The sequence below is a fragment of the Legionella sp. genome (assembly GCF_965140895.1).
GTDB lineage: Bacteria > Pseudomonadota > Gammaproteobacteria > Legionellales > Legionellaceae > Legionella.
Map to the genome: position 1 here is coordinate 1 of NZ_CBCSKT010000013.1, position 55,619 is coordinate 55,619.

Below are 55,619 nucleotides of genomic sequence, written 5' to 3' on the forward strand. Positions count from 1 at the left end.
AATCGACAAGGAAGGGTGGAGCCGAGAGCTGTACGATTAAGAGCACGCTCATTTCCCGTGCTTAGAAATGACAGATATGTTGAGCAGCAAAAGATAGTGCGGCAAAGAGAAATAAGAATGGATAAAAATGACGCTGCTTAAGGCAGCGCCATTAGATTATGATTGCCTGACTAATGGCATCTACCCCTTTGTACTTACAGGTCAAAAAATTGATCGCCAGCTTTATGACGCACTTAACTCGTACACAGGTGAGCCTGGCTCAGATGGCGTGGTACGCGTTGCTGCTGCAAATATGCATTACAGTCTATTAAAGTTGTGCCAGGAAGGAACTAACGGAGAAAATCTTGTGGTCTCCCAAATGACTCGCTCAAAGCCAATGGCCCTAGGGGTTCTGCCTGAGTGTTCGCATTCCGGTAAAAAAATGGGAATCATTCGCAGTATTACTATGAATAATGCGGCCAATCACCCTACAGCTATATGGGTTTTACGTTGTCTCCAAGTAAAAAATAGCAATGCCTATAATGCATTGGCAAAAGAGCTAGATAAGCTTACGGAAGAAACTCAAAAAAATGAGCACACAGAATTTGTAAAGACGCTTCTTTATCAGCGTGAGTACACTACCAGTCGTTATTCTATGATTATATTTCGACTGATTGATGATCGAGGCAATCATCTTGACGATTATAATCTTTATCTAACCGCAGGCCCAAAATACAGTGAGTATGCACTTCCGACAGGCTTTTTCGTTGACCGCCAGCAAAATCAGCTTAATTGCGGAAAACTGACTTATTATCTGGACTACGACATCATGGAAGCTGGAATTAATACACCTCTAATGCAAGGCAACCTGGGCTTTCGGATTAAAGCTCATCCAGAAGAAAGCACTCAAGCTCTTGCCTATTACCGAATACTGGATTTTCACTCCTCGCTTGCCGACATTAACAAAATTCTTCATCCAAATGAAACCGTAATGGTGGAAATCATGCTGCAACGACGAGTAGATAGAACGGTTTCTCGTATTACCAACAACCTTAATCCAGCAAAAATCAGCACAAAACTAACAGGTAAAAAGGTAGATTAATAAGCTGACTCATAGCCCCGAATTATTTTTATGAATAAGCACAAAATAATTGCACTAAAAAGTGCATTTCATGCTAGCATGTAACATATGGTGCATTCGGAGCTATTTATGAACATCGAATCCAAACCAAGTGAAAGCGAGGTGTTAGCAATCGCGTTATATAATTTAAAAGATATCTTAGATATTTCCAATAATGATCTATGCGAAATTATTGGGGTTCATCGTAATACCCTCTCGCGTTCCTTAAGTAATAAGAAAATTGCGGTTAAAAGCAAAGAAGAGCAACATAGAACCTCCTATTCTCAAAAAGATTTCTGGATTGAGAATACCTTCCCCTCCCCTGCGACCTAATTATTTCTCGCAGTCATCACGCCCTTCCTTGCCGTGATAAGACTAACACCATATAAATGTTTACAAAAAGAACAAATCGGATACAATACATCCTCGTCTTGTTCTTCGGGATTAATTTACACCTCACGCAATATTCAACAAAGTGTTTCTTTTTGCTTCACACACTGCAACATCAAGAGAAATAACATTGCCAAACTCTCTCAAGAATAGAGAAGTTGTTTTTGGAGAATTACATTTGGCCTTACTTACCCAGAATGGTGAACTATGTAAATGCTGACTCTGATGCTAAAGACTTCGAGAGCAAAAATAGATATCCGTTTAAAGCTAAGTAAAAAACATAGACGCTAAATGTGTCAATCGCTCATCTGGAAGATGGTGGTTTTAAAAACCATAAGGAATATAATTTAATTAACTAGCAAGAGTAAAACACAGAATGCCTACTTCTAACAAAAATAGTGTGTATTTAAATATACGTAATAATATTACAAACAAAAAAATAAAAACATTTCCTTTAAATTATCAAACAAAAAAATCAGACGAAAATGAATCTTATTTTTATATTACTCTTAATGAAGCACCACCGAAAAAAAAGCATGAAATAATAATCGACAGTAAAGAATATATAATCACTGATTATCATTTTACCGTATTCGAATATTTACGAAAAAATGAAAGCGATGCCGCGTTCCATATTACTATTAATTTAACTCATGATAATAAAACATATACCGCGAGGATTTATTATGATGAGCATTGCAAGAAACTTAGCTTAACATTCAAAGAGTGCGGAAAATTACTCCATCTTAACAAAGAAAGTGATCTTTTATGGTTTGTAGAACCTTATGTTCTGGAATTTTCAGGCATAATAGAAACCATGCATGAAAATGTAAGAAATGAATTTAAAAATCAATATAATCAATTATTAAACAACCTCTCTGCAAAAAGCCTTGCGATTGACTTGCATATAAATCAAAAAGAAAAAAAAGAAGCTTACATAGAGTATCGAAATGCTTTAGAAGAGGCGATTAGTATTATTTCTTATACCGATATGCCGTTTTATTGTAATACACAAAACTTTATTAGCATTTTTAAAAATTTATTGGGTGACGTAACCACTGAATTAGATAATTTAAATGATGATGCTGTGAATATACATAATATTGATGAGGATAAAAGTGGCCAAAATCAAGTTAAAATAAATATTGCAATGCCCAAAAGAAAGTTATTGTCTGTGAGTGCTGTATCAGAAGAAATCAAAGTAATCGATGAGCAAATTAAAAAAATCCAAATTAATAATGAACTAAATGAATATCAAAAAATCATTAAAGAATACACTCTTCTTGATTATAAATATAAAACAGTTAATGAAAGCGGAGATGCACTTAGTGTATTAAATAAAATGAATGAGCTTGAGAAAAAAGTTGGAAAAATACTAACTAGTATTCTCATTTTAAGTGACATGATATTAAAAAACGATCAAACCAAATTAACAGAAAATAGTAAAATAAATCAAAAATCAGTAATAGAAGATATGGATTTTACAGCGTTAGTGATTATAAATAAAAACAATGTAAATAATTTGATAAAATTTGCCGTTAAAAATAATAAACCTTCTGAGTTAAAATTAATTCTTGAAGCGCTTAAACCTGTAAATTTAAATATAAAAACCAATGCCCTTGGCGAAAGTTCAGAACAATATCTTTTACAAATTGCTTATGATCATCATTTTGATGAACTATTTGAAATATTATTACTTAATGGAGCTTTTCCTGATATTAGATATAATGAAAAGACAATAGTACAAAAAAATTCGCTGACAAAGATCAATGAACTTGTTCTAGCATACAACAAACTCATGGGCGATACTCTGCTTATTCGTAGTTGTAAAGACAACCGCATTAAAGCAATGACAGTCTTAGTAAGAAATGGAGCCAATCTGTACTATAAACCAACTAGCGCTGCCGGCCAGATTTTAACATATGCTCCTTTTGTTAAAAATATTACGAATAGTATTAAGAAAAACCTGGATAAAGGATTTTCTAAAAACAGTTCAGAGGCAATATCATTTTTGAAAAATGATATAAATGCAAAAAATTTAAATGCGTTTTTAAAAAACCATAGTGTTACAAAAATAGAAAAAGAAAGTTCTAATAAAATAGATTTTGGTGATTTACATAATCAAATAAGTAAGGATATTTACAATGCCATTGATTTTACTCCTTTTATAAAAAAAACCGCGCTGAATTTTCTAAAAAATTTTGAAGATTATCAACCCTCCCATGAAGAAGAGTTCCTATTGTCAATCGATACACCTTTTTGTTTTGAAGAACAGCTTAGGATTTTATTTGAAACAATAGATGGAAAGGATCTACCTATTTTTATTAATCAACTGCAAGGTTTGACAAACCAAGAGTCTACCCTATTGTATTTAGCTTGTGATTATGAGTTAGAATATGCCGTACAACTTTTATTACAACATGGAGCCAACCCTAATATTCATAATTATAATCACGCCAATGCCTTAGATGTTTGTATTCAAAAAAATAACCTTAACATCTTGGAAATAATTTTAAAAGATTCACAAGTTGACATAATCGATACCGCATTATACAGCCCACTGGCCATTGCTCGCGAAAGTAAAAATTCACCAGCAGAACATCTTCTCAATGATTATGCAAAACAAAAAAATATCTTTATTGATGAAACTAAAATACAGAGCTATGAAAATACCAAAAAATATTTATCTTCTGCTAAAGAATTAAAATTACTGGAACAGCAATGCTTTACTCTGCAGAATAACCCTACTTTTTTTAATGTATTAAATACATTAAAAACATTTAATGCGTTAAACACACAGACATCCGATAATCCCCCCAAACCCGCTTCATCTAAAAGATTATAAGACTAAAAGGGTAGTGCATTTATAATGCGGTTGGTGAACAAAAAATCATCCGTGAAAAAAAGAAGAACCGTGTCACGGTGTGCCATGGAAGGCTTATTGAGGATTACCTAAATTAAATTAATCTTCGAAGTGAGGCTCGGTCTAAAATTCTGTTGATAATAGCCATGGCGTGATTATCCCCCATGATAGCATCATCCTCAAATTTCAGAATAAAGCATCTAAAACTCATCCGAAAATTGAAAATCTCAATAACTATTACTATGCTCAATATAGTTGTAAGATTTATGTGAGACTTCTGTGAATGTTGTAAATCGTTCTTCATGTATTATCAAAGAATTTAATCCTGGCTCTAATTTTTCATTCAATTCGCCTGCATATAATTATCAAATAAATACAAGCCCGCATAAAATACTTACCGAAGAATTTACAGCAAATGAATTATCTGATTTTTATGAAGTGTTAGCAGTGCAGTTGTTTTTTGGTAAAGGGGATGTGCTTTTTCAGGAACATGATAAATCTGACTCCTTTTATATTATTCTTGAAGGCGAAGCAGAGGTTTTTGTTAATAAGAAAACGAAGCATAATGAAAAGCATTCTCATGTTTTAGCCACCTTGAGAAAAGACGATGTGATCGGAGATATGGCGCTTGTTGAAAATAAACCGCGCTCTGCCTCCATTCGAGCAAAATCAGATTTAGCTGTATTAAGCTTTAATTTGGAGGCAGTAAATGCTCATCCACGAATACGCTTACTATTAACCAAAAACATGGCCAAAATATTGTCTCAAAAACTAAGAGACACCAATCAAATCACCATAAAAAAAATGGAAGAAAGCTTAGAACAGGCCCAGGCACGCAATGTACTTGGAGTATTTATGATTGCCATGTTTTGGCTAATTAGCTTATATACCTTATCGCTTACAACCTTGATTGGTATTGAAAAAAATCTAATAAACAATACGACGTTTCTCTCCGTTGGTTTAATTATATTTTTTGCTCTAGGAATTCTTGGAGCAATGCGACTCACCGGATTACCATTAAAACACTTTGGTATTACTTTCGAGGATTGGCCACAAAAAACCTTACAAGCATTGAAGTATTCGCTGCCTGTAGTGCTTATATTTCTCCTGGCTAAAGCTTATTTAGTGTATTGGGAGCCAAATCCGAATCATGTAGCGCTATTTTCAGGCTTTGATGAGGGGGTAGTGAACGGTAAATTTAGCCCCACACTTTATTTGGTTGTTGTATTTTTTTATACACTCCTTGTACCGATTCAAGAGTTAATCGCACGCTGTGCTTTGCAATCGACCTTCTTTTCCTTTTTGCCTGGGAATGAAACATTTCGGATTTGGAACGCAATTATCTTATCTAATCTTATTTTTTCGTCAGTACATTCACATTTGAGTTTAATGTTTGCCTCCCTGACATTTGTACCCGGGTTATTTTGGGGATGGTTATTTTACAAGCAATCTTCACTTATCAGTGTATCCGCATCCCATATTTTAATTGGCGTATGGGCAATCTTTATCCTCGGGGCCAAAGGAGTAATCTATTGATGAAATTACCCCGATATAACGTTCCTATTTTAATTATCTTGCCCATTGATTTTATTCAATAAAATGTAGCAAATTTGCATACTCGCAAGACCGATCTATACTCATATTGTACCATTATCATTCTATTTGATATGCAATGCATAAGGAGATGTAAATGAAAATCAAATCATTAGCAGCAGGATTAATAGTTGCTAGCAGTATGGTTCTAGTAGTTGGGCCAATCCAGGCCGCCTGTTATAAGCAAACACCTGGTTGGCACATGGTTTCCAAAAAATGTCCCATTAAACCTGCCGAAACCTGGCAAGAATATAATAGTGGGGTTTATACTCAACCATTAGTCGGAAAAGGCTTCTAATGACTGAGCAATCAATAGGGTCAGAAGATTATAAATCCAGGCTGACCCCATTGATTATTATACAAAACAAGTTTATCCATTTTCCCTCCGAAACCACCTGGTTAACAACGATACAAATTTCTTTTAATGCTCTGACTTCTCGCTTACGAACTCTATAATCAGATGGCCTATTTAACGCAAGCGTTCGATAACAAATTTAATTAAATTATTTGTTAATCAACCTCTAATTGATTTGACTTGAGAGATAACTTATCATTTCGCACCCACCCAATCCTGAATGAGAAATAAATGAAAAACTTAATAAAATGCTTGGTTATAACGCTAGTCACTCTGATCCCCACTCTGTCTTTTGCAACGCTAAAAGCATTCACTAAAAACGATTGCGCAGCGTTAGCCATGCCGAAAACAGTCTTATTAGTTCATGCATCCTGGTGCTCACACTGCAAGGCTTTTTTGCCGGTTTACGAACGCGCTTCTAATCAGGAAAAATACAGGGATTGGATTTTCTATCAAATGGCCAATGATAAATTTGAAAATGTATGCGGCTCTGCCATTAGAAGTGTTCCTACCACATTTAAAAATAATATGACAAATAATTTGATAGGAAATAGACCGTTATCCGTCCTTGAAGAATTTTTAGATTCGAATGCCTAAACTACCTTTTCATATGGAGCACAGGAAATAGCATTGCGCTATTTCCTTGTTTGTCTTATACAATTGTCCTTAATTATATAACCCCAATTTACTCATATAATCATGGTAGATAAAGCTCACATTTAAATCATATTGATTCAATATATTTATTTATCATCATTAACGTCACCGTGTTATTAATTTCAATATTCTTTTCCGCAAAAGTTGAGACAAAATAATCGCTATAGAGAAGACAAAACTGATCAAAAAAGTAATCAGCCAATATTTTCGATCAAGATACGATATTTCATAAAATATTTTTGCCCACTTAACCACAATAAAATTACTCTCGCTAAGCGCCAATAACGAGTATAAGGCTATGAGTCCAAAAGCATATAAAAAATATAAGCGTAAATTCTTTTCTTTTTTATGAATAGTAACTGCCAGAAAATTGGTCGTGGTTACTATGACCATAATCGAAAGCATGACCATTTGTAAATCTTCCGCAGTGTGCCCTGCATACTGCTCCGTCATCCACTGACCTACATAAGAAGCTACCGCGATTAATAATGCGGAAATCATGACAAAGGAAAATAATTCCGTTGTAAAATTTTTTAATTTGTTAATATTGGAATTTTTTAGCGCAATGATAAATGAGGGCAAACCAATAGAAAAAATATTAATTAAGGCGACCCGACGCGGCGTAAGTGGGAAATCATAAAAAGCAAAAAATGACATCAGTGTAGTAAAGATAACTAAAAAGGTCTTGGTAAGAAATAGTTTCGCTACGTCATTAATCGTATTGACGATCTTATTACCCTCATCAAAAATTTTAGGAAGAAGCGTAAATTTGTTTTTTAATAAAACAATGTCAGCTACTTCTTTGGTAATGCTACTTCCTTCCTCCATAGCAATCCCTATGTCAGCTTCTTTTATTGCAGGCAGATCGTTAACTCCATCGCCGATCATAGCAGTGTAAATTTTGTTTTCTCTTAACAGCTTAACAATTCTTAGTTTATGTTGAGGTTTCAGACGAGAAAATATTTTTTTTTCTTTAATTATTGTTAGTAACTGCTCATCATTCACCGCATCAATTTCGTTACCGGATATCAAATCACTATCCAGGATTTTCCAACCAATCTCATAGGCAACAGCTTGTATTGATGAAGCATTGTCACCTGACAATATCTTAATCTGTATGTTTTTCCTTTTGAAAAGATTGATGGCGTCCATTACATCCTCTCTCACCTGATCCATAATCGAGATGATACAAATCGGTTCTATTTCCATGCCGTTCGTATTTTCTGAAAGAGCCTCCGGTGAACGATTAGATTTTTCGATACCAAATATCAGGTTGCGGAAAACTTTTAATTGCCCATTTTGATACAGCGCATCAATCTGTTTTTTTTCTGAATCGTCAATTTTATCCAAAAGCACATCATAACCACCCAGAGCAAAAGTTACTTTTTTATTATTTAATTGTAAATTGTCATCGTGGATGATTAATTGTAATAAACTGAATTTATTTTCAGAGGAAAAAGGGATCTCTCCGGTGATGATAGCATCGGATGCATTAAATGGTTCCAATGTTCTCAAGGTCGCATTTTTATCGAGAGAAAAACGCGCATAGGTCCCTAAAAGTTGTTTTATCTCCTCCATTGAGTAATCAGTAGTTAGTGGCGTGATTTTATGGACTGACAGTTTGTTTTGGGTGAGTGTACCTGTTTTATCGGTGCAAACGATTTTAGTATTGGAAAAAGCTTCAATAGCATTAAGCTTTTGTATAATCGCGCCAACTTTACTTATTCGGTAAATTCCCAGCGCAAATGTGACTGAGGCCATCAGAATAAGCCCTTGAGGAACCAAGGCCAGCATGACAGTGGCTATTTTTCTAATTAGTTCGACCCGACTTGATTCGGCTTGCCCAAACGTTATTTCAAGAATGATTAAAACTAATGCCACTACAAATAACGCTTTTACAATAAAGTTTAATTGGTTTTGCAAAGGGGAAATATTGCGCTTGAATTTTTTGGCAAGCTTCGTAATTTCCTGTGCATGACAATCATCACCAACCTTTAAGGCTTTGTAGACTCCCCGACCTGAAAGACAATGACTGCCAGACATTAATTCATCATTTATATTTTTATTAATCGGGGTGGATTCTCCCGTTAACAAGGACTCATCGATTTCTAATTTTGTAGATTCTACTACAACACCATCAACCACTACTGAATCACCGCGTTCTAATAAAATAATGTCATCAAGAACTACTTCAGATTGTTCAATGGATTGCTCTATACCATCTCTGATAACTTTTACTTCACGCGTCAATAATAAATTAACTTTGTCTAAAGCTCTTTTCGCTTTAATTTCTTCAAATATAGCAATGAAGGTATTAATGATGACAATAAAAGATACTCCGATAATATCAAAAAATAATCGCTCATCATGCTCTATAAAAAAAAACGTTGTTAGAAAAATAATAATTGCAAATATGACTAAATTAAAAACTGAAAAAATATTCTCAATGAATATTTCGGCAATTTTTTTAGTTTTTGTCGTTGTAGCTATGTTCTGTTTGCCCTGTTTTATTCGTTCTTCCACTTCAGAAGATAGCAAGCCTTTTATCATTTTTTAAATCCTCAGCTTTAATGGCTAGTCTGATATTTTTTTGGGGTAAATTCTAACTTTTACTATTTTACTAGCCTTGATCTTTTCTATGTCTGCATCAAATTCCGGAAAATCAATATGCTCCCCTTCTTTGGGTATATAGCCTAAGCGTTGTAAAAATAATCCAGTTAAAATATCAATGTCATCTTCTACGTCAATGTCGCGATCAATGGCTTGTTCCAAAGAATATATGGAACAATTGCCTGTAGCCGTGATACTTCCATCCTTGTTTAACACCCAATCTACTTTGGTGCGATGAAATTCATCTTTAATACGGCCGATGAGCACTTGCAGTAAATTATCTAAGGTAACAAATCCCAAAATGGTATTCTTACCCCTATAAACAAGAGCAAAATGAGGCATCCCTTCGCGAAATTGTCGTAACAAATCTAATGCAGGCAATCGACGTGAAATTTTTAAAATGGGTCGAATAAATGGCCTTAAGTCTTCTAGTTTAGGCTTTTGATAAATGGCAGGCAGGATATCTTTTACATGAATAATCCCAATAATGTCTTTTTTCTCAGGATCATATACAGGATACCGACTATAACGGTGTTCCATAATGATATCCATCATCTGATTAATTGGTTGATTTAAATCAATCATGATCATTTCCTCACTGAAACGCATCACTTCGGTAACTTTCAAGTCAGCTAAATCCAAAGTATGCTCAATGATATCAACCTCCTCTTCGCTCAGCTCTCCATGAAGATGACTGGCGTTTAAAAGCAATTTTATTTCTTCTGTCGAGTAAAAATGCTCACCATGGTGAACTGCGTCTAAATGAAAAACTTTTAACAGAAAGTTCGAACAAGTATTGAGTGCCCAAATTGCAGGATACATAAGCCAATAAAAGCCATATAAAGGCAACGCAGTCCATACAGAGACTCGTTCTGACTGACGAATAGCAAGTGATTTGGGCATCAACTCACCAACAACAATATGCAGGAAAGAAATCAATGAAAAAGCGGCGAAAAAGGCAATAACAGTTATCAGTTGCGGTGAGTTAACGCCGACAAGAATCAGCAGTGGTTCTATTAAATGAGCAAAAGCCGGTTCCCCAATCCAACCCAGTCCAAGGGATGCGAAAGTAATACCCAGCTGGCATGCTGATAAATACGCATCAAGATGTTGATGCACATGAAATAAAATTTTACCTCTCAAGCCATAACTGGCCTTGATCGCTTCCACTCGAGTAGCTCGAAGTTTCACCATACCGAATTCAGCAGCCACAAAAAATGCATTTAATAAAACTAATACAAATGCAAGTAAAACCAATAGGATATTAATCACTAAAACCATCCTTTGTTGAAAAATTGACTCGTTAAATGACAAGGACACAAGAGTGATTGCAAACCAAAGAAGGTGTATACTAATTTTCTTGGGATAGTGAAACGCGTTAGTAATAAACCGTAATTGTCATTACGAAGTCGATTCAATCCTTGCGAAGAAATAATCATTGCGCGTTATAAAACTCAAATCACCTATTTAACTGAAAGCTTCTTGTCTTTCGTCCCCCACCCACAATGCACCGTTTTCTTCAACGGAGTGGCTTATTGCTTCATAATGCACTATTTTGCTGTGGAGGTTTTCCTGACACAATTGATTGATCAGAGCTTCATTATCACTAAAACTGTCTACCCATTGTTTGATTTTTTTTAGGCGCCATATATGCTTATATACTTTTTCATTCTTTAGTTCTTTTATAACAATAAGCCTAGGTAGCTTAAAGGGAAGTAATTTTTCATTGATAAGAAGTATTGCCAATAACCAACGAAGTGAAAGGAATGAGGGACGAAAATCACCACTACGATGACTGATGTTTTTTAAAACTGCTCCTGTTTTACTGCTAAATTTTATATTACCTGCAGTCAAGCAACTCGCTGCATCAAGAGGGGCACCGGTCATTTGAAAATGTTTCGGTGCATTATTATGCGGGCGAGTTTCAAACGCAAACCACAATTTACCTTCTGTATCCACTAAAAAACGAAAAACGGTTTCTTCTTCTCTGGCCAGCAGTTCTTTTAAAGTAAGCAAAGACTTTATAGAGAAAGAACTTGCTTCACAATTAACAGTCATTTTTCCTGCCGAAAAAATAGTCTCTGAATCGGGTGGGCAGGAAAAAAACTCGTTCCTTAACTGAACCTTATTTAAAAATGGAATCATTTGTCTCATCAGGATAATAAGTCATTATTTATAACTGGGACTGGCGAAATCAAAACGATAGACTACCTCCAAATTACCCATTTGTGCCTGAAGAGGTCTACCCCAATAACTGTTATTGGTCGTTGCTGCATAACGATAAACAGCGTTCACTGCAAGATTATTCCTGAAGTTATAGGTCAAGCCCGCAAGACCTTGGTAGGTGAAGGAATTTTGATCGCGGTTAAAATGAGGCCGATGGAAGCGGCTTGTACTGTTTAGCGTGGCATGCATTAAAGAATAACCAATACCTACCCCAACAAAAGGAGAAAGGCGCCCCACTACTTCATGGAAATCATAATAAAGATTCGCCATAAGCATATTGGCTTTAGTACCGCCATCAATCTTTAATCGTTTTATATAATTTGAACTGTACTGATTCGTGTCAGCATATAAGTAAGTATATTGAAACTCATAACGAATAGGGTGGCTTTGATATCCAATGCTACCACCTACATCATAGCCGTAGCGATAATGCACATCAGACAGCAAATAACCATAATAATGGGTTCTTACATTCGAAGATAAGTGCGTATAACCACCAAAAGCGCTTGTATACCAATTATTAACTGGTGTAGTGGCGGAAGCGGAAGCTGCTGTTAGCAACACCGTAGTAAAGAGTGCGAGTTTCATGTCATTTATTTATTGTTATTTTTTGTAAGATCATATTATCTAGTTGTATTAGAATTTGCAATCCATCACTAGAGCATTCCTTTTGATTATTAATGAAGTATTTCTATGGTATTGGCCGTAATTTTATTCGGTGCATTCTCAATCACTATTTGGGTAGCGCTTTGACTAGGTAGTTCATGTTCCATCTTGTGTTCATGCGTATTCACGTAAGACAAGGTATTGTTAAAGAAAAGACCTATCACTAAAAGAGTCTCATATATGCTCCTAAATTAATTGAATCACCTGATTTTTCCTGGTTGATTTTGAGTATAAATTTTTTATTCCACATGATGCATAACCATATTCAATTAATTTTTTTATTAATATCAAATTTTAATAAAACTAATAAAAAACTTAATAGCTTCTAATGAAATCGACTCCCTAGATTTCTCGGTTTTTTTTCTTAACGCGATTTTTTTGGTGCCACTCATGCAACACAAAATACAACCCAGGTAATACCAACAAAGTTAAAAAGGTAGATGAGATAATACCGCCAATGACTACAGTGGCAAGTGGTCTTTGTACTTCTGAACCGGTGCCCGTAGCTAATGCCATGGGCACAAAACCTAATGATGCGACCAACGCGGTCATTAATACAGGGCGAAGACGCGCTAGCGAGCCTTGTAATACCGCATCTTTTAAATATAATTTTTTCTGTTCTCGTAGTTTATTAATGAAAGTAATCATCACCAAACCATTTAAAACCGCGATCCCCGACAACGCGATAAAACCTACACCTGCAGAAATAGAGAGCGGAATACCTCGCAACCAAAGAGCAAAAACACCTCCGGTCAAGGCTAGAGGAATCCCAGAAAATACTAACAAAGCATTCCCTATATTTCCAAAGCTCATAAATAAGAGTAAAAAAATACCCAATAATGTTAGAGGTACAACTACTTGCAGTCTCTTTGAGGCCGATTGCAACTGTTCAAATTGACCACCCCATCTTATCCAATAACCACTGGGTACTTTAACCGCCTGGTCAATTCGTTCTTTCGCTTCACTAACAAAAGAGCTTAAATCCCGATTTCTCACATTCGCGGTCACCACCACACGACGCTTACCACTTTCACGGCTGATTTGGTTGGGACTTTCACTGCGTACCATTTTAGCGACCTCACTTAATGGAATAAAATGGCTATGTCCATCTTTTCCAAGAGGCAGTGGAATAAACACCAGTCTTAACACGGTAGGGCTTGAACGCAAGACCTCAGGTAAACGTACAATCAAATCGAATCGTTTATCTCCCTCAAACAACTCCCCACCTTTTTTGCCGCCTATAGCGATGAGTAAAGCATCTTGAACACTGCCAATTTGCAAACCATAACGCGCTAGTGCCTTACGATCAATGTCTATAGTTAGTAGCGGTAAACCACTCACCTGTTCAACTTTCACATCCGAAGCACCCGGTATTTTTTTAAGTTCCAGACTCATTGCATCCGCGGCTTTGAGTAAGACATTCATATCATCCCCAAATACCTTCACGGCCACATCACTACGTACCCCTGAAATCAATTCATTAAAACGCATTTGAATAGGTTGGGTAAACTCATAGTTGTTTCCAGGGATCTCTTGTACTGCTTGCTCAATTTCTTGAACCAACTCCTGTTTAGTTTTCTTAGGATTAGGCCATTCCTTGCGTGGCTTAAGCATGATAAATGTATCCGCCACATTAGGTGGCATGGGATCGGTTGCAACTTCTGCAGTCCCAAGTTTGGCAAACACATTTTTTACCTCAGGAAATTGTCTTACACGCTCCTCAACTAAATCTTGCATGGAAATAGCTTGGGTTAAACTTGTGCCGGGAATACGCATTGCATGCATAGCAATATCTCCCTCATCAAGGCTAGGAATAAACTCCCCGCCTAAATAAAAAGCCAGGATAAGACTAATAAAAATCAAACCGATCGCGGTTCCAATCACCGTTTTCCGTGCATGAAAACATTGTCGTAATACCTTCGCATAACCTAGACAAAGAAAATGCACCAACCTATTTTCCTTTTCTTGTATGCGTCCGCGTAAAAAAATAGCAACAGCGGCGGGAACAAAAGTTAAAGCGAAGAGCATCGATGCCAAGAGTGCAATAATGACGGTTTCTGCCATAGGCAAAAACATTTTTCCTTCAACACCGGTTAAGGTTAAAATCGGTAAATAAACAACAGTAATAATGGATACCCCGAAAATACTGGGACGAATTACTTCGGTGGTAGCCTGAGAAATTACCTTTAAACGCTCTTCAAGATTTAAGATTCGCCCTAAAGTATGCTGTTGTTCCCCTAGATGCTTGATGCAGTTTTCAACAATAATAACCGCACCATCAACAATTAGACCAAAATCAAGAGCCCCTAAGCTCATTAAGTTTGCACTGATCTTGTTGGTCACCATACCGGTAATGGTAAGTAGCATGGATAGAGGAATCACCATCGCGGTAATAAGCGCTGCGCGAATATTACCTAAAAATAGGAATAGGATAATACAAACTAACAGGGCCCCTTCGAGTAAATTATTCTTTACCGTATTAATCGTAGCATTAACCAGCGTAGTTCGATTATAGACAGTAACTGCCTCGACTCCAGCGGGTAGCGACTTATTAATTTCTTTCATTTTAGCGGCCACACGTTGCGACACGGTACGGCTGTTTTCCCCCATCAGCATAAAGACGGTTCCTAAAACGACCTCTTCGCCATTCTCTGTGGCAGCCCCAGTACGTAATTCCTTACCAAGCACCACCCCAGCCACCTCACGGATGCGCACGGGAGTTCCGTTAAAATTTGCTACCACAATATTTTCTATATCGGTGATATTCTGCACCTGACCTGGTACACGAATAAGATTTTGCTCACCATTACGTTCAATGTAACCTGCACCAATATTCGCATTATTGCGTTGCAGAGCCTCGACCAAATTATTTAAACTCAAGCCATAACGCACCAACTTGGTCGGATCTGGAGTAATATGAAACTGCTTCACATACCCCCCAACTGTATTCACTTCGGCAACTCCCTCTACGTTACGTAGTTGGGGTTTAATAATCCAATCTTGAATCGTACGCAGTTCCGTAGGGTTATGACGCTTATTTTGGGGAACATTTGCTTTATTAGTCACCGTATACATAAAAATCTCACCCAGCCCTGTTGAGATGGGGCCCAGTGTGGTTTCTGCTTCTGGCGGTAATTTATCTTTCACTTCTTGTAAACGTTCGTTGATCTGTTGCCGGGCAAAATAAATATTCGTTCCCTCCTTAAAGGCAACGGTCACTTGAGATAAGCCATAACGAGATAATGAGCGGGTATAATCAAGATTAGGTAATCCACTCATGGCCAATTCAACGGGAAAGGTAATGCGTTGCTCCACCTCAAAAGGTGAATAGCCCGATGCCTCTGTATTAATTTGTACTTGCACATTGGTAATATCAGGTACTGCATCAATTGGAAGGCGCTGAAAATTGTAAACACCCAATGCCGCAATAATGAGCGTAAACAAAAGAACAAACCAACGATTTCGTAAAGAGAATTGAATAATTTTTTCAAGCATCATGATTTTTTAGTCCTCATGGCTTGCACCTTCCTTACCTATTTCGGCCTTAATGTAAAAACTATTTTTACTTACATAATGCTGGCCTGCGTCTAATCCTGAAATAACTTCAGCCCACTCTTTGTCTTTTTCGCCTAGAAGCACTGGAGTTGCTTCAAAATAATCACCTTGCTGCACATAGACCACATCCTGTTTGCCCATTTGCTGCAGAGCGGAAACGGGCACCGCAACGGGAACCGTTTTTTCCTTAATAACTATAGCGCCATTGACATACATACCCGGAAGCCATAGGCGCTCCTCATTATTAAGAATTGCTCGTGCCAAGGTGGTTTGGCTGTCCTCTATACCTAACGGAGAGATGTAGGAAATAGTACTTATGGATTTAGGTTTTCCTTCATCACCGGTCACAATCACCTCCATACCTCGCTTTACTAAGGGAGCCTCCTTACGATATAAGGTGAAATCAGCCCAAACATTGGCAAGGTTCGCTATTTCATAAATAGGTTTAGTATTTTGTGCGAACTCACCATTCGTTGCGTGTTTTTGCACAATTGTGCCGGTGATGGGGGCTTTTATTTCATAGCTTTGTAAACTTTCATTACTTTCAACGATGGCTAATAAATCATCCGTGGTGACCTCATCCCCAAGATTCTTGGTCATGGATTTAATAATCCCTGAGTAACGGGCATAAATGGGAGCTGTGGTATCACGATTAGTGGCAATTTTACCCACTACATTTAATTGCGTTCTTATCACTTGCTGTTGAGCAACTGCTGTGTGTATTCCTGCAGCCTTGAGCATGGCGGGGAGAATTTTTACTCGCCCTTCGTAAGAGGAGTAGTGCCAATTTAATTGCTTTCCAGAGGAATTAAAGCGAATCGTTACGTCAAAAGAATGAGGCTCTTCAATGACCTGTTTACTTTGTAAAAAATCGTTCATTGGAATAAAACTGATTTGCTCCTTTTTTCCATTAAATCGAGTAAGCTCTATGCTTAAATCAGATTCTGGGGGCAAAATCGCTTCACCATTTTTGTAAAAATACACTCTAAAATGAGGCGACATTCCTCGCTCAAAAACTACAAGCTCTAAAATCAAATCCCCCTCTTTAAACAAACGACCTCCCTGGGAACCTCTTTCTATAACTTCATGCTGATGCTCTTGTTCCATGGCATGAGTGGTTTCAGCATAGACACCTAAAGAACTCATCCCTAGTAACAACATAACAATTTGCAAAAAGGAAATTAGTGATGCGAATAAATTCATTTACTCTCCTTAGTAGGATGAAGACCTAAAAGCCCTGTCAATTGAATCAATGTCTTGTGATTATCAGCATGGGCTTGCTGATAATGTCGTTCTTCTTCATACAAAGTATTCAAGGCTAGCGATAATTCAATGTAGGTATATCGTCCCATTTGATAGCCATCTTGCGCTAATTTTATTGATTTTCGCGCCAGTGGTAATAAAGTACTGGTCACTAAATCAGCTTCATAGCGGCTTTGCTGAGCTTGTAAAAATACGCTATATACCGTTTGACGAACATCAAGCCTTGTTCCCTGATATTGGTGCATGGTTTGTGTCAACTGCGCTTCGGCAGTCATTATTTTTCCCTGATTGCGATCAAAAACAGGGACTTGAGCATAAGCAGACATCACCGCTGCATTACTGCCATCATCCGAAAAATGACGCCCACCCACCTGAATGTTTAAATCAGGCCAAACCGATTTTTTAACCGCGATAATAGTTGCTCGCTTCGCTTTTATTTGCTGTTGCATTTGTATGAGTTGCGGGCTTTGCGGTAATTTTTTTAAGAGTTCAGCCCAATTTAAGGTGACATCCGGCAATCCTTGATCTACTAACGGTAAATCCACCCTTAATCCCTTACCTAATAAACGAGCCAGTTTAGCGCGTTGTGATAATGCATCACGCTCTGCCCTTTTTTCTTGGATCCGTGCCTCACCTAAACGCCCTTGGGCTAATCTTAAATCCAACTCCGACCCAGCACCCGCTTTCACGCGCCGTTCGATCGAGCGAACAATATTTTTATTCAGCGCAATAAGTTTTTTGGTAACCAGATGCCATTGTCCTGCATACAAAGCATCAATATACGCAACACCAACTGCTATATAAATTGCCGCTTTTTGAACATTAATTTGCCCTAACGCAGCTAAATAATCAGCATAACTTGCTTTTTTCAAATAAGAGAGACGCCCTCCTAGAGGGATAGGCTGAGTTACAGCGGCAGTCGTTTCTGCCGCCTCATAACTGGAATAGCCTCCTGACCCGCCAAAATTTTCTGCGGTTAAGGTCAGTTGAGGATTGGGATAAAGACCACTTTGAATAAAATATCCGCGCATGGCTTGAGCTTTATCTATTTCAGCTTGCAATTCGGGATTATTCCGATACGCCATTGCTAAGGCTTCTTTGAATGTAAACACCTTGCCAGCCAAGGCTACTGGACTCATGAAACTAATTAATAAACAAATAGCTAAATTGAGATACCTCATATCCTATCTTAACCTATCTCTCATACTTAAGATTAACGCGCGATATCCCATTTAACTATATTATTAAATTAAAATATATTAATTAATTTAAAGACTTATTTTTTGACATGGGGTTCTAACCCCTTCTTTACTCAGGTTAATCGAAAAAGGGAAAAAAACATACGCCACATTCAGCCAAATCCTTAAGTTTTTGTTAACAATCAATGATCATAATGTACTCACAATGATAGAAATAAAGAGTCATGATGATCACGATCAATCCAGAAAATATGCCCCCATAATACTCAAAAAACTAGCCACATTTTTTATGTGTGTACGCGGCAAATCATGAACTATGTTTACGAAAAACCACTATTATTTCCTGCTCTCTCTTTATATTCAGGCCGATATTATACTAAAATTCGATAACGAGTTTAACTAGGAGATTTGTAATGACGGACCAAAAGCCTAAAAATACAGAGCGCATGCCCGTGTTATTTATTGGTCATGGCTCACCGATGAATGCAATTGAAGAAAATGAATTTACCGAATGCCTTGAACAATTAGGGAAACGAATTCCAACACCTAAAACCGTTCTCTGTATTTCAGCCCATTGGCTAACTGAAGGGACTTGGGTGACTCACATGCCGCACCCAAAAACAATCCATGATTTTTATGGATTTCCAAAAGCACTTTTCGATGTTGAATATCCAGCACCAGGTTCTCCTGTACTTGCTGATTTAGTAAAATCAACGGTAGAAAAACCTGCTGTGCACCTAGATAATGAAACATGGGGATTAGATCATGGAACATGGTCAGTGCTGCGTCATTTATATCCCAAAGCACATATTCCTGTTGTACAACTGAGCATATACTTCGAACAATCCGGAGAATATCATTATCGTATTGGCCAACAATTAAAATCATTGCGTGACCAAGGAATACTCATTGTCGGTAGTGGTAATGTCGTACATAACTTACCTGAAATTGCATGGGGAAAAGATCCCAAACCATATCCATGGGCAATTGAATTTGATACATGGATAAAAGAGAGGCTCATTGCCCGAGACGTTCAAGCCTTGACAACACAATATACCAATACCGAAGCTGGACGATTAAGTGTGCCGACCCCGGATCATTATTATCCTCTGCTGTATACACTAGGGGCAGCGGATGATGAGGACGAGCTTTCATTTATATATGAAGGAATACAAAACAGTTCCATTTCAATGCGTACATTCAGTTTTGGATTGAAATAGAACTTAATGGCACTTATTTAAATTCTGGACTAGTTTTTAAAAAATCGACATCAACCCTGTCTGGACGATTGTCTTTAATCAGGACTAAAGCTTTAACCATTTTTACTGTTTCAAGATAAATCTCGGAACGCATTTAAAAAAGGGATCGGAGTCATCTTTTAAAGAACCCCTGCAATAAAAGGACAAACCCGCGCAGTTCCCTAGGGAGGGTCGAACACTCTTGCCGAAGGTAAATCTGAGTTAATCGCATTCCACAATCTTACGTAACGTTTCGGGCCATCAATTTTGTCTATAGTCTTCTGAATTTTTAAGACCTCGTTACCCTCATCGCTTAGATATACCCTATTGAATGAAACTTCACTTCCACACCCATATTGAGCTTCGCAATGCTCGGTGCCCCCCACCAGCTCCAACAATGCAATAGTTTCGGCTATGCATAAGGATAGGCTCAACCATGTTGATGGAAGCTTTATTTAAAACCCAAAAATCCAGTATTATGAATTCTTCATGATTTTTATGGCTCAAAAATTCCTTTAAATAATAAACTAAAAACAGATTACATCGAGTTGTTTAATAATATACTGGATAACCTCCCAGATTTTAATACTCTAACGCGAGTATTTAGAGGACATGGTTTGTAATCAACTGGATGTTGAACCAGAACGCCGCGCAAGTAGAGGATATTGCCAAATGCATAACAAAGCATTGATTGCTCCTTTCGAATTAATCCAAAAAATTAACCAACCATTGTGCGATTAATTCCTGTTCATGTTCTAGCTCTAAAGAGTGCAATCCCTGAGCTAGAACGTCCTTTTCAAGAATATTTTTGCGTGATTGCATCACATCTTTAGCATAGGCTTTAATAAACTCGGGATGCCCTTGTAAACTTAACATCGTTTCCCCTATTTGCATCATGTTATTAGGGCAAAATTCACTACTTGCCAATAAGTTGATGGCCAAAACAAATACCCATCACTTTTTTGGGTGTTGCGTGTAATACACGTATAAACTCTTCCAGCGCTGCAATCCAGGGGAAACCATCATTCACACCGTATCTGCTTCCGGTAATTAAATAAGCATCTACAGCATGAACATCGTTTGGTAGCTCCCCATCGATTGCATGAAACACAGTAAACGTCATCTTGGGAGCTATCGATTGGAACAGTGCTGCCAGCATATCAGGATACTGCCCATAATGTACTGCAAATACATCATTCACCCGATCACAATTTAAAATCCCAAGATTCATAAATACCTCACAGTCCGTTGCATGCTGCATAAAGAATATCTTTGTACTGTTGTGGCGTAAACACTATAGGATTCGACCCCGATGCAGCGTCTTCCGTTGCCATTGTGGCAAGGCGATCTATTTGTGAGGTATCAATACCAATTTCTGCTAAAGTCGACTCAATTCCCAACTCCAATCGCATTTGCATAATCCAGTCTAAAAACCCATCATAAACATCTTGGTGCACATAGACACGCTCAATTCCACAACAAGATTGGCCTGAATTAAAAAAAGCACCATCCATCACCGTTTCTACTGCGTGTTGCAGATCGGCATCTGCACGCACATAGGCGGGATCTTTACCCCCTAACTCTAAGCCTATATGAATAAAGCGACCGGCCGCGGCACGTTCCACCATCTCTCCACCCGCAACGGAGCCTGTGAAAGCAACCGCATTGATGTCCGCAGAATGAATTAATTGTTCTGTATCAGCATGATTCAGATGCAAATATTGAAAAACCCCCTCCGGCAAACGCGCCTCCTTAAATCCTTGTGCCAATCGCTCGGCAACCAATGGGGTTTGCGCAGAGCTTTTCAACAACACCGCATTTCCGGCCATAATTGCCGGAATCACCGAATTCACTGTAGTGAGGAATGGATAATTCCAAGGTGCAATAACCAAATTAATACCTAAAGGCTCCCGTTTAATGTAACGAATAAAGCCCTCTTTTTCAGGTAACTCAATCGGCTCCAGAGCGGTCTTGGCTGCAGCAATCATGTATCTTGCCCGCTCTTCAAATCCATTAATTTCTCCTTGGGTGTAGCGAATGGGGCGTCCCATTTGCCAGCTCAATTCCAAGGCAATCGCTTCCTTATTGGCAATGACCACATCCACTGCGGCCTGACAATATTCCTCGCGTTCTGCAAGTGAGGCACGAAATCGGGGCCAAATAAAGCGTGTGCGGCTCGAGATGCTTTAAGAGTTTGTGCGGCATCCCATAAGGTTCGTGGCAAAGCCAATTCTTTATCATGAGTTTGTGCGATTGATTGTCTTCGACAACTAACTCACGACAGCTGGAGGGAATAATGCGTACATTGGCATCGGGATAACCCGTGTGCCAGCCGGTATACTTAACATTATCATAAAGCTTATCTTTGGTGTCCCAACCTAAAACCACATCACAAAATGCGAAGCCATTATCCAAAGCGGAAAAAAACTTATTGCGACTCATATACTTGCCAAGCATCACACCATCAATATCAAAAATACCCACTTTGACATGGCTTAATTGCCTCTCTTCGATGATGCGTTTTGCGTCTTCTGCAGTCTTCACTTCACGTGGATTGAAGAGATAGGCTATCTTTGGTAGCCGCGCCATGGTAACTTCACTGGTGACCACAATAAAAAAATGTGTATATCAAACGAACAATATAAAGGCATAAGGATAGTGTACAATGATTAACGCAACTCAAGATACTGCTATGGAAAGTACAGATAAAGTATCCAATGTACTGAAATGGATTCTTTTAGTCACCGCGATTTTATGTTTTATTGTTTTAATTTGGGGCACTTATAAAACCTACCAACTTGCCCCACCACTACCACAACAATTTCAATCGCCTACAGGGCAAATCGTAATGACCGCGGATGATATCGTTGCCGGTAAAGCCGGTTTTCAACGTGCGGATTTAATGGATTATGGCAGCCTTTATGGTATGGGATCTTCTTTTGGAGAAGATTACACCGCAAAATACCTAGTACGTTTGGGTCGCCTTATTGAAGATAAAATTGCCCAACAACAATTTGCTAAACCTTTTGCAAGCTTGTCTGAAGGCGACCAGTATATGGTACGTAAAGCCATGCAACGGGATTTGCAACAAACGAATTTAAGTCAGCCAACATCCATTTTATCACAACCGGTTAGCGATGCGATTTTGCAATTAAGAAATGAAATTTCGCAAAGCTTGTTAAATCATAATGCGGAACAGGGCTGGACAAAGGCTTACAGCCTGGATCAGCAAAGTGCCTTACAAACCGCTGATTTTCTTATTTATTCTTCCTTGACTACAATCGCGCATCGGCCAGGTAAAAATAGCTCTTATACGAACAACTGGCCCTATGAGCCGACCATGGGAAATACGCCAACAACCCAGACTTTTTACTGGACCTGGATCTCATTTTGCTTTGTTTTTTTTGGCTTTGGAGCCGTACTTTACATTTATCATCGTTACCTTAGTTCGCCTGATAAGGCCCCAAGAACATCAATATTTATGAACTTTGCCCCCCTGACCCCAAGTCAGCGTAAAACGGGGCAGTATTTTGTAGTAGTGGCAATCGTGTTTTTGCTGCAAATTGGTGTGGGCGCAATTTTGGCACACTATTACACGGAGCGGGCTGGTTTTTATGGGATTCGCATCAACGATTATTTGCCCTTTAATTTCTTGCGCGATGTGCACATTCAAACACCCATTGTTTGGATTGCCCTGTCCTGGATTAGTGGGGCCATATTTTTATCGCCCATCATCAGTAAAAAAGAAGCCAGGCATCAAGGATTTTTTATCGATTTGCTCTTTTGGGTCACTCTTTTTATCGTAGCAGGGGCAATTGTTGGCGATTATTTAGGGATTATGGGTTATGTAAACCAAGCTTGGTTTTGGGTTGGAAACCAAGGCTTATCTTATTTACAGCTTGGCCGACTATGGCAAATTGCCTTTTGTTTGGGACTTTTCTTGTGGAGCTTTATTGTGTTTCGTGGGATGTGGCCTAGCTGGGGCGATTTAAAAACCGCTACGAAGCAATTTTGGACTGGAAAAATCCGTCTAGAACACCTGTTTTGGGCAAGCACCCTGAATGTCGCCGTACTATATTGCTTTGGAATGATTCCCTTAACCGGAATTGAAAAATCGTTCACCATTACCGATTTTTGGCGTTGGTGGGTGGTGCATTTGTGGGTAGAACAATCATTTGAGTTTTTCGCGGCATGCGCCACAGCCTATCTACTGATGGGAACGGGATTGGTATCACGAGCGCTGGCTGAACGGACTATGTTTTTTGAAACCATTCTAGTCTTTTTAGGTGGCGTGATTGGTACAGGGCACCACTGGTATTGGACTGGAACACCAGATATGTGGGTACCTCTTGGCTCCATGTTTTCGTTCATTGAAGTATTGCCCTTGGTCTTGCTGATTATTGATGCCATTGAGCAACGAATATTGATTAAACGCCAAGGTGCTTTTGCCTATAACCTGGCATTTATGTATATTTTAGGCGCTTCATTTTGGAACTTCGTTGGTGCCGGTGTGTTCGGAGGGGGGACGCTTAATGCCCCACTAGTGAATTATTATGAACACGGAACCTTCTTAACCTTAAACCATGCGCATACGGCTTTATTCGGTGCCTTTGGTTTATTAGGACTTGGTTTAGTTTATTTTTGCTTACGTTATGCCGCAGGGGATCGCCTTCCCTGGAGCGATCGTTTAGGCACCTGGGCATTTTGGCTATATAACATTGGCTTGTTATTGTGGATCACACTAAATTTCTTCCCTATAGGCTGGGCGCAATTGATGGATGTATATGAGCATGGCTTTGCTCATGCACGAAGTCTTGAGTTTTATAATACAACCTTATTGTGGCAATGGCTGCGCTTACCAGGAGACATTGTTTTTGCGCTTGGAGCGGTATTTATGGCCTATGATTTTATTAAAAAATTGGGTCCTTTTTTCCCAAAATTTGCAAAAACCAGGAGAGAGGAACAATTACCAGTTCCTGAACAGAGTTAATCATTCGACCTAACGAGGTTGCAAGCAACCAGGCTACACCGAATAATTTTATTTCTGTTAAAGAAAAATCTCGAATTACCGTGGTCAAGCGCGGTAATTCTCAGAACCTGCCCAATGATAACTTGATTCATACTACGCAACGCGCATATCATATGGATTAAAACCAGCCGAATATCAGTACTATATACTGCAAAACATGTCCGAAAAAATTTATTGGGTTTACATCTTACTCTGTGCAAATCAAAGTTATTACACAGGCTATACTGATAATCTTGAAAAACGTTTTCAAGAGCATCTTTCAGGCAAAGGTAGCAAATACACACGCAGCTTCAAACCCATCACCATTGCTCAAAACTGGGAAATTAAGACGGGCAAATCCATAGCGATGCGCATAGAACGCTACATTAAAAAACTGTCTAAAGCCCAAAAAGAACAACTCATTGCCAATCCTTATTCGGATACATTAATCAACCTATTATCCAGTGCGATTTAAAACTTACATAAGCCACATCGCCAAAGCCATGCCAATCATCATTAAGTTTTCTGTAAGGGAAATAAAACCTAGTGGTACATTACTGTCGCCGCCAACACAGGCACATTTCAACTCGCGTTTATCAATATAAACCGCTTTAAATACGGAAATGGCTCCTATGCTGCCGATAAACAATGCTATTGGGATAGAAATCCAATTCAAGGCATGGGCAATCATCAAAATACCCGCTAAGGCTTCTGCAAAAGGATAAATATAACTATAAGGCACCCAACGCTTGGCTAAAAGGTCGTAATTGAGAAACATAGTTGCGAAGCCTTCAATATTCTGTAACTTAAGCAAGGCAAGAACCACCATGCTAAAAGAAATAAACCATCCTAACGCCTTGGCTGTAAAAGGATTATGTAAAAATGCATAGCTCGTTGCCAGAGCCATAAGTGCAGTGATTACAAAAAGGACAAGTACAGGACGATAACTTTTTCCTTTAGGGTCACCTACTTTTTTACCAAAATAGCGGCTTAAGTCATCATAGCCCCCAATCCGCTCCCCATCGATAAAGATTTGCGGTGTTGTCTTAACATGATGTTTCTCTTTGAAGGCAGCGACTTGTTCACGGGTAGTGAGCCAATTGTCTTCGACACTATAGCCTCGACGTTGCAACAAATCTTTTGCCTTAAGACCATAAGGACAGGTATGCTTGGGCATCACCATACGATAAAGAATAGCTTTTTTAGCGACTACGTTGTTCATTTTAATTCTCCGTTGATACATAATTCAAATATAGGGTATGTACTATAGTACGGAGTCAAGCAATGGATAATAAAAGGGTAATAAAATTCTTTGCTTTTGTTCATTACTGCAATGAACTGTTTCTCATCTTCTAATCGAAGCTCTCTTAACTGCAACATACTCATCCTTAATTATTAATCGTTGTTTCACTCGCATACTCAGAGGCAAGTTTACTCCAAAATGCTCTGTAAATTGATCCTGCTATACTGAAGTGGTTTAAGACTACCTCGAGTCTAATCATTAATTCATCAAGGAAATATTGTTTATTAATGGTATCATTAGGACCTACCTAAAATTAATCATACATAGTAATAGAAATGACCACCCTAAACTCCCATGGTGATAATAAAGTTAATGAATTTATTCAGGCAATTCAGAAGTATTTAAATCATTGGAGGTATAGGTCTTTTGAAAGACTCGTGTCATTTTTAATCGTTTCACTACAAGCAATTACGTTATTTAATTTAATTTATACCTATGAAAGTACTTCTTATTCTGGATTAATTTTGGTTTTGGTGATTGCCTATATAGTTACCGATTTTGTTAACGGTTTAGTGCATATGTATATGGATAATAACACTTATTATACATCTCCAGCGGGACCTTATATTGCTGCATTTCACCTGCATCACGCAAAATATTTTTATACCGTAAGGCACCCATTAAAAGTCTATTTTGATGAATCGGGAACTAAATTTTGGCTATTGGTGTATTTAGTTGCTTTAGTGGGAATTCAGTTGAATTTTCATTTAGGGGTTTCTTTAAATACAGGGTTGGTTGCCTTTGGTATTTTTTCATCTATTGCTGAGTTGTCGCATTATTGGTGTCATAACGCCACTGATGAAAATCGACTCATCCTATGGCTGCAGAACCATCACGTGTTACTGTCAAAAAAACATCATAAGGCACATCATTGCTCTGATAACATTCAGTATGCATTTTTAAATGGCGTAACTGATCCGCTAATCAATCTAATTGCTCTTTATTGTTGCAAAGGTTATAAAAATCATTCAGACAAGCACACACGCGCATACATGCAACAGACGTTGTAATAACCACTTACAATGAAAGATCCTGCGGGAATTCAAGAATTATACGATGGCAGCAAAGGCATTATGTTTTAATGCATCCACATCGTTAAAAACCGCCTCAACTCTACCATATACTTGCGCTAACTTCTTAATATCATCATGAATATTAACCATTAATTTAGTAAATTGTGAGCGATATAATAACTCGTCATATGTTTTTGACATGTGAATATCCCTGAAAAAAATAAGCGATCATACACGAAAATGCCTTTATTTTATCCTTAGTGCTCCACTTTTAATTTCAAAACGATTTAGAGACTATAATTGACCAATAAAATCACTTAAAATAAAACAAAAAACAGACCATCTATGCAGTTCCAAATGATTTATCTAATGCAGAACGAACCCAAATAATGCCTTTTACTTACAATTACAAACAACCTGACGAATATCATTTTAGTCTTGATTCGGTTCAGCTCGCGCAATTTGTTGCAACCGAATTACAATCCCACGCTGATCTTGGTTCATTGCGTATCTTGGATCTCTGCGCAGGTTGTGGGGTCATTGGCATGGAGCTATCCTGGCATCTACCAGCAATTCGACACATTGATTTTATTGAAGTCCAGGATATTTATACTGACTATTTTCATCAAAACCTAGCTCATATCAATCGACCCGAATTGCAATGCCACTGGCATCTTATCAATTATGATGAATTACATGATAAAAAATGGGGAGGTAAATATGATTTGATTATCAGCAACCCACCCTATTTTCTACTCGGCCACGGAATACTTTCACCGTCCGAATTTAAAAATCGCTGTAGATTTTATTTAGATAGCTCATTTCAAAATTATATTCGCGCCTTGGAAAACTCGCTCGCCCAGCAAGGTAAAGCTTACTTTTTATTACGTCCATTAAAACATCATGGTTTTGATTTATTTGCGGATATACAAAAACTCGTCCAGGAAACAACAACGGTCAAAAAAATATCTCATATCCGAGGTACTGATATTATTTTATTAGAAAAAACTCGATCTGCTGAGATTGCGCAGCAACATCAACAAATAATAAACAGATAAGGTGTTCTGTGTTAAGCTTTACTAATCTAAGAACAACGAGTTTAGTCATGATTAAAGTTGGGCAATTTAATAAATTAAAAATGGTACGAGAAGCTCCTTTTGGCGTGTATTTGCAAGGAGGAGAATGGGGCGAAATTTTATTACCGAATAAATCGGTGCCTAAAGGTGCGTTAGTTGGGGATGTACTGGATGTATTTGTCTATTTTGATTCAGAAGACAAAATCATTGCCACAACTGTACGCCCTCACGCCAAAGTAGGTAGCTGTGCTTTTTTAAAAGTGGTTGATGTCAATGCGGTGGGTGCGTTCCTTGATTGGGGATTGGATAAAGATTTATTAGTCCCCAAGCCAGAACAACATTGTCCTATGGAAAAAGGAAAATCTTATCTTGTCTATTTAAAGCAAGATGCTCAGGGACGTATTATTGCCAGTTCAAAAATCGATTATTTTCTAGATAAGACAGAAGCTGATTTTAAAGCTGGCGAAGAAGTTAACCTACTTATTGCTGATACGACACCTTTAGGACGAAAAGTAATTATCAACAACCATCACTGGGGATTAATCCATGCGGACGATCTTTTTCAACCATTGATGTATGGCAAAAAAATCAAAGGATACATTAAGAAAGTACGTGACGATGGCAAAATTGATGTTACTTTAAGACAAATAGGACAAAACAGTATTAATGACCTAGCACAACGTATTCTAGCTAAGCTCGAGCAATCCGGTGGTTTTTTAGCCTTGCATGACAAAAGCTCTCCGGCAGAAATTCAGCAAACCTTTGCTGAAAGCAAAAAGAATTTTAAAAGTGCAATAGGACAACTTTATAAACGAGGCCTGATTAATATTGAAGAGAAAGGGATTCGTTTACAGAGCGCGCAAAAGAAAAGTTAGGGTTCAGTAGGCCCGAGGATCAGCCAAAGACGGGTCGATGGTCTGCTCTCGCCATTGGTGGCGAAGAGCTCGTACCACGCCTTCTGGGGATCGTGGCGTTCTGGAGTAGAACTCCAGTATTCGCCGTAAAGAGAAGTAAAACCACGAATCTCTATCAAGCTGCCTTGTATATTTTGCACTATTAGTGTAGCTAAACCACATAAAGTGAGTCCAAAATAAGATTACATATAATTCAATTTGAATTTATAATGACCATCTATTATTAACCACAACCAGGTATAAATGCATGCTAAGCCGTGAACAAATATACACCATGCTCATGTTACGTGAGCGCGAAAACAACTTTTTTTCTCCATTACCAACTGAGTTAATTCGAGAAATCAGTGGGTGGGCAAATAGCGATGTTGCACAGGCATTGCAGTATGCAGCGTATGCACGAAAGGAAGATGTGACTGCGCTAATTGAAATGTTAGAGGAGAATCCCAGTCTACTGGTTCAAGCAGCCGATGTGAAAACACCTGGTGGCGATGAAATAAGAAATGTAACCATTTATGAGTTTGTATTGGGTGCGGGAGATTATGAACTGGCTGAAATGGTACAGCCTTATTTTTCAAAAATAAAAGATGGTGAACAGCAAATGATACGCCAATATGAACGCTATAGACCGCATATTGAAGACATGCTGAAGCAGGAACCTTATAAATTAACCCCGTTGATTGAGCTTATTAAAAAAGCGTCTGCTGAGGATGTGAAGGCATTGCTAAATAAAGACATGACTCGCAAGAGTGACCTTTGTGAGGCTATCATTCAGTTTCGAAAGGACTGGTCGCCTAGAATTTTGACTAAACCCTGCATGCATTATAATTATGCGAGCCTTCAACATGCTTTTGAACTACTTAACCGTGAGTGGGGTAATTTATATGAAACAGGCGGTAATAATTATGACAAGATTCGTTTGGTGTGGCGGCAATTGATAGGTTTTGAAATGAGACGCTTGCCTGGTATTGATAGATGTGTGATGGCGCAGGGGCTTTATTATGTGATAGAAAAACAGGAGGGCGTCGCCCGCTCATATAAATTTAAAAATAGTGATGGGGATTTCCCTATTATTGCATCCGATGATTCGATTGATGGTCTTGGTGGGGATTTTTCGGTCGGCGCGCGCGCGGGGTGGGATGGGGGCGGGGGGACGAGGGCGTTGGGTGCGGAGGTTGGAAAACTTATGTCGAACAAAAACTTCAAACTTGCAAAACTTATGCGGCCACAGCCAGTATATCAACCGACTGGATGTGTAATTCTTTGAAGTGAAGGCTAGAAAGTGCGGTCGCGTAGGCGGCTGCGTGCTCGTGCCAACAAACATCAATAAAGTGTTGCAAAAGTCCCTGGTATTGCCAGGTTGCTGAAGTCTTTGTCCACCACATAACCCAGCGATGAAGATAATTTCTGATTCGGCGGGTAGAGGTCCCATCAATCACCATATATTTAACTTGCTCGCGTGCTTTGCGCAATGTTCGCGGATGAGGAACAATGCATATTGGCTCACACTTTTGATGCTCCGATAGTGTCTTACCCGCCAGCCTAAATTTCGCACATATTGTTCCAAAGCATCTTGATTCAGGGTGGAGTGGACGGTAATGCTTGTTTCAACCAGGATATAGGCCTCGCGCTTGTGAGTTGCTTTGTGTAGGGTTTTCTTTTCTTCTTTACGATACTCAATTTGCAACAGGCTTTGAAGCTTGTACTTTTTCAAAATAGTGTCAACTGCCGCAAGTAACTCTTTTTCATCGAGTATTTTTATACCACGGCCACGCTGATTAAGCTTGGCAATGGCTGCCTGCGCTTCCTTGATATGTTCATGTAGCCTCTGCTCCTGCTTTCTTGCGTGATTCAGTGAACGAACCACTAGCCGCTATTCATCCCATGAAAAATCATGGCCAGCTTCATCAGATTGCATGTGGACTGTATAACCGTAACCATTCTGCAATGGGTTCAGAATTATCGTCTTCACCAATTGCTGGACGATAAATATGCCTTAGTGCTTGTTCGTTATTCCATACTTTGTCCAATAGCATTGACAGCTCTGTTTCAGGCATTTGAACTGCCGATAAGGGGCACAAATAAAAATCCTCACTTTTAGCTACGTAAGTACGGGTTGCCAGTGATGCCATTTTACAATCACCCACATAAAGGACCCCATGTTCAATCAAGCTGTTTTGTACTTTGCGAATCTCGGGGATATACAATGGATCATCGGCCTTATCACCACTAACAATGGTCGTTGTGAGCGGTATGCCCAAGGGATCTAACGCGGACTGATTTATTTTTAACTGGGGTAAATCCGGGCGATGATCTTTACTGTGTCCAAATTGAAAAAGGCCATTCTCTTTTACCGTCATATAACCTGAAGCACTGGTGCTATCAACCCGAACACGTTTTGTCCTTAAATCATAAACGCGAATGATGCCTTGATTAAGATTGCTCTCAAATGCTTCGAAATCATCATCCTGGCCCAATGAATCAAGAACTATAGCAAGACGATCGTCAGTGAAATCTAAAGACCGCACCGGCCTTGCAAGACATGTTTCAAGTGTTATTAGCAGACCCCCAGCCCAGTTTTCAACATGATTCAGGCGATGATCGCCTTCACTCAGTATATAGGCAAGCCAGACTTCGACAATATGACCTAAACCAAGTCCTTTCGAATGGCCATGCATGGGAAAGTGTTTGTCCAATAATGTTGCCAATTGAATTTTGTTCATCTGCGCTAGCAACAAAGGTATGTCGTCGACCCGCTCAACTGTACTGAGAACTCCATTTGCCATTGTAGGTAAATCCTCACCCAGATTATGATGGGATTATGGAACATAGCACAATTAATTTTGTTTGATGGGTTTGTTTTGAAGCGTTCACGGTGCTTCTTTAGCAACTAAAGGATTGATTGTCTGAACCTAAATAAATTTAAGCGAACGATGAGTTATATGGCTCCAATGTAATGCCCCCCAACCTTGCATATTAAAGTGAAGATTGGGGGCTATCTAATTTAGAGCGCTACTTAGTTATGTTGAAAACTGCTTGAAGCTAAGATATTCTCATAATTCACAAGGTTTTCGTCCCGTTGAAGAATATCCGTTCTCATCAGTTGCTCATACTGTTCTTGCGTAATTGGATTGCCTTGGCTAATTTCTTTTAGCGTCTTGACTCGTTCCTGATGCTCCTGTATTGCAAATAAATTATTTACCAGCCTCAACTCGGCGCCCTCTTTCTTTGATTGCAAGAGTTCAGGAGCTGAAAATAGGCAATGGTTACAAAAAATCTAAATAACTGTATAATTTTACACTCTTTAAAAAAGTGAAACAGTACTAGGTCAAAGGACGTAACTCATTAACCTCTTACTTTAATAATTATTTTGGTAAGGATACTCTCATGAAAAAAATAGGGATAAACGCTTTTATTTTATTCATTATGACCCATTGTACGGCCCATGCCATGCAAAGCCCTGGTTTTGCTGTTGGACCTCAATATGATACCACCCACGTTTATGTTGCTCCTGAAAGTTTTGATCGTTTTGTTTCCAGTTTTGTCAGTACCTTTGGTGGAAAAACATCAAAGAAAGGTGTTTTTCAGGTAACACCAACCCCCAGCCAAACAATGTCACAATTAGCGTTAACTCCTGCGGGGACGATTTCTGTCTTTGGATTTAAAACACCAACACCTCATCCTTTTGGTACTGAAAGAACTGGGTATTTGGTTAATGATTTTGACAAAGCGATTCTGGCCGCACGCTCTGCTGGCGCTGATGTCATTGTCGCTCCATTTCCTGATCAGATTGGTCGTGATGCCATTATTCAGTGGCCTGGTGGCGTGAACATGCAAATCTATTGGCATACAACCCCACCATCCTATGAGCCTTTAGCAACAATTCCAGAAAATCGGGTTTATGTTTCTCCCGATCGCGCTAATTTGTTTGCGCAACGTTTCTCCAGCTTCGCTCGAGGAAAAATTGTTGCTGATGATCCTAAAGCCTCAGGAATAGAAATTGGGCTGCCGGGAACGACTTATCGACGCATGTCTATAGAGTCGGGCTTTGGTAAAATGCTAGTCATTGTGACCAGTGGGCATTTAAATTGGCCTTATGGGCACGAAATGACCGGTTATGAAGTGCCTAATTTAAAGGAAACCTTAGATAGGGCACAAGCTGCTGAAGCTAAAATTCTTGTAGCGCCATTTACTTCCGGAGGCCGTACCTCAGCAATGGTTCAATTTCCAGGCGGATACATTGCAGAAATTCACGAACTAACAAAGAGCAGAGAAGAGAATGCCCCAACCAGGCAGTAAATTCCCCCAGGAGCTTACTGTTTTATAGCGTGAGGCTAAGTTCAAATTCAGTTTGGTTGGTAATGGCATCATTAGTTTCTAGCACTCTTTCTAAAAAATAGTGTACTATCTTTAGCGTCCATCAAGTCCAATTAAGAAATTATGTCGCCTCAATTCTGCATCAAAAAAGGAATTTGTCTTCCTAAATTAATTATAGGGATTTTATTATCCATCAACTCCTTTGCCACAACCCCGACCGTTAACGACATTACTTTATTAAATCCCATCGCGGTAAAAGAAATTCTGGTTCCTAAATCTATAGGAGAGATAAGTCAGTTAATTAAAAACCATCATGGTCCGATTTCTATTGGTGGCGGAAGATTCAGCCAAGGGGGGCAAATTGCCACCAACAATACTCTGTTTATTGATATGCGAAGTATGAATCATATTCTAGCCCTTGATAGAGAAAAGCGTTTAATCACCGTGGAGGCTGGGGTTACGTGGAGGAAAATTCAGGAAAAGATTGATAAATATGATCTGTCACTGCAAATCATGCAATCATTCTCCAACTTTACGGTTGGTGGTTCGCTCAGCGTTAATGCCCATGGGCGCTACGTAAATGAAGGAGCAATTATTAAATCCATCAAATCAATTAAAATTGTCCTTGCCGATGGACGAATCGTAAACGCCAGCAGAGATAAGAACAGCGAACTATTTTTCGGTGCCCTGGGTGGCTATGGTGGGCTTGGAGTTATTGTTGAGGCTACCCTCGCGCTGAGTACGAACACTCCGGTAAAAAGAATTGCTCAGAAAATGAAAGTAGCTGACTATAAAAATTACTTTTTCCAAAATATTCGTCACTCACAAGATGCCGTCTTTCATAATGCCGATTTATATCCTCCTGATTTTCAGTATATTAATGCCATAACCTGGAAAAAAACCAATGAGCCGGTCACAGTAAAAGAGAGACTGGCACCAATAGGCCGCCCTTCTGCTTACCAAGAATTTCTTTTAAATTGGGTCTCAGATAGCAAATCAGGAAAATATTTCAGGCAACATATCTATATTCACTATGAAAACTTAAGCTCAATTATCGAGTGGCGTAACTATGAAGCGAGTTATGATGTACTCAGCATTGAGCCTACTTCACGCGAACAATCCACCTATGTGCTGCAGGAATACTTTATCCCCATCAATAAGTTTGATTTATTTGCTAAAAAAATGATTTCTATCCTTAAACAAGCTCAGGTGAATGTGTTAAATATTTCCATCCGCCACGCCCTACCCGACAATGAATCTTATTTGTCATGGTCCAGGGCGGAAGTTTTCTCTTGCGTCATTTATTACCAACAAGGGCTTACTCAGTCAGATAAAAGAAAGGTTAAACAATGGACTTCTGCACTAATTGATGCAGCATTGGCAGAAGGTGGAACCTATTACTTACCTTATCAAATTATTGCCTCCGAGGCCCAGTTTTTAAAAGCATACCCACATGCCGCAGATTTTTTTCACTTAAAAAGCAAATTTGATCCTGATTATAAATTTAGGAATAAACTTTTTGATCAGTACTATACCCACACCTCACCAAAAAATGCTAGAATTTAGCTATAGGGACGACCTTATCCATCACGGTTTATCATTTCTGGACGACCAGACTATTTACAAAGAATAATAAAATGGCTTGGATCTATTTATTTTTCGCAGGATTACTTGAAGTTGTTTGGGCATATTACATGAAACAATCTTCAGGTTTCACTAAACTGGTCCCTTCGATTATTACCCTCGTTACTATGGCCCTTAGTTTTATCCTTTTGTCCATCTCAATGAGAAGCCTCTCCTTAGGTACAGCTTATGCAATTTGGACTGGGATAGGCACTGTTGGGGCATTCCTATTAGGCATCGTGCTGCTAGGAGAACCTACAAATATGTTAAGAATAATCGCAGCGCTATTAATTATTTGTGGGCTTATCCTGATGAAGATTTCTGGTTAAGAAATAATCTTTGTCACGTATTTTCCTATGCTCGTTATTCCTCATGGGAGGAACACCGCACGCAACTAAGTACAATGTGATTTAATAAAGCTTATAACCGTTTTGACAAAGTGCAGATCCCAAAGATTATAATGATCTTTGTCATCCAACACCACAAAGGTTTTGGGCTGATTAGCCTGATTAAAAAGCGTCAATCCTTGCTCAAAGGGTATAAGCGTGTCCTGCTTGCCATGTAAAATAAGCAGGGGAGATTTAACATTACATATCCTTGCAAGCGAGTTATATTTATCCCATGGTGGTATAAAAATCCACGGATAATGATAACGCGCAACTGCTGGTAATGAGGTATAGGGAGACTGTAGAACTAAGGCACAAGTAGGAAAATCCTCTGCCATTTTTACCGCCACACCAGTACCTATAGACTCACCATAGAGCACTATGTGTGGCGGCGAAATACCTTGCTGCTGCAGAAAATGGATAGCGGTACGTGCATCAGTATAAAAACCCTCCTCTGTAGGGCTTCCCTTATTACCACCAAAACCACGATACTCCAAAAGCAGCACACCAAATCCTACATCCATAAATGCGCGGGCTAAAAACATGCGGTAACCGATGTGCCCTGCATTTCCATGCAGAAATAAAATTGTTGGTTGATTCTCTTTGGCCGCTTTATACCAAGCAAGTAGCTCAATACCGTCACTTGTTTTAAGATGCAGCTCGTGCATATCCGTGGCATGATAAACTTGACGACTGGGTTCTTCCCTGACCGGAAAATAAATTAAATTCCGTTGAAAGGCACACATTGCCAAGAAGAGAATAATTAGCGTAGAACAACCAACCTTAAGGATATCAATAAGCATGCCGAAAATCCTGGAAGAGAGTAATAAATACATCTACTTAGGGGCGGGTCCTCACTTACTAGTAATCAAGCACAAAACTACAACTCCATAGGTTATGCCATTGTCGATGGAGCCACGCTCAATGAGCTTTAACACTATTTGTCCTACTACTCACATTGAGGCTCTTCATTGAACTCCATATCTTGGTGCGATAATTCGTTTTTTATTATGTATTTTTTTAAGAGATGCAGCACAATTCCCTCAATTTTATCATCGGTGTTTTCATATGATTTCTCGATGCTTTTGTTATCCATAATCACTCCTTCATTAATTGTCTAACAAACCTTTATTAGCAATCAGGATCATCCATTCTATTCTGTGATTAGTTTTTAACAATTATGGTTTTCCACAAGTACAGGATTGGTATAGAAAGTCTATTGGCGATGAGCTAGGCTATGTGATTAGTTAAACGTTGAATGAAACTTATTATGACCTTAAAATTAGGCTGGCTACATGAACTTTACATCAATTGGCAAAAAGATCGGGTCTCAAGCCTTGGCGCAGCCCTTGCTTACTACACCCTATTTTCTCTAGCACCAGTATTATTGATTTGCATTTCCTTAGTAGGAGCCTTATTTGGAGAGGATGCTGCCCGCGGACAAATATTAGGGCAAGTCAATTCCTTATTGGGAGAACAAACGGCCCTACAAATCCAAGAAATGATAAAAAATATCAATCACCCTTCTTCAGCGTTCATCGCCCGCATTTTTAGCATCATCGTTTTATTATTTAGCGCCTCCCGCGTATTTAGCTCAATTCAAGAAGGCTTAAATATCATTTGGGGCGTTGAAACGCCCCACCACCAAAAATGGTTTGCGGCGATAAAAAATCAATTTGTCTCGTTTGCGATGATATTAATTTTCGCTTTTTTATTATTTTCCTCTTTAGTCTTAAGTGCATTATTAGCAATTTTAAGCAATCATATTAATTATTTTATTGGTACGAGTATCTTCATCGATCTTATGATTAGTTACTCATTCTCTTTTTTATTAGTTACCCTACTCTTTGCCCTGATGTTTAAGAGCCTACCTGATATCGAGCTTAAATGGAGTAATGTCTGGGTCGGCGCCCTAATTACCGCCTTATTGTTTAGCCTGGGAAAAATAGCCATTGGCTTTTATTTGAATAAAGCCGAGATTGCCTCTGTCTTTGGTGCGGCAAGCTCGATCATCGTACTATTAATATGGGTTTATTACTCAGCGCAAATATTCTTTATTGGTGCGGAAATAACCAAGATTTATACAAATCATAGGTCATCCTAGCAATGACCGGTAGGTTGGACCATGGCTCAACATGGAGTTCCGATGTGCCTCGCGACCTTTGGGGCTATACAATAAACAAGGAGATTTAGATTTTATCAGTAATGTAGGCACTGGATTTACTGAGGCAAGCGAAAAAGAAATTTATCAACAATTAAAACAAAACGAACTTAGTACAAATCCATTTAGTTCAGCCCCCCTGGCTCTACCCATGCACATTGGGTGAAACCCAAATTGGTATGTGAAGTCCAATTCACTGAATGGACCCAAAATAACTACTTACGCCATCCAAGCTTTAAAGGATTGCGTTTTGATAAAAATACAATCGAAGTGACAAAGAACAAACCAATCCATTGGCAGATCCTCCCCCCTCCCCTTCCAAAGGAAAAGAATTTATTATTAGCAATCCACAAAAGATCTTGTATCCAGAAGATCAAATCACAAAACAGCATTTATTAAATTACTACGAATCAGTTATTGAAGAAAGATCCGTGGGAAGATTTTTGGCATATAAAACAATCATTATACCTTGATGAGCTATTAAAATAGTTCTGCTAATGGTTCATCGCGCGTGCCATCAACTACTAGCGTAACGAAAGCCTAGCAAGGAAAATCAAATTAGTAAGATTAATTAATTTTTTCTAGCAGGAACTTTTTTACTTGTTTTCTGGCTTTGGACAATGCAATCGCTATAGCTCGTTTTCGGCTAATGACCTTCTTATATCCTTTACTGTACTTAGTCATGATCCTCTCCTTATGCTTCACTTATTATATTAGTCTGATTAGAGAAGACTGGTAACTCAATCTAATAAGTAGTTAATTTAATGGAACTTCAACAACATAAAGAAAAGTAATAATAATTAATTATATTACATTTTTTTTTATATAAATTGTCATGCGCAAATCTTACATCAAGAAATGATTCCCAAGCTTCGTACAGTAATTTTTAACCCCATCTATACTTATTCACTATAACTCATAATTGAATCAAAAAACGCCTTATCCCCTAAACTGAGGCGAATTGAAACTGCCTTTCTTATCAAACCAGTTCGCACATCTTTCATTAGCGGCTTTGTTAATTTAATCTTTTTCTCTAATTCTAGAATTTGATTTTTTGTTTCTTCAGTAAAAAACACTTGCGTCGCATTTTCCAAAGGACCTTGATTTAATCCCTCATAGATATCATCTATGAGTTCACAATAATCGAGATCCTTTTCATATTCAGCCCATTTAATTTCTGCAAGCGTATATAAATAGTATTTAACTGCATCTTCAATAAGTAACGATTGCTTCCCTCGTCCACTGTATTCTTTGTCTGCCTGTATCTTAAGTTTTTCTTTAATATCTCGTGGAAAACGTATACATACGAGCCATTTTTCTTTTTTTTGTGGCGAAGCAAAAAACAATTTTTTACTTTTTCTTTTTTCAGTCATAAGCGTTCCTTATCAGAATCAAAAAAATCAAAAACATGATTTTTTATTTATTTATCAATAAGTTACGAAAGCGTGACCCGGGTCACGCCAACTCTCTAACGGCCATTTCTTTAATTTTATTTAAAACACTTTCTAAATTTTTAAAAGAAGATTCACCGCCAATTTCTTTAATTTCAGGAAACCTGGAAAGTAATAATGCGTGCATTGTAACGGACTCATGCTCATCATTTACCTTGAAAATAGATGATTTCTTTATAGCCCCACCTTGTCTCCCACGAGGCTTTGGACCTTTCGCAATAGGACTAGTAAATTGAGTTTCATTCAAATCAGGCTCAGACGTTAAAGCATGCTCGATTTCCTGATATGATTTAGGAACAAGGGCTCTAATCGTTTTAAACGTTAATTTGTTCTCATTAATACGTGAAAAGAAAACGGGAGGGTAACTTTCAGGTTTCATGCATATGGAACGTAAAGCACTAGCAATACTTTCGTTAAAACCAATGATGCCAGACAGCTCTTTTTTAGTCAGCGAATAACTGCTTGGATCAGAAAAAAGTGCCTGGACAATTTGAAAATTCTGAGAAACAGTCAAACCTTTCCTAAGATTATTTTCGGACAATTGTCTTCTTAATTTACGATGTTTCACTTTAAGCTTGGCTAACATACTCTCATCGGTAATCTCAATACAGGTTACCGTTGGCACACCAGCCATCATTGCCGCAAGTCGGCGTTGATGACCTTCTAATATTACATAGCCATATTCTAAATTTAAATTACGAAAATAGTCAGGATCATTTTGTCGATCAGCCAAAAAAATCTCTATTGGCTGAATTAAACCGTCATTTCGAATAGAAAAAGCTAAATCACGTAGCGCATTATAACTATCCTCTAATGACTCACTGTGTTCACAAGGCAACTGAGAATATTCAGGGATTACATAATCACCAACTTCCGAAAAGTTACATAAGGATTGCTCCGTACCGATATGTAACATAGCCCTTAGCCAAGCTTCATCAATGATTTCACCTGGCCTTGGGTTTTGTGGATCAGGAATCAACGCAAAGGGGTCATGCTCAACAAGCTGCTTGCCCCGAGTAAATTTTAGATTCGCTGTAATGCCTGCACGGGTGATCGTATCAGGTTTATTCACTTTAGATGTTAGCGAGCTCGCCATTATTTTCTTTTTGATGGACACGTTCTTTATCTCCTAATACTTTATTATAAACAAACTCACCCAAAGCGAGTGCTTCAATAGCAAATCGATCATTATCTTTTAATTCAGTATAAGGTGCTGTAATAGGCGCTTGATCTTCATCGATATCAACTGCTCTTGGCGAGTCATGGACTTCAATCTCTTCAATTAATAATTGACTCAACATTGGATTAGACATAATTGTGTCAATGATACGATTTTGTGGCGTTCGCTTGTTGTAATCAACTTTGTTTTTCAGCAAACCAATAATTTTTGCTTGTGAATTGCTAGGACGATATACATTTTGACGATTAACCAAATCAACCATTCCCGCCAAACCTTGTAGTGATTTGTTACTCAACTCTAAAGGAATTAAAACATGTGTTGCCGCGCGAATAGCACTTTGGGTCAATGGACCTTTTGCAGGAGGCGTATCAATAAGTATTAAGTCATAACCGCAATCAATAAATTCATCCATCGCAAAAAAATCATAGGGGCGCTGTACTATACTTTCAAGACTATCGCTGTATTCAAAAGCTTCGATGTCTTTGATCAATCCGGCATCGCTAGGGAGAATATCTAAATTCTCGAGATCTGTAGGATAGGGCACTACTGGATTTTCAGTCCACATATCCAAAGCAGATGAGCGACCATCCCAACCATCATCGTCTGGGTTATTAGGATCGTAATCTGGATGCAGCGGTGGTTTGTAACTTGACATATCACGAATACGTGTATCGCGAAGAAATCGATAAGACATATTGCCTTGGGGGTCAAAATCAAGAACCAAGACCTTTTTATTTTTTTTAAAAGCAATATAAGTCGATATTAATTGGCTAATCAGGCTTTTTCCAACACCACCTTTATTATTAGCAACAACTAAAACTTTAGGTTTTCTCGTGGCCATACCCCTCTCCATAAGTTAAATTGTAAACCCATACATTACCTAAAATTGCAGGAAAAAGCAACCAATACTCAATACTGTATTGTGTATTAAATAGAGAATAAAATTCAAAGCATAAAATGCCGATAGATCATGTAAAATCAGGGGTATAAGGGATGAAAATAAATCTTTGACATTTTACGTATTGAGTATTGACATAAAGGATAACGATCACGTATAAATGGATCATTATTTAATGCGTGCTGTAAAAGGAAGGGTGGGGTAGAAAATAACCTAATATCCATTCAGAGAGCTTATGCTTGAATCTTGTTGAAAAGTTAGATTTAAGCTCAGATTGAACGGAAAAGTCGATGAGGAAAAGCCGGGTTACATAAGTATATGGCATTTATCATCGGCTTTTTCGTTCAATCTGAGCTTGGTCTAGTATTCCCTTGTGCAAAGCAAAAGACGGTTACGCAAAACGAATATGCCGCAAAATAAACGGAAATGAACTGGGAAAACAAATGAAATAATAATAAAAAGAATGGTTATGAAGAGCGGCAACTCCTCATAACCTCAAAACATTTAACAACGAACATAGCTAAATGTCCGAAAATGAGGGAACTGGTAATTCCTTCATTTTTTGGGATCTATTCGCGTTTATTTTAGCTCTGTTCCCTAAAAAACACAATAGGATAAGGATATTATCCATGGGGAATCTTTGCTCAATTTTTCACCTAAGATTTAAGAAACTTGTTACAATTATTAAATCATCGCGCAAAGCGCAACTTATTGATTACATTCTATTAGGTTGGCAAAGCAGCACATATAAATTAAAAGGCTCTGAGCAAAAGTGGTTTATGAAACCCTATACTCAAATTGTAGCCGACACCGGCATTCCTTTAAGTACACTAGAACGCTACATTAGAGAATTAAATGAAGAAGGTTTTATTACACGAAGGCAAGCACTCTACAGCAGAACCAAAGAGCATGGTGAATTCGAAGTAAAAAAAGGCACCTACATCTGCATCACGGATAAACTATTAAGTTTACTTTCACTTGAAGGGGTAGCAGATAATTTACCTGAACAACCATCATCTAAACAAAAAACAGAGTGTATAAAATCACCCCAAAATGAGGGGTCCGAATCCCTCAATATGAGGGAATTATATATAAGTAATCTTTATAGAAAATCTTTAAATAATGTTATTTTTAAAAAAAGAACACTTCATGTGGATAAAAACGAAAATCAACGATTAGTGCAGCAATTTAACTGTGTACAACAACTATTATTTTCCGAAATAAAGGAAGAAATTCCCGATGAAGTGAAAAAAATGGTTTCTGGTACCTTTTTTAATCTGACATTTGAACATCACAAGCTATTTTCTTCTCCCAAACAACTGGTAGCAGAATATTTGTATGCGCTTCTAAACGTAAATTTTTACATGCCTAATACCCATTGTTTTAAATACCGCAACAATATTTTGTCTAAATTGGTACGAACCAATACTTGGCGAACACCAAAAGGCTTTTATAAACATTTTTATTTAGGTCAAAACTTTGATGATCAGCAAAAAATACGCGATGAACAATGGCAAAAGAAAAAAGAGGCGGAAATTAAGTCTGAAAAACAGGGGATGCAGTATCAAAATAAGTGTTTAACACAAATTGAAGCGATGCTATATGAAAAGGGAACCTTAATTAACGAACTAACCGACGACTTGTATCGGCAATCTGATGAAGGACTCATACTGGAAATTAGAGAGAAAATTCAAACAGTAAGAAAAGAGATTGAATTATTATGGACCCAACAAGCCACTTTAGAACAACAAATAGAATATAGAGAACAACTTTGTGCCTAACATTAAATAAAGTAACTAAGAAAAAATAAAATCACATAACACGATTGATAGCTGTTAGTTATTTTAACAACATATATCAACGAAAATTAGTTCTGTTTTGGTATAGGCCTGTTGGCCCAAACTTGTTTATATTAATAAAGATCGAAAGCAATTAGTGTATTTACTTTAATATACAGGAGGAGGGGGGGCTGAGCAAACCCTGTGATTCTTGCTTACTTCTTAAACGGGTTCATAATCGTTCTGCGCTTGTAGATATGATTTTATAAGCTGGGCTAAGTTTTTGGCTTGAACTTTCGTCATGATATTTGCACGATGTGCTTCTACTGTGTAAATGGATATAGAAAGCTCATGAGCTATTTGCTTATTTAATTTTCCGTTGATAATGAGTTTTATAATTTGCTGTTCACGTTTGGATAAACTGTTGATGCGTTTATTAATAAGAAGCAGTGATTCATTATTGACGGATTGGTTAATATGTTTTTGAACTTTTTCCAAAAGAACTTGTTCGTTAAAGGGCTTTAATAAAAAGTCTTTGGCACCAAGCTTCATGGCTCTTACCGCCATGGGAATATCTCCATATCCAGTAATGACGATTACAGGTAAAAATATTTTTTGTTGCCTTAATTTTTCTAAAAGCTCCAATCCACTGATGTCTGGAAGGCGCACGTCCGTGATGAGCAATCCAGAATTTTTTGGATCATAACTCTCTTGAAAAGAAGATGCAGTTCTATAGGTTTCTACTTGGAATTGGATGGACTCAAATAACCATTGTAACGAATCACATACAGCGGGTTCATCATCAATGATGAAGATGGTTTGCTTATTAGTTTGCATATCAATTCCTAATATCCATATTCTAATTCTAGGCTAGCCTTTGCAGATATCCCTATAAAATATAATGAAAACCATGCAATTAATTAACAACTTCTACATCTTGTGCTTGCATGCCTTTTGTTCCTTTAGTGAGATTGAAAGCAACTTTTGCTCCTACTGGAAGAGATTTGAATCCATCGCCTAGTATCCCGCTAAAATGAACGAAGTATTCTTGCCCTTCGCTCTGAATAAAACCAAAGCCTTTATCATCTCTAAACCATTTAACAGTGCCATTTATTTTTTCAGCCATGATTGTCCCTTGTTCATGAATTAAATATAGTTTGCAAATTATATGTGGATTTTTTTCAAAATTTGTATCATGGAAAACATTAGTTTTATGAAATATCCTTAAATCAGATGGGTAATTTTTTCTAAAAAAAGTTCCATTTTAAACTGTTTTTCTATAAATTGATCAATTCCGTAGTTTAATTGATCATTAATAATGCTTTCTTTAGCGCAGCCACTCATCATCAAAATTTTTAGTTTGCAGGAGTTTCTTTTGAGCTCCTGCACCAATTCAAGCCCGTTCATTGAGGGGATGTTCATGTCCACAATTAAGCAGCCGTTCCACTGAGGAGAATACTGTTGTAAGAAATGAACTGGGTGGTGAAAAACTTTCAACTCTAATGCATCTTTGTAAACAGAATTTAATAAAAAAAATAATGCATCGCAGATGGCCTCATTATCATCAACTATATAGAGTTTAATTTTTTTCATTAGCTGCATCGAATGGTACGCTGAGGATAAAGCAGGCGCCTTTGCTATCTTCTGCTTGAAAATGGAGTTTTCCACCCTGATTTTCAATCAAAGTACGACAAATATGTAAACCTATGCCATGCCCTTGTTTTTTAGTGGTAAAACAGGAGGTTAATATTTTATCTATATACTCTTTAGGTACTCCAGGCCCGTTATCTCTGATTGTAACTCGAATGTAATTTTCGGACGTTGCCGTTTCAATTGTGAGTTCTGGGTGTTCTTCGCCGCTATTTTGAAATGCTTCAATACTATTTCGTGCCAAATTTAAAATAACTTGAATGATATGGGTTCTATTAATTAATACCCATGGAAGGTTATCTTCTAAATTTAGGGTGATTTTTAATTTAAGATCGAGTAGTTCGTAATGAAAAATAGATAAAGCATCATGTATTAATTGATTAATATCGGCTTTTTCTACGTAAATATGTTCTTCACGAAAGAATTGTTTCATGTTTGCAATGATTTCTCCAGCAAGTTCTGCTTGCGAGGAAATTTTTTCTAATGGCAGTGACAATATTTCTTCTAAATTACCTATGGTTGAGTTATTTTTAAGCATAAAAAGGCAACTACGGCTGTACGTTGCGATGGCGGTTAAGGGTTGATTGATTTCATGAGCCAGTGCTGTAGTCATCGCATTAATTACGCTGCTTTTACACGTCTTGCTAATATCAGCTTGAAGTTTATGTTGTAACTTATAATCCGTGGTGTCTTTGATGCGGAAAATTAATTCGTTTTTTTGACGAAAAGCATTATATATAGAATGAATTCGTATCTCGTAACAATAATAAATATCACTCTTTTTATTTGGATTTTCAATTATTATGCTGGTTTTTTGTCCCAAAAGGGCATATTTGCAGGCATTGATAATTTTTATTTTTAATTGTGTGGGCTTGGGAAGGGCTTTGTCCAAATTCATACCGACACTAATACTTTGTGAGGTCATACGCAGTAATAGGGCAGTAAATAATTGATTGCTAATTTTAATGTTCAATTCATTATCTAAGACGGCAATTGCATCATCGGCATGATGAAATAATTTATTGATTAAGGTTAACAGTTCAATATCATGATCATTGCTTTGTGATTGACGTATGTACGTAGTTTCTATTCCGTCAATAGCAATTAATTGTTTTCCTGCCATGCTGCATTGGAAAATCACATCTCTTGATGAACCATCCTTTTGAAAGATTTCTATTTCACATGCTTGTTTTAACTTAGTATTTACTAATTGTTCAATTTTTTCTATGAATGCTTTTTGGTGTTTTGTCGGAATATAATTAAGCAATGATTGGCTTATTAGTGTGTTTCTACTGGTTTCTAATAGGCGAGATGCCTCTCTATTAAGTTTCTTAATAGAGAAGCTCGTATCAATTATAAAAGAAATAAAAGAGTTATGAGCTTTATTTCTTTTTTTTATCAGTTGTATAGGAGATTTTTTGGAAAAAAAACTATTAATATATCTTATGGTTAATAGCGATCGGCTTAGCTTATTTTTTATAATATTCACTTTATCCCAGTATGAAATTTTGTTTTTTAACAAAGACATAAATTTAACTAAATTTATAGTGATAATTTAGTGTTTTTAAATGTGATTATTCTCTATTAAAAATTAATATTTTTATTAAGATAATCCATCATATAAGTGTTTTACACATTGTTCCTTCGATAAGGATATGCCATGATTATTTACATTCAATCTGTATATAATATGATATGATTTATTTTTTTGTTGCCTATATTAACAAAAAAACAGACAAAGTAAAGCGTATCAACTGTTCAGCGGATGTTCTATTTTGGGGCTTAAATAAAAGTAGAAGTTTAGTTTATAAGTGCAATTATTCAATTTTTTACTTTATTCAAAAATAGTAAATAATAATATTTTTACGGGTGTGGGAAATTCACAAGTAAAAAGAAACGATTTTATACAGTAATGATGGTGTCACCTCAAGGTATGAAAAGCCACTGACACCGAAGCCTTCTTGTGATACAATATGACCACTTAATTCCCTTAGAGTTCTTATTATGACTAACCCGGTTTTTTATATACCCACGGAAATGCTCTATCAAAAGCCTGATTTTACGAAACATAATGAAGCCATGAAGATTTATCTTCAATCGCAATTCGGCGAACGATATTTTGATAACACGATGCCAGTTGAGACAAAATGGGACCAATTAATGGAATCGTTTAAAAGACAGGTTCCAGCAGAGTACCACGACTTGTTTGAATCCTTTCAAGCAAGACGCAAGCAAGTTGCAAATGACAACCGATTTAATTTATCGCTTCAAGATGCCTTGGCGCTTTTTGAAAATTTTTATTTTTTATACAACGGCGATAATGAACAGTTTTGTATTTCCAAATCAACTCAAGCTAAATTTCTTGGGGAATTAAAAAGAGCAATGGGCGAAGGTGTATGCGAACCGGGTATTGCCACAGAATTTAATACGCACTTGAGAAAATACCGGTCAGATACCAACTGGATTTTAGTTGAACTTCATGAGCAACGCTGTAACATTATTCAGCGCATCGCAGATGAATACAATGCCATAAACCGTGTGGGTGAGGCTTTGTCCGTACATACGGTTATGCATATGTTTTCGCTGAGCAAAAGTAAGTCACTTGGCGTGGATAATGAAAAGGACATCAAAGATGCATATGCCTATCTTACTCAAACTCAATCGATGACTGCATACTTTGAATCGGTATATGAAGAATATTTTACGCAGTATGAGGCCAATCTTATAAACAATCTGGCTGAATATGCCTTGTTAAGCCTACGAATGGACCCTTTGGCTGAACTCGATCTTTCTGACTGGGACAACAACGAGTTGGTACTAACGGAAACACAGACGCATAGTATTTACCCAAAACTTGGCGATTTTTTTGGCCTTTATTTTGCGGAAGATGATCGGCAATCTATTGTAGAATACGAAAAAGCACTTTCCTTATTTAAGAAGAGTGATGTTCTAGCTCAGTTAAAAAAACTTGTTGAAAAAAGATTAGAGCAGGAAAACTTCCTGGTTAATTTTAACAAGCTAAATAAAGAAAATGTCCAACAGTATAATTTACGCCTGCCTACTGGCATTAGTGTAGAAGTGCTTTGTACTTTAAACGAAATACTGCAAAACGCCCAAGATAATCCCCAACAGATACGACAGATTTTAACGGACAACAGGAAGTTAGTTGAAAAATATCCGTGTTTGATTGCTAGCTCCGTATTAGCTAACCCTAGATTATGGCGTTATTTACCCAGAACATTAAGAAATGATAGTGCTTTTTTGGATTCTCTCATAGACAAAATAGACTTTGTTACTCAAGAAATGATTCAAAATGGCAGTGCTGATGAAAGTGATTCTCAGATTGAATTATTGCTGATGATGATTAAAACGAACGGTGATTTATTAAGTGGATATTCTTCTTCTTTCTTTTTAAATAATCTGGAAATAGCACTAAAGCTAGTCGCTAAAAATGCTTTTTTTTATAAATACTTAAGCCAAGAACTTCAAGATAATAAACAGGTGATGGATTATGCATTAAAACAAAATCCAGGAGTAAGTAAATATTTTCCAGAAAATAGACAATTACACTTAAATGGTCTTTCAGCTAAATTAATCAATTTGGGGGTAGACTTTAACACGAATTGGGAGAATAGTAGTCTCCTTGAGAGAATAGATAAATCCGAAAGTGTTTTAAGCTTGCTTGAAAAAGAACTTCTGTCCCTATCAACACTCACTCAGCTTGCCCAATCACTATCTCCCAGTGAACTGTTATGGATAATCAAAGCGCGTCAACAGACAGGGTTACAAAATCTACCTGAATTGACTGAAGAGGGATTAAATCAATTTATTGATGCTCTGGAATTAAAAGAAAAAGGATGGGTGCCTAATTACCTGGATTTTAAACGGACAATACCAAAAATCGGTCAGTCTTTAAACCAGAATTTTTCTGTCAAGGAAACATACAATAGAGAGTTAGCAAGGCGATGTGTTGCTCGCTCCAATCAATGGCTGACTGCATTTTTTGCATTTCAAAAACAAATCCCTGTGTATTATAAGCCGTTTTCAGGATTAGAAGAGGTGTTGGATCAATTAAAATTAACCGGACGTATTGCTTTTTCATTTTTAAAATCTATTGGTGAATCGCTACTTGTGCTGGGAATGCTAGGCCTGGATTATGCGGTAACTTTGTTACCTCCTTTGATTGATTTCTATTTGACTCCGTATATAGCATTTACAATCGACAGTCTTGCTGCATATACAGGAGGGCTGTTCTTGCTTTGGATGCTCCAACTCTACGTAGGATCAGATATTATTAATAATTGGTTGGATAACAAGTACAACGCGTTTGTCAATCTTGTGTTATTTATTACAGCACTTGCTATACCGACTAGTTTTATAACTGGGATTTTTACACTTGAATTAGTGTATCTGGGTTGTTATTTATTTGCTGCTTTGATTGCAGCTTCAAGCGCTGTCTTCGGTACATCATGGTCACATGCTGAAATTAATACATTGGCTTCGACTGCATTAAGCCATTGGTTGTTTGCAAGTCTCTATTTCTTAGTGTCTTCTGCACAAGCAGTGTATCATTTGGGTTGGAAATTAATGTTCGAATGGCCAAAACATTTTATTGCATTGATTGTACCTTGGGTTACTCGCAGCATAGCTAGCTGTTCTAATATGGATAGTCCAGCTAATGGCGAGGACTTATTAAAAATCAAAGTGGAAAATAGTATTTCACGTTTGTTAGAAAGTGAATCGGTGAGCGCTAATCTAAAAGGTACTGTACTAGACTCCTTATGGCAAAAAATTCAAGTGGATGTTGAGCAGTCGAACGGAACGTTAACTTTCGAAGAAGCACTCAACCGCAAATACACTTTGTCTACTGATGACAAGACCTGTATAAAGAGTTTTATGGACGTAGCAGAAACGCACCGATCGGATAAAGAGGGATTTAGCCTCGACACGACTCAAACACGTTATTCCTTCTTTTGTATTAAATCAAAAACCTCAACAGCAAGTAATTTGCAGGAATACGCAGACAAGAGGGTGGATGCTGATGAAGCACCGGCGATAATTGTTGTCTAATCACTTAGTGATAGCGGTTCGCTCCTACTTATCCCATAACGTAATAGTATAGATCCCATCACCGCTGTGCGCCAAGGAAGGCTGAAAGCCGAGGCGTATAGTCTGCGATTTATGCAAACAGCCTGAAGCGATGCGAAGTAAATTTTTATGCAGGTGTTAAGTCCTTGGTGCAGACATACCGCTTGCGGCCTTCTGTAATGAAATGGACATCTCTCCAAATCGAGGCAATACTAATGCCTTGTTGATGAATTTAATAAAGAGGAGCTTATTATAATGAACGTGCCCCCCCATTGGTATTGACCTTGTAAAAAAATTTTTTCAATAGTATGGGGCAATGAGGCTCGTTCATCGACATCTGACTGCATAATGATTTTGGTTAATTCAATGTAACTCCAAAGAATAATGATAAAGATAGTGAATCAATTAAGCTAATAAAAAGCAAATAGACTAAGGATTTCCATAGGTTACCCATGAAAGCACTAATTGTATGTTTATTAGCTTATTTTAATATAGGTTCTTCATCAGATTATGAAGGATTAGTTTCATGGATGCTAAAAAAAACTTGTTCTCTATTTTATCGGTGTTTTTTTTTATAATTGCGTTCTTTTTCATAAACGCATCAAACGCTGTGCAAACTAAAAAGGACAGTGAAATTTTAACTATTTTATTCACTGTGGATGAATGGGAAATCACAGTAGCCAATCAACTATTAAAAAATGTATGTTCTCCGCAAGTTAAACAGTACGCGCAAATGCTACAGAAGGAACATACTACAAATCTATATAAGGCTATGGAGGTGAGTAAAAATGAACGCATCATTATTGTGCCAACCGAAATAACAGGTTCAATAAAAAAGTATAATATAAAAGAATTGAATCACTTATTTTCTTTAAAAAATACGGAGCTAGAAAAAGAATACATAAAAATGATGATCCGCGCTCATAATAGGGCGCTGCACATGATGGATTATAGTTTGCTTAGAACGGTTTCCAATCCTGCTTTAGAACAGTTAGCACTTGAAACACGGCCACAATTAGAAAAGCATTTAAAACAAGCAAAATTAATTCAAAAAACATTATATGTTTAGTGATACCTATTAAATAGTAGTTCAGACTCTGAAACAGAGTCGGCTTTTTGCGATGAATTTGCTACTAACTTTTCACTCAATAAACGCTGCTTTCCATGATGCGATGAGGGTTCGTTTGCCTTGTAATGCAATAGGTAAAATAATCATAAAAAAATGGGGCAAGTTCTACTGTAAATCCGGATAAAATGCTGTACAATATGCGACAATTTATTATCCATTAAATTTTATAAGAGTATTATGACTGACTTAAACCTTTATAGAAACATTGGAATCTTCGCCCACGTAGATGCCGGAAAAACCACTACTACCGAACGTATTCTTAAGCTTACTGGTAAAATCCATAGAATGGGTGAGGTTCACGAAGGTGAATCAACAACCGACTTCATGGAGCAAGAAGCTGAGCGCGGTATTACTATTCAGTCAGCAGCTGTAAGTTGCTTCTGGAAAGGCACTCGCTTTAACGTTATCGATACCCCAGGACACGTTGACTTCACTGTTGAAGTATATCGCTCACTGAAAGTTCTCGATGGCGGTATCGGCGTATTCTGCGGTTCGGGCGGTGTTGAGCCTCAGTCAGAAACAAACTGGCGCTATGCGAACAATTCAAAAGTATCTCGTTTAATTTTCGTAAACAAACTCGACCGTATCGGTGCAAACTTCTTGAAAGTTACCGAGCAAATCAAAAAAGTATTGGGTGCAAATCCTTTAATTATGACTTTACCTATTGGCTTCGAAGACACCTTCGTTGGGGTTGTTGATTTATTATCTCGTAAAGCCTATATTTGGGACGAATCTGGACAGCCAGAAAATTACACTGTTACTGACGTACCCGCTGATATGCATGATGATGTTGAAATGTATCGTGCACAATTAATTGAAACAGCACTTGAAATGGATGATGATTTGTTGATGGCTTACTTAGATGGTCAAGAGCCTTCAATAGAAGACATTAAGCGTTGCATCCGTAAAGGTACGCTTGAATTAGCCTTCTTCCCAACTTATTGCGGTTCAGCATTCAAAAACAAAGGAATGCAATTATTATTAGACGCGGTAGTTGACTATTTACCTGCTCCTCATGAAGTTAATCCTCAGCCGTTAACTGATGCTGAAGGTGAGCCAAACGGTCAATTCGCAATCGTTTCTCCTGATGAGCCGTTCCGTGCCTTGGCATTCAAAATTATGGATGACCGTTTTGGTGCATTAACTTTCGTACGTATCTATTCAGGAAAACTAAATAAAGGGGATACTATTCTTAACTCCTTTACTGGTAAAACTGAACGTGTTGGCCGTATGGTTGAAATGCATGCCAATGAGCGTAATGAATTACAAAGTGCTGAAGCGGGCGATATTATTGCGATTGTAGGTATGAAAAACGTTCGTACCGGTCACACTCTTTGCGATCCTAACCACGAGTGTACACTTGAAGCGATGGTATTCCCAGAGCCTGTAATCTCTATTGCAGTTTCGCCAAAAGATAAAGGCTCAACTGAAAAAATGAGTATTGCGATTGGTAAAATGGTTGCAGAAGATCCAACCTTTAGAGTGGAAACTGACGAAGATTCAGGCGAAACCATTCTTCGTGGTATGGGTGAATTACACCTTGATATTAAAGTAGATATTCTGAAGCGTACTTATGATGTTGAGTTAATCGTAGGTCAACCACAGGTTGCTTACCGTGAAACGATTACTAGACAGATCGAAGACAGCTACACGCACAAGAAGCAATCAGGTGGTTCTGGTCAGTACGGTAAGATTGACTACACTATCCAGCCAGGTGAGCCAAACTCTGGATTTACCTTTGCTTCAACAGTTGTGGGCGGTAACGTTCCTAAAGAATTCTTCCCTGCAATTGAGAAAGGCTTCCGTTCAATGATGGGTACTGGTACGTTAGCAGGTTTCCCTGTATTAGATGTGGTCGTTACCCTGACTGATGGTGCTTATCACCCAGTTGACTCTTCTGCAATCGCGTTTGAAATTGCAGCAAAAGGTGCGTTCCGTCAATCAATACCTAAGGCGGCACCACAATTGCTTGAGCCAATTATGAAAGTTGACGTATACAGTACTGAAGATGATGTAGGTAACGTGATTGGTGACTTGAACCGTCGTCGCGGCATGATCTCTGGTCAAGAGCCAAGTGCTGCTGGTGTACGCATCAAGGCCGATGTTCCTCTTTCTGAAATGTTTGGTTACATCAGTACCTTACGTACTCTTACTTCAGGTCGTGGTCAATTCTCAATGGAATTCTCTCACTATGCTCCTTGCCCAGCTAGTGTCGCTGAGACAGTAATTGTTAAAGAGAAAGAAAAGAAAGCCGCTGCTGCTAAGTAATTCAGCAAGCGCTTTTAAAAGAACCCTGTCAGTTTATGCTGATGGGGTTCTTTTTATTTCAAATAAGCATAAATTATTAAGTACTACAATGTTGATTAGGTAACTATTTAACGTATCCAGGCGTGAATCAAAAGATTAATGGATAATAGACCAGAATTTATTTCCGCTACTTTAGGCGATAGGGCTGAATAGTTTTTTAAATTTTAAGTTATGCAGATTAATGCCTGATAGGTCAACTCCCTCGAAGTTACATTTAGTAAAATGAAACGGAGATTTTGATTTTTCACGGAGATTGTGCAAAGTTTCTCGTGTAACGTTCTGAGCGCTAATGGGCATCGTCATGTATGGACCCCGCGCTGGGTCCATACATGACGATGCCTTTCAAACCAATTGAAATTATAAAATAGTACATGCATTAGCAAGAACATTTGTTGTCGCATCTGCCATTCGTATTGGAGTTCCCCAGAAAGAATGCTGATTATTAGCAACTCTAGACTCCATGACTTGTTTTTCAATGTTTAAGTTATTGTATTTTTTTATAAAATCATGGAGCTCAGGAATCAAAACCTCATTGTAATATTTTAATAGATCGGGAACTTGATTTTGGAGTATAGTCATTCCCGCCTCTCTACCGTATCTTGCAAGAATATGAGGGATTCGAACGATTAATTCAGCTTCCCAATCCTTTTCATGGTAAGCAGTAAAAGCTAGTTTAATGATCTTATTTATTGAATCAACATTGAGTTTTGAGTAAGTTTCTATGATTTTTTTATACTCATCACCACAGGTGTCTTTGGCATAAGGCTTACAATCATTGTTATAAAGAATTTGTATTGCCAAGTGAGTTATTTCATGCGCAACATTACCTAAAAGCTCTTGATGATCAAGCTTTGCGGCGATAAAAATACGTCCTTCATCATAACGGCATCGCCCTTCAGTTGATTTATGCGATGTAACATCTAAATCCATAGTATTGACTTGATTAAAATCAAAAATAATATCAATAGTCCCTTTATAATGCTCAATAACCGATAAAAGAGGTGCGATGCCTGGAATATTAATTAACTGTTCATATATGAATCTAATGGTATCAAAATAAACACCCTCTCTTTGTAATGTTCTCGACCTTGATAAAAGATAGAATACAGAAGCATCATTGGGTCTACTAAAATAATTAAGCAGTGCCTTATTTAAGGCGTTTTTATCGTGTTCATTCAAATTAATTATTGTTTCTTCCAATGCCTCAGCTGCAGGGCTTTTAAAGCCTTTTGTTTTAAGATAAGCATAACTTTTATATTGCTTAGAGGATAGGGCGGTGTTTAGTGCCGAAGTATTTTGAAGGTTAAAACCATGCCCAATTTTTTCACCTTCGAGGGCTATATTGGTTATTTGCTCCACGTTACCTTGTTTAATGAGGTCATGAAAAAATTGGCGATTAGTGACAAACTCTATGAGTTCCTTCCCTTCTTGAGTTGCGTTATTAATTTGGGATACATCAAAATGGCTCGGAAAAGGAAAGTTTTGCTTCAACAAATAAAGCACGATCTGAATGTGTTGCTTTTTCCAGGCAAGATCAATCGTTTGTTGTTGCAAATCATATAATTGGGAAAGACCTATATCGTATTGAAGGAGAAACTGTACATTGTGTAATTTTCCGTTGCTAGCAGCGATCATTATAGGTATATGCTGCATTTCATTCTCTAGACGAAGCAAATCCACCTTTTCTGAAGGAAGATATCGTGCTGATGGATTAAGCTCTAAGAGCGCTCTTAAAACGTCAACACCAGCATACTCGGCTGCGATTTCCAGAGGTCTATATCCCCCTGAGTTTTGTATAGATAGATCAGGTTGTTGACGCATTAAAAATCGAGTGCTTAGAATATCATCATGCAAAACTGCGTAATCAAGTAGCCGCCAGCTATCGAATTCTTTTTCCAGATCAAGAGAAGCAGTTAACAGATCTCGTTCTTCACCATTGAATTTACCAACGAGCCGTTTCTCTAGAGCCTCAAAAATTAAGGGCAATCCAAAGTCCTTTTTTGCGCTTAACTTTTCTAACAATACCTCTTCATTTAAACTATCTCTTCCACGCTCATTAAAAAGAACATCATTATCATAAAAAATTTGAGTGAAACTTGCTGTTTTGAGCAGTGTGGCGCAGCCCCAGCTTATGATAAAAGACCGTTCAGGCATTTTAGCGTTAAGTTTTTTCTCAACAAGCTCCATATCGGGTTCAAATTCGTCTTCACCCACAAAGACATGGATGTAATATAAGTTTTTTGCCTTTTGCGCCACCTTATAAAACAAATCATTTTCAAGAAAACTACCTTCAAAAAACTCACCGCTAATAGTCAATACAGATAAATCTTGGTTATTTTCTATAAAATCCCAGAGATGGCCGTTGCTTGGACATTCATGGTTTATTGAGAGTTGTTTAACTCCTTGCTTGGCTACTAGTCCCATATTATGAAGAAATTTTTCAAACTGATGGAGCATGTAATCATTCCCATCTTCAAGATAATAAAGATAGCCCATCCCATCAGATATTATCATTTCCTGAGTTGCAGGATCGTAACAGTTTTCAAGCATTTCGATTTGTTGCTTAATAAACTCATATTCGTCTTTATTTGCCCCCAAATCCTTATCATTACTTTCTTCGTCCTCA

At 37.8% G+C, this 55,619-nt stretch carries 45 protein-coding genes and 3 pseudogenes; 23 read left to right on the plus strand and 25 right to left on the minus strand.

Annotated features, from left to right (window positions below; genetic code table 11):
- Nucleotides 1-151: 151 nt before the first annotated feature.
- The 6 genes and pseudogenes from plaB to ACQY7T_RS01845 all read left to right on the plus strand — a co-directional run.
- Nucleotides 152-1,081 (plus strand): annotated as a pseudogene (gene plaB, locus ACQY7T_RS01820) (phospholipase PlaB); the annotation flags it as partial.
- A 108-nt stretch (nt 1,082-1,189) separates the two neighbouring features.
- On the plus strand, nt 1,190-1,432 hold the full coding sequence (locus ACQY7T_RS01825) for an antitoxin Xre-like helix-turn-helix domain-containing protein (RefSeq protein WP_428411015.1): 243 nt from the start codon (nt 1,190-1,192) through the stop codon (nt 1,430-1,432).
- A gap of 433 nt (nt 1,433-1,865) precedes the next feature.
- Nucleotides 1,866-4,334 carry an ankyrin repeat domain-containing protein gene (locus tag ACQY7T_RS01830; RefSeq protein WP_428411016.1) on the plus strand — a complete coding sequence of 823 codons (2,469 nt, stop codon included), beginning with the start codon at nt 1,866-1,868 and terminating at the stop codon, nt 4,332-4,334.
- A 297-nt stretch (nt 4,335-4,631) separates the two neighbouring features.
- Nucleotides 4,632-5,888: a cyclic nucleotide-binding domain-containing protein gene (locus tag ACQY7T_RS01835; protein ID WP_428411017.1), complete on the plus strand. Its 1,257-nt coding sequence runs from the start codon at nt 4,632-4,634 to the stop codon at nt 5,886-5,888.
- Nucleotides 5,889-6,042: 154 nt separating this feature from the next.
- Nucleotides 6,043-6,243 (plus strand): hypothetical protein, encoded by a 201-nt coding sequence (locus ACQY7T_RS01840; protein WP_428411018.1) that lies wholly within the window; start codon nt 6,043-6,045, stop codon nt 6,241-6,243.
- Between the two features lie 288 nt (nt 6,244-6,531).
- Nucleotides 6,532-6,897 (plus strand): thioredoxin family protein, encoded by a 366-nt coding sequence (locus ACQY7T_RS01845; RefSeq protein WP_428411019.1) that lies wholly within the window; start codon nt 6,532-6,534, stop codon nt 6,895-6,897.
- A 165-nt stretch (nt 6,898-7,062) separates the two neighbouring features.
- On the opposite strand, the gene ACQY7T_RS01850 is transcribed toward ACQY7T_RS01845, so the two are convergent.
- The 7 genes from ACQY7T_RS01850 to ACQY7T_RS01880 all read right to left on the minus strand — a co-directional run bounded on the left by ACQY7T_RS01850 (nt 7,063) and on the right by ACQY7T_RS01880 (nt 18,458).
- On the minus strand, nt 7,063-9,507 hold the full coding sequence (locus ACQY7T_RS01850) for an HAD-IC family P-type ATPase (RefSeq protein WP_428411020.1): 2,445 nt from the start codon (nt 9,505-9,507) through the stop codon (nt 7,063-7,065).
- A gap of 24 nt (nt 9,508-9,531) precedes the next feature.
- Nucleotides 9,532-10,839 carry a hemolysin family protein gene (locus ACQY7T_RS01855; protein ID WP_428411021.1) on the minus strand — a complete coding sequence of 436 codons (1,308 nt, stop codon included), beginning with the start codon at nt 10,837-10,839 and terminating at the stop codon, nt 9,532-9,534.
- Between the two features lie 195 nt (nt 10,840-11,034).
- Complete coding sequence (locus tag ACQY7T_RS01860) at nt 11,035-11,712, minus strand: hypothetical protein (RefSeq protein WP_428411022.1); 678 nt, start codon at nt 11,710-11,712, stop codon at nt 11,035-11,037.
- Nucleotides 11,713-11,736: 24 nt separating this feature from the next.
- Nucleotides 11,737-12,381 (minus strand): outer membrane protein, encoded by a 645-nt coding sequence (locus tag ACQY7T_RS01865; RefSeq protein WP_428411023.1) that lies wholly within the window; start codon nt 12,379-12,381, stop codon nt 11,737-11,739.
- Between the two features lie 420 nt (nt 12,382-12,801).
- The gene (locus ACQY7T_RS01870; protein ID WP_428411083.1) at nt 12,802-15,954 is read right to left on the minus strand and encodes a CusA/CzcA family heavy metal efflux RND transporter; all 3,153 of its coding nucleotides are present in this window, start codon (nt 15,952-15,954) and stop codon (nt 12,802-12,804) included.
- 9 nt (nt 15,955-15,963) lie between these two features.
- Nucleotides 15,964-17,217 (minus strand): efflux RND transporter periplasmic adaptor subunit, encoded by a 1,254-nt coding sequence (locus tag ACQY7T_RS01875; RefSeq protein WP_428411024.1) that lies wholly within the window; start codon nt 17,215-17,217, stop codon nt 15,964-15,966.
- The gene (locus tag ACQY7T_RS01880; protein ID WP_428411025.1) at nt 17,214-18,458 is read right to left on the minus strand and encodes a TolC family protein; all 1,245 of its coding nucleotides are present in this window, start codon (nt 18,456-18,458) and stop codon (nt 17,214-17,216) included. The genes ACQY7T_RS01875 and ACQY7T_RS01880 overlap by 4 nt, the downstream gene beginning before the upstream one ends.
- Nucleotides 18,459-18,889: 431 nt before the next feature.
- On the opposite strand from ACQY7T_RS01880, the gene ygiD reads away from it, so the two are divergent.
- Nucleotides 18,890-19,696 (plus strand): 4,5-DOPA dioxygenase extradiol, encoded by an 807-nt coding sequence (gene ygiD, locus ACQY7T_RS01885; protein WP_428411026.1) that lies wholly within the window; start codon nt 18,890-18,892, stop codon nt 19,694-19,696.
- A 723-nt stretch (nt 19,697-20,419) separates the two neighbouring features.
- Here ygiD and ACQY7T_RS01890 read toward each other — a convergent pair.
- The 4 genes and pseudogenes from ACQY7T_RS01890 to ACQY7T_RS01905 all read right to left on the minus strand — a co-directional run.
- The gene (locus ACQY7T_RS01890; RefSeq protein WP_428411027.1) at nt 20,420-20,590 is read right to left on the minus strand and encodes a hypothetical protein; all 171 of its coding nucleotides are present in this window, start codon (nt 20,588-20,590) and stop codon (nt 20,420-20,422) included.
- A 40-nt stretch (nt 20,591-20,630) separates the two neighbouring features.
- Nucleotides 20,631-20,945 carry a hypothetical protein gene (locus ACQY7T_RS01895; RefSeq protein ID WP_428411028.1) on the minus strand — a complete coding sequence of 105 codons (315 nt, stop codon included), beginning with the start codon at nt 20,943-20,945 and terminating at the stop codon, nt 20,631-20,633.
- Between the two features lie 204 nt (nt 20,946-21,149).
- Nucleotides 21,150-21,858: pseudogene (locus tag ACQY7T_RS01900) on the minus strand (aldehyde dehydrogenase family protein); the annotation flags it as partial.
- A 109-nt stretch (nt 21,859-21,967) separates the two neighbouring features.
- A pseudogene (locus ACQY7T_RS01905) lies at nt 21,968-22,303 on the minus strand (glutamine synthetase); the annotation flags it as partial.
- Between the two features lie 76 nt (nt 22,304-22,379).
- Here ACQY7T_RS01905 and ACQY7T_RS01910 point away from each other — a divergent pair.
- On the plus strand, nt 22,380-24,704 hold the full coding sequence (locus ACQY7T_RS01910; RefSeq protein WP_428411029.1) for a nitric-oxide reductase large subunit: 2,325 nt from the start codon (nt 22,380-22,382) through the stop codon (nt 24,702-24,704).
- Nucleotides 24,705-24,900: 196 nt separating this feature from the next.
- Nucleotides 24,901-25,197 carry a GIY-YIG nuclease family protein gene (locus ACQY7T_RS01915; RefSeq protein WP_428411030.1) on the plus strand — a complete coding sequence of 99 codons (297 nt, stop codon included), beginning with the start codon at nt 24,901-24,903 and terminating at the stop codon, nt 25,195-25,197.
- A 3-nt stretch (nt 25,198-25,200) separates the two neighbouring features.
- Here the strand turns inward: ACQY7T_RS01915 and ACQY7T_RS01920 are convergent, their stop codons facing one another.
- Entirely contained in the window at nt 25,201-25,944 is a 744-nt protein-coding gene (locus ACQY7T_RS01920) for a MauE/DoxX family redox-associated membrane protein (RefSeq protein WP_428411031.1), read from the minus strand.
- 356 nt (nt 25,945-26,300) lie between these two features.
- On the opposite strand from ACQY7T_RS01920, the gene ACQY7T_RS01925 reads away from it, so the two are divergent.
- Nucleotides 26,301-27,035, plus strand: a complete 735-nt coding sequence (locus ACQY7T_RS01925; protein WP_428411032.1) for a fatty acid desaturase CarF family protein — start codon at nt 26,301-26,303, stop codon at nt 27,033-27,035.
- 39 nt (nt 27,036-27,074) lie between these two features.
- Here ACQY7T_RS01925 and ACQY7T_RS01930 read toward each other — a convergent pair whose 3' ends face one another.
- On the minus strand, nt 27,075-27,239 hold the full coding sequence (locus ACQY7T_RS01930) for a hypothetical protein (protein ID WP_428411033.1): 165 nt from the start codon (nt 27,237-27,239) through the stop codon (nt 27,075-27,077).
- A gap of 188 nt (nt 27,240-27,427) precedes the next feature.
- Between ACQY7T_RS01930 and ACQY7T_RS01935 the strand changes: the two genes are divergently transcribed.
- The 3 genes from ACQY7T_RS01935 (at nt 27,428) to ACQY7T_RS01945 (ending at nt 30,292) form a co-directional block, all read left to right on the plus strand.
- Nucleotides 27,428-28,096, plus strand: a complete 669-nt coding sequence (locus tag ACQY7T_RS01935; protein WP_428411034.1) for a methyltransferase — start codon at nt 27,428-27,430, stop codon at nt 28,094-28,096.
- An 8-nt stretch (nt 28,097-28,104) separates the two neighbouring features.
- Nucleotides 28,105-28,989, plus strand: coding sequence for a CvfB family protein (locus ACQY7T_RS01940; protein WP_428411035.1), 885 nt, complete (start codon nt 28,105-28,107; stop codon nt 28,987-28,989).
- A gap of 319 nt (nt 28,990-29,308) precedes the next feature.
- Entirely contained in the window at nt 29,309-30,292 is a 984-nt protein-coding gene (locus tag ACQY7T_RS01945) for a hypothetical protein (protein WP_428411036.1), read from the plus strand.
- Nucleotides 30,293-30,460: 168 nt separating this feature from the next.
- Here ACQY7T_RS01945 and ACQY7T_RS01950 read toward each other — a convergent pair whose 3' ends face one another.
- Entirely contained in the window at nt 30,461-30,892 is a 432-nt protein-coding gene (locus tag ACQY7T_RS01950; RefSeq protein WP_428411037.1) for a hypothetical protein, read from the minus strand.
- A 40-nt stretch (nt 30,893-30,932) separates the two neighbouring features.
- The gene (locus tag ACQY7T_RS01955) at nt 30,933-31,811 is read right to left on the minus strand and encodes an IS1634 family transposase (protein ID WP_428411038.1); all 879 of its coding nucleotides are present in this window, start codon (nt 31,809-31,811) and stop codon (nt 30,933-30,935) included.
- Between the two features lie 601 nt (nt 31,812-32,412).
- Between ACQY7T_RS01955 and ACQY7T_RS01960 the strand changes: the two genes are divergently transcribed.
- The 3 genes from ACQY7T_RS01960 to ACQY7T_RS01970 all read left to right on the plus strand — a co-directional run bounded on the left by ACQY7T_RS01960 (nt 32,413) and on the right by ACQY7T_RS01970 (nt 35,294).
- Entirely contained in the window at nt 32,413-33,324 is a 912-nt protein-coding gene (locus tag ACQY7T_RS01960; protein ID WP_428411039.1) for a glyoxalase, read from the plus strand.
- A gap of 141 nt (nt 33,325-33,465) precedes the next feature.
- A complete protein-coding gene (locus ACQY7T_RS01965) occupies nt 33,466-34,908 on the plus strand; it encodes an FAD-binding oxidoreductase (protein WP_428411040.1) in 1,443 nt (480 codons plus the stop codon).
- A 71-nt stretch (nt 34,909-34,979) separates the two neighbouring features.
- The gene (locus ACQY7T_RS01970) at nt 34,980-35,294 is read left to right on the plus strand and encodes a DMT family transporter (RefSeq protein ID WP_428411041.1); all 315 of its coding nucleotides are present in this window, start codon (nt 34,980-34,982) and stop codon (nt 35,292-35,294) included.
- 65 nt (nt 35,295-35,359) lie between these two features.
- Here the strand turns inward: ACQY7T_RS01970 and ACQY7T_RS01975 are convergent, their stop codons facing one another.
- Nucleotides 35,360-36,154, minus strand: coding sequence for an alpha/beta hydrolase (locus ACQY7T_RS01975; RefSeq protein ID WP_428411042.1), 795 nt, complete (start codon nt 36,152-36,154; stop codon nt 35,360-35,362).
- A gap of 146 nt (nt 36,155-36,300) precedes the next feature.
- Nucleotides 36,301-36,447: a hypothetical protein gene (locus ACQY7T_RS01980; RefSeq protein WP_428411043.1), complete on the minus strand. Its 147-nt coding sequence runs from the start codon at nt 36,445-36,447 to the stop codon at nt 36,301-36,303.
- A 174-nt stretch (nt 36,448-36,621) separates the two neighbouring features.
- On the opposite strand from ACQY7T_RS01980, the gene ACQY7T_RS01985 reads away from it, so the two are divergent.
- The 3 genes from ACQY7T_RS01985 to ACQY7T_RS01995 are packed head-to-tail and all read left to right on the plus strand — an operon-like array spanning nt 36,622 to nt 37,911.
- Complete coding sequence (locus ACQY7T_RS01985) at nt 36,622-37,455, plus strand: YihY/virulence factor BrkB family protein (RefSeq protein ID WP_428411044.1); 834 nt, start codon at nt 36,622-36,624, stop codon at nt 37,453-37,455.
- 31 nt (nt 37,456-37,486) lie between these two features.
- Nucleotides 37,487-37,678 (plus strand): hypothetical protein, encoded by a 192-nt coding sequence (locus tag ACQY7T_RS01990; protein WP_428411045.1) that lies wholly within the window; start codon nt 37,487-37,489, stop codon nt 37,676-37,678.
- On the plus strand, nt 37,675-37,911 hold the full coding sequence (locus tag ACQY7T_RS01995; protein ID WP_428411046.1) for a hypothetical protein: 237 nt from the start codon (nt 37,675-37,677) through the stop codon (nt 37,909-37,911). Before ACQY7T_RS01990 ends, ACQY7T_RS01995 begins: the two co-directional genes overlap by 4 nt.
- A 503-nt stretch (nt 37,912-38,414) precedes the next feature.
- Here ACQY7T_RS01995 and ACQY7T_RS02000 read toward each other — a convergent pair.
- The 3 genes from ACQY7T_RS02000 to ACQY7T_RS02010 all read right to left on the minus strand — a co-directional run bounded on the left by ACQY7T_RS02000 (nt 38,415) and on the right by ACQY7T_RS02010 (nt 40,984).
- Nucleotides 38,415-38,885, minus strand: a complete 471-nt coding sequence (locus tag ACQY7T_RS02000; RefSeq protein ID WP_428411047.1) for a hypothetical protein — start codon at nt 38,883-38,885, stop codon at nt 38,415-38,417.
- An 82-nt stretch (nt 38,886-38,967) separates the two neighbouring features.
- Nucleotides 38,968-40,059 (minus strand): ParB/RepB/Spo0J family partition protein, encoded by a 1,092-nt coding sequence (locus ACQY7T_RS02005; RefSeq protein WP_428411048.1) that lies wholly within the window; start codon nt 40,057-40,059, stop codon nt 38,968-38,970.
- Entirely contained in the window at nt 40,037-40,984 is a 948-nt protein-coding gene (locus ACQY7T_RS02010; protein ID WP_428411049.1) for a ParA family protein, read from the minus strand. The genes ACQY7T_RS02005 and ACQY7T_RS02010 overlap by 23 nt, the downstream gene beginning before the upstream one ends.
- Nucleotides 40,985-41,670: 686 nt before the next feature.
- Here ACQY7T_RS02010 and ACQY7T_RS02015 point away from each other — a divergent pair.
- Entirely contained in the window at nt 41,671-42,822 is a 1,152-nt protein-coding gene (locus tag ACQY7T_RS02015; protein ID WP_428411050.1) for a helix-turn-helix domain-containing protein, read from the plus strand.
- Between the two features lie 219 nt (nt 42,823-43,041).
- On the opposite strand, the gene ACQY7T_RS02020 is transcribed toward ACQY7T_RS02015, so the two are convergent.
- The 4 genes from ACQY7T_RS02020 to ACQY7T_RS02035 form a co-directional block, all read right to left on the minus strand.
- Nucleotides 43,042-43,656 (minus strand): response regulator transcription factor, encoded by a 615-nt coding sequence (locus ACQY7T_RS02020; RefSeq protein ID WP_428411051.1) that lies wholly within the window; start codon nt 43,654-43,656, stop codon nt 43,042-43,044.
- 79 nt (nt 43,657-43,735) lie between these two features.
- Nucleotides 43,736-43,945: a cold-shock protein gene (locus tag ACQY7T_RS02025; protein ID WP_428411052.1), complete on the minus strand. Its 210-nt coding sequence runs from the start codon at nt 43,943-43,945 to the stop codon at nt 43,736-43,738.
- 98 nt (nt 43,946-44,043) lie between these two features.
- Nucleotides 44,044-44,412 (minus strand): response regulator, encoded by a 369-nt coding sequence (locus ACQY7T_RS02030; RefSeq protein ID WP_428411053.1) that lies wholly within the window; start codon nt 44,410-44,412, stop codon nt 44,044-44,046.
- Complete coding sequence (locus tag ACQY7T_RS02035) at nt 44,399-45,991, minus strand: ATP-binding protein (protein ID WP_428411054.1); 1,593 nt, start codon at nt 45,989-45,991, stop codon at nt 44,399-44,401. The genes ACQY7T_RS02030 and ACQY7T_RS02035 overlap by 14 nt, the downstream gene beginning before the upstream one ends.
- 482 nt (nt 45,992-46,473) lie before the next feature.
- Between ACQY7T_RS02035 and ACQY7T_RS02040 the strand changes: the two genes are divergently transcribed.
- The 3 genes from ACQY7T_RS02040 to fusA all read left to right on the plus strand — a co-directional run bounded on the left by ACQY7T_RS02040 (nt 46,474) and on the right by fusA (nt 52,954).
- The gene (locus ACQY7T_RS02040) at nt 46,474-49,539 is read left to right on the plus strand and encodes a DUF4116 domain-containing protein (protein WP_428411055.1); all 3,066 of its coding nucleotides are present in this window, start codon (nt 46,474-46,476) and stop codon (nt 49,537-49,539) included.
- A 544-nt stretch (nt 49,540-50,083) separates the two neighbouring features.
- The gene (locus ACQY7T_RS02045; protein WP_428411056.1) at nt 50,084-50,626 is read left to right on the plus strand and encodes a DUF4142 domain-containing protein; all 543 of its coding nucleotides are present in this window, start codon (nt 50,084-50,086) and stop codon (nt 50,624-50,626) included.
- 237 nt (nt 50,627-50,863) lie between these two features.
- Entirely contained in the window at nt 50,864-52,954 is a 2,091-nt protein-coding gene (fusA, locus tag ACQY7T_RS02050) for an elongation factor G (RefSeq protein ID WP_428411057.1), read from the plus strand.
- Nucleotides 52,955-53,350: 396 nt separating this feature from the next.
- Here fusA and ACQY7T_RS02055 read toward each other — a convergent pair whose 3' ends face one another.
- Nucleotides 53,351-55,591, minus strand: coding sequence for a hypothetical protein (locus ACQY7T_RS02055; protein ID WP_428411058.1), 2,241 nt, complete (start codon nt 55,589-55,591; stop codon nt 53,351-53,353).
- Nucleotides 55,592-55,619 lie beyond the last annotated feature (28 nt).

Coding starts and splice junctions, on each gene's coding strand:
- ACQY7T_RS01825 (WP_428411015.1), top strand. CDS start 1,190: ATGAACATCGAATCCAAACCAAGTGAAAGCGAGGTGTTAGCAATCGCG.
- ACQY7T_RS01830 (WP_428411016.1), top strand. CDS start 1,866: ATGCCTACTTCTAACAAAAATAGTGTGTATTTAAATATACGTAATAAT.
- ACQY7T_RS01840 (WP_428411018.1), top strand. CDS start 6,043: ATGAAAATCAAATCATTAGCAGCAGGATTAATAGTTGCTAGCAGTATG.
- ACQY7T_RS01845 (WP_428411019.1), top strand. CDS start 6,532: ATGAAAAACTTAATAAAATGCTTGGTTATAACGCTAGTCACTCTGATC.
- ACQY7T_RS01850 (WP_428411020.1), bottom strand. CDS start 9,507: ATGATAAAAGGCTTGCTATCTTCTGAAGTGGAAGAACGAATAAAACAG.
- ACQY7T_RS01860 (WP_428411022.1), bottom strand. CDS start 11,712: ATGATTCCATTTTTAAATAAGGTTCAGTTAAGGAACGAGTTTTTTTCC.
- ACQY7T_RS01865 (WP_428411023.1), bottom strand. CDS start 12,381: ATGAAACTCGCACTCTTTACTACGGTGTTGCTAACAGCAGCTTCCGCT.
- ACQY7T_RS01870 (WP_428411083.1), bottom strand. CDS start 15,954: ATGCTTGAAAAAATTATTCAATTCTCTTTACGAAATCGTTGGTTTGTT.
- ACQY7T_RS01875 (WP_428411024.1), bottom strand. CDS start 17,217: ATGAATTTATTCGCATCACTAATTTCCTTTTTGCAAATTGTTATGTTG.
- ACQY7T_RS01880 (WP_428411025.1), bottom strand. CDS start 18,458: ATGAGGTATCTCAATTTAGCTATTTGTTTATTAATTAGTTTCATGAGT.
- ygiD (WP_428411026.1), top strand. CDS start 18,890: ATGACGGACCAAAAGCCTAAAAATACAGAGCGCATGCCCGTGTTATTT.
- ACQY7T_RS01890 (WP_428411027.1), bottom strand. CDS start 20,590: ATGTTAAGTTTACAAGGGCATCCCGAGTTTATTAAAGCCTATGCTAAA.
- ACQY7T_RS01895 (WP_428411028.1), bottom strand. CDS start 20,945: ATGAATCTTGGGATTTTAAATTGTGATCGGGTGAATGATGTATTTGCA.
- ACQY7T_RS01910 (WP_428411029.1), top strand. CDS start 22,380: ATGATTAACGCAACTCAAGATACTGCTATGGAAAGTACAGATAAAGTA.
- ACQY7T_RS01915 (WP_428411030.1), top strand. CDS start 24,901: ATGTCCGAAAAAATTTATTGGGTTTACATCTTACTCTGTGCAAATCAA.
- ACQY7T_RS01920 (WP_428411031.1), bottom strand. CDS start 25,944: ATGAACAACGTAGTCGCTAAAAAAGCTATTCTTTATCGTATGGTGATG.
- ACQY7T_RS01925 (WP_428411032.1), top strand. CDS start 26,301: ATGACCACCCTAAACTCCCATGGTGATAATAAAGTTAATGAATTTATT.
- ACQY7T_RS01930 (WP_428411033.1), bottom strand. CDS start 27,239: ATGTCAAAAACATATGACGAGTTATTATATCGCTCACAATTTACTAAA.
- ACQY7T_RS01935 (WP_428411034.1), top strand. CDS start 27,428: ATGCCTTTTACTTACAATTACAAACAACCTGACGAATATCATTTTAGT.
- ACQY7T_RS01945 (WP_428411036.1), top strand. CDS start 29,309: ATGTTACGTGAGCGCGAAAACAACTTTTTTTCTCCATTACCAACTGAG.
- ACQY7T_RS01955 (WP_428411038.1), bottom strand. CDS start 31,811: ATGGCAAATGGAGTTCTCAGTACAGTTGAGCGGGTCGACGACATACCT.
- ACQY7T_RS01960 (WP_428411039.1), top strand. CDS start 32,413: ATGAAAAAAATAGGGATAAACGCTTTTATTTTATTCATTATGACCCAT.
- ACQY7T_RS01965 (WP_428411040.1), top strand. CDS start 33,466: ATGTCGCCTCAATTCTGCATCAAAAAAGGAATTTGTCTTCCTAAATTA.
- ACQY7T_RS01970 (WP_428411041.1), top strand. CDS start 34,980: ATGGCTTGGATCTATTTATTTTTCGCAGGATTACTTGAAGTTGTTTGG.
- ACQY7T_RS01975 (WP_428411042.1), bottom strand. CDS start 36,154: ATGCTTATTGATATCCTTAAGGTTGGTTGTTCTACGCTAATTATTCTC.
- ACQY7T_RS01980 (WP_428411043.1), bottom strand. CDS start 36,447: ATGGATAACAAAAGCATCGAGAAATCATATGAAAACACCGATGATAAA.
- ACQY7T_RS01985 (WP_428411044.1), top strand. CDS start 36,622: ATGACCTTAAAATTAGGCTGGCTACATGAACTTTACATCAATTGGCAA.
- ACQY7T_RS01990 (WP_428411045.1), top strand. CDS start 37,487: ATGGAGTTCCGATGTGCCTCGCGACCTTTGGGGCTATACAATAAACAA.
- ACQY7T_RS02000 (WP_428411047.1), bottom strand. CDS start 38,885: ATGACTGAAAAAAGAAAAAGTAAAAAATTGTTTTTTGCTTCGCCACAA.
- ACQY7T_RS02005 (WP_428411048.1), bottom strand. CDS start 40,059: ATGGCGAGCTCGCTAACATCTAAAGTGAATAAACCTGATACGATCACC.
- ACQY7T_RS02010 (WP_428411049.1), bottom strand. CDS start 40,984: ATGGCCACGAGAAAACCTAAAGTTTTAGTTGTTGCTAATAATAAAGGT.
- ACQY7T_RS02015 (WP_428411050.1), top strand. CDS start 41,671: ATGGGGAATCTTTGCTCAATTTTTCACCTAAGATTTAAGAAACTTGTT.
- ACQY7T_RS02020 (WP_428411051.1), bottom strand. CDS start 43,656: ATGCAAACTAATAAGCAAACCATCTTCATCATTGATGATGAACCCGCT.
- ACQY7T_RS02025 (WP_428411052.1), bottom strand. CDS start 43,945: ATGGCTGAAAAAATAAATGGCACTGTTAAATGGTTTAGAGATGATAAA.
- ACQY7T_RS02030 (WP_428411053.1), bottom strand. CDS start 44,412: ATGAAAAAAATTAAACTCTATATAGTTGATGATAATGAGGCCATCTGC.
- ACQY7T_RS02040 (WP_428411055.1), top strand. CDS start 46,474: ATGACTAACCCGGTTTTTTATATACCCACGGAAATGCTCTATCAAAAG.
- ACQY7T_RS02045 (WP_428411056.1), top strand. CDS start 50,084: ATGGATGCTAAAAAAAACTTGTTCTCTATTTTATCGGTGTTTTTTTTT.
- fusA (WP_428411057.1), top strand. CDS start 50,864: ATGACTGACTTAAACCTTTATAGAAACATTGGAATCTTCGCCCACGTA.